Here is a 57,671-nt window from a genome sequence, read left to right on the forward strand (position 1 = left end):
ATAATAGCACCAGCATTTCGGTCTATCTTTGCCAACTCCGTACCCTTTGCATCGGTAAATGTATAAACGCCATCTGTCTCAGTAATAGTTAATGTGTTAGCATCAAACACAATACCTTGAGCACCGGGTTTTAAAGTGCCATCAGCGGCATAATCGCTCTCATTATAGTATGTGAAAGTACCGTTGCCATTATCTTTAAGAGTAGTGACTGTCTCATTGGCTTTGACAATAGTCTCAAACTTAGAGTTATCAACGTTTACCCAAGTATTTGTAGAATCATCCCATTCTTGGAAGATAACATCACCAGTAGACTGATCGTAAATGATCTTGGTAAAACCTCCAGTACTCTCTGTTAAATAAGTAATATAATCGTTAATAGTTGGGAAGGTGCGACCATCAACCTCAATCGGGCCGTTCTGCACGATCTCTTCAAAGTTGTTTACAACACCGCCAACAACATCGATAGCGTAAATACCAGCAGGCAATGCCGTAGGATCAACAGTAGATGGAACAATACCTCCATTAGCTATTAAATAAGCCTCGGACACATAGTATTGTTTATCATTAACAGTAATAATCTCTGTCTTACTTTCATTAGACTGGACAATAGTCTCAAACTTAGAGTTATCAACGTTTACCCAAGTATTTGTAGAATCATCCCATTCTTGGAAGATAACATCACCGGTAGACTGATCGTAAATGATCTTGGTGAAACCTCCTGTACTCTCTGTTAAATAAGTAATATAATCGTTAATAGTTGGGAAGGTGCGACCATCAACCTCAATCGGGCCGTTCTGCACGATCTCTTCAAAGTTGTTTACAACACCGCCAACAACATCGATAGCGTAAATACCAGCAGGCAATGCCGTAGGGTCAACAGTAGAAGGAACAATACCTCCATTAGCTATTAAATAAGCCTCAGACACATAGTATTGTTTATCATTAACAGTAATAATCTCTGTCTTACTTTCGTTAGACTGAACAATAGTCTCAAACTTAGAGTTATCAACGTTTACCCAAGTCTGGCTAGAATCATCCCACTCTTGGAAGATAACATCACCGGTAGACTGATCGTAAATGATCTTGGTGAAACCTCCTGTACTCTCTGTTAAATAAGTAATATAATCGTTAATAGTTGGGAAGGTGCGACCATCAACCTCAATCGGGCCGTTCTGCACGATCTCTTCAAAGTTGTTTACAACACCGCCAACAACATCGATAGCGTAAATACCAGCAGGCAATGCCGTAGGATCAACAGTAGATGGAACAATACCTTCGTTAGCTGCTAGATAAGCTTCCGATACGTAGTATTGCTTACCATCAATAGTGATAATGACAGTTTCGCTTTCATTGCCCTGAACAATATCTTTAAAAGTAATATTCTGAACAACATTGTTATTATCTACATAGGTAAATTTATCACCATCGTATGAAACATTCCCTCCTACTGTAGTATTTGTAAGGTTCTGTACCAACTGATCTAGAACTGTTGTATTTGTTATAATATCTTGAAAATTATTTACAACATCTGCAGGAACATCAATAGTAACTGCGTCACCTTTTTCATTCGTATAAGTATAAGTACCATCACCATTATTCACTAAAGTAGTAACAGTCTCATTAGCTTGAACGATATCACGAATGGTGATCGTCTCTATAGTACCAGTTTCTGTTATATAAGTAAAAGTATTACCATCGTAGTAAACATTACCTCCCGTTTGTTTTACCAAATTCGTAATCGCATTACGTACACTTTGGTCGTTTAAGATTGTTTCAAACTGATTTATTACATCAGCAGGAATATCTATTACTGTTTGGGTACCGTCTTCGGATGTATATGTATATGTACCATCTTCGTTATTAACCAAGGTGGTAATAATATCCGCATGCCCTCCACTTGTTTCCAGAAGCACCCAACGAGTACCGTCATTATAATAAAGCCCCGGACGTACATTCCCATTTGTCGCGGTATTATAAACCATCATACCTGCCGTATGTTTACTTAAAGGAGCTGGATCGGATACAGCCTTTAACTCTAAACGTACATTTAAAAATCCTTTACTTAAACTTTCTAATTCTAAAAGTGCATCCTTGTTTGGTAGATTTTGAGAGCTTGAACTGCCATCTTTAATCTTCTGTTGCCCGAAGGTATAGCTTGCACTTAGTAAACTCAGGGCACATAAAAACAGTAATTTTTTCACGGTTATAGTGTTTTAGCAATAATAAAAGTTAATTGTTTGGCGTTAATATTTAGATTGAAAACAAGTGACCACTTATCAAAAAGTGTTGTCTCTAAAAAAACTAATTTCACACAGTTAACTTAATGTCTGGTAAATACTTTAAAATTTTAGCGGGTGTTAATTGTACACACCTAAAACTTCTTACTGGCAAATTTACTATCAACAAAAATTTATTACATAACCATTTTGACCACATAAAATTCATTTGTAGCTCTCATTCTACAAAATATTGTTCTGTTTTTTTTATTGTAGCTAAAACACTACAACATATAAGGCGAGAATAAAAAAAGGCGCTATTTTACATTTTCGCAATCTGCAAAGACACTTATTCAGGAAAGCCAAAAATTTAATTAGAAGTATTCCTATGGATATAAGAAATAGAGAAAATATAAAAATCCATTTACAGTATATAAATGGATTTTTATGTAATTCTAAAAACACATCATTTCATTCTGCTGCGTATCATAGGATTACTTATAAGCATACAGTTTTTTACAGTAATAGAAACCTCATTGGATAAGGCTTCACAAACTGACGTTTTCGCTTCAAAGTAAGGCATCGTAACTCGCCTATATTTCCATACTCCTGTCGTACTTTCTGCAATTGGGGTATACTCTATTCCGTCTGCACCATCAATTACAATCCACTCATCTGCAGCTGGAGATAACTTCTCCCAACGATAAGTTACCCTTGTACCTACGGGCCAATCGGGCGCAGCACCAGCTTCCTTAGATACTATTTTGTTAGGAGCAACTCCTCCACAAACTTCCTGCTCTCCTAATAAACTGCCACCTAAAGGAGAGCTTAAAACCACAACCTGCACCTCGACCACATCGCTCTCACATGAACCATTAGTCTGTGAAACATAGTATCGTGTTGTGCCAGCATTTGTAGTTACAGGGGTAGGGACATTATTAAGAGCCACACCCCCCAAACTGGAATACCACACGACTTTATAATCAGGACTAGTGGCCCTTGCATCTAAAGGGGCTGCACTCTCTCCTTGACAATAATAGACCACATTTTTCAAAACCTGAGGAAGCCCAGGAGTAAGCAAAACAGAAGTCTTTGCCGAATTATTTCCTCTATTTTCTTCAGGTTCTATGCTAGAAGTTTCTTCACTATCTTTAAAAACTGTCCAATCTCCTCTATCTCTAGTTCGAGATAGCGTCCCTCTTTCCTGCACTAACCTAACCTGCACTTCATTCGTATAAGAAGCATCTCCTTTTAACTTGAAAGTAAAAGGAGCTAGAGCAGCTCCTGATTCAAGTGTTTTAGAATCGTTAATTGATAAACCTTGTGTAGGTTTCGTAAATGTCGTTTGATAAATATAAGTGACATAACCCTCGATTGGCGTATTAAGTTTGCTATCTACCAACTCCCATCCATCTGGCAGTGTAGATGACATGACGGTTGCACCGGGAGGAACAATTTCTGAGAGTTCTAAACGATTAGCAGTATATGTTCTTTGCCGAGTTCCCGTACCACTTACAGAAGTTCCCCCATAATTAACGCTACCAATTCCCATATTAGCTACAGTCACTGTAAAGGTATTACCAGCGATCTCATTTAGACAGGCCTCGTCAACAGTCTTAGAAACAACCAAATCTACGCCCTCAGCAATAACCGGTATCTGTACCGTGCTCGTATTATTCTCCAGATCTTCATCTGTTATATCTGTGGGCAAAGCTGTTGCACTATTGATCAGCACGTTCCCCTCGGGAACTTTTAAAAGCCTCCCTTTCACTTTAATGCGTCCTATCGTTTTCGCTGCCATATTTAACGTCCCTACAAACTCATTGGTGCTCGATGTCCTTGGAAGACTTGTTCCTGGTAAAAAACCCGAATATTCTATTTCATCAATAGCAAACATATCTCGCATAATGAGATTTCCTGCTCCATCTGTAATACGATCTTTAAAATCAACATTCGTTAGACTCGCATCTGTATCGTTATTTACTTCAATGCTATAAATTACCTCGTTAGCTTTTCCTTCAGTAACCGTTCGCAAAAAGTCTTTATTCGCCAATTTCGACACCCGTAAATTTCCAGGCGTAGTTACAACCAAATTCCTAATCTCATGATAATTCACTGCCCACCCGGTAGATGCTGCAAAACCTACCTTTAAAATTTCAGGTGGTACATCTGTAGTTGTATAGCTCATCAGCTCTGTGAAAGCAGTTTCGCCCTCGCGCTTCCATCTTAACTTGATTAAATATAAATTATTGGTAGTAGGTGTCACCTCAATCTGTACACGGCGATAAAAAATATCATCTGAAGGTCTAGCCGTCGGATAGCTTCCAGAGCTACTACCCGAAGGTTTGTTATAATCAATATGATTTTCCCAACCATTTGCCGCATAAGAACTAGCTATAGCATTCGGAGGGACTTCTTTGATAACACCTTTACCTGATCCCGCAATATTAATTCCGGTAAGATAAGCATTTGAAGTACTATTATCTTCGGCTGTAGTTTTTCCTCTTATAGCAATTGAGTTTGGTATTTTCGCATTAGACCCCGTAAATTTAGCAGGAGAACTTTTATTAACAAAATTACCAAAAGCATCAAAACCAATTCCTAGATAACCGTTCTTTAGTCCCGATACCCCAGGTGTACCTTCATGATTACGCGCATAACCTAAAGAACCGCCGTACCCCCCTAAAGCAAACTCTTGTTCGGAAGTTTTTCCATCAAACAAATATATTGAAAAACCATCACCTCCTTCATTAAGACCGCTTCTTCCATCTTTAGTACGCCACATTTTATACTCAAAATCTATTAAAAGGCCTAAAGTAGATGGAAACGTTCGGTTAATGTAAGCGTAACCTTTACGGCTTTGATCATCTGTCGTTAACCTCAACCAACCTGCACCAACAGGATCACTGACACCTGAAGTCAATACCGCATCATCGCCTATTTTAATATCCGCTCCCAATTGCCCCCTAAAACTCTCTGTAATGGTAAACTGCGCATACACGCTTTTTGTAAACACAGTACCCAACAGAATTAAAAAGAGGAGTAAGTAAAATGAAAAGCACTTCATTTGTTGAACTTAATTATAGTTAATCACGCGAAATGACTAAACAATGATGAGAATTACACAAAACGATATACACAAATGTACTCTCATTTTCAACAAATTTTAAAATAGTATTTCAAAAAATTACATTTAGACAACATGACATTTTACAAGACACAATGCTAAATAACAAAAAACCCGATCAAAAGATCGGGCCCTAAACTAAAAAAATGAAAAATATTATTCAAAAAAATCGAGTTCAGCTATAGCTAATGTTTTACCATCACCGGCGATATAAATAGACTCGACACGCACATATCGCGTCTTGACAGTTTTAGAAAAGCGGTGTGTACGTGTGCTAGGATCATTAATCAGGTTTCCAAACTCAAAAGTTTCGAGGTCTTTCCATACCTTGCCATCTTCACTCACCTTAATTCGCCCCTTCTCTAACATTCCACGGCTATGGCTAGTTTGAGGTGTGTAAGAAAATGAAGAAAGAACGTGCTCCTTGCCCAAATCTAAGCTAACATGTTGCTCCTTTCCTGTCTCCTTACTTTGCCAATAGGTGGATACATTTTCATCCCCCAATAGTTCTGCATTATGCTTATCAGCAGCACTGCTTACATCGATAATTTTCCATGCTTGTTTTACAATACCTACATTTTTTTCAGCCACAGCACCTTTTGTTTGTTGCGTATCAAAGGCAACAGCTTTTACAACTTTGCCAGTTGGTCTAAAAGCTTCTGTATAAACAGGAGAATGAATAGTGGGTTCTGTGCCGTCTTGAGTAAAGTGTATCTGATAATTAGCTTGCATATTTTTCAATGCATCTTCTCCATGTGGTTTCCACCCAAAGGTATGTTCATAAGGAACTATAGATAAAAATCCTTCTAGATCTCTTTTAAACATTAACTGTGGAGGTCTAACACGCACGTAATAAGCACCAATTTCTTTTAAAGCCGGTAAGGCACGACTTTCTTTAACTCTTACTCTAAAACGTGTCGTTTCTACTTCAGGAAAGCGCAAGATGCGTTTATAGCCAATATTTGTCGTTTCCGCTACTTCTTTCCACTTTCCATCTTTCCAAACATCTAAAGCCAAACGCTCTATCCGCTCGCCATTAGTTGCAACAGCTTCTTGTATAATGAAGCGATTTGCCAATATAGGTGTTTCACTTTCAATAATTACTTCATCTGCAGTATTTGTCAACAGATAGGACGTTTCATCTATATTATCTAAGATTTCAACTGGCCCTTTTGCTCCCTTTAGAAGATTTACGCCATAGCTCTCACGAATACGTTTTCCTACCTCAGTAAGTACCGACACATCTTCATCAGAGAAACGCCCTTCTCTATTTGGAGGGATATTTAGCAAGAATGTGGAATTGCCACCTACTGAACGCTCATAAATATCAAAAACATCATCAGCGCTACGTACTTTTTGGTGATTATCGTCCCTATAAAACCATCCTTCCCGAATAGATGTGTTGGTTTCTGCCTGTTGATAATGCAAAAACTTACCTTCATAGAGACGATCTCTGCTTCCTAGGTCTTCATCAGTAAGATCTTTAAAACTTTGCATATTTAGTGGATCTACATCGTAGGGAATAACATTCCATTCTGTACTACGGGTACCACCTGCCTCATTGCCACACCAACGAATATCTTCTTTTCCGAATATAACAGCTTCAGGCGCCAATTTTCTTATCAACTCCTGCCAAGCTGTATAATTATATTTTTGTCCTCCTTTGGTTTTAGGATGTGCTCCATCAAACCACACCTCGTGAATAGGACCGTATTCCGTGAGGAGCTCAAACAACTGATTCAGGAAATATTCGTTATAATCATCTACCAAAAATTTAAAAGTTGTTTTATTTGCAAACGGACGTCCTTTGACTTGTCTGGGGATGGTACGCTCTGTGTAAGAACTTAGATTACCATATAAACCCTTTTCATTTTCTATCTGAAATAAATCTGCTGGAGAAAGGTACACACCCAATTTCAATCCATACTTCTCACAAGATGCCGACAAATCTCTTAAAACATCACCTTTACCTTGCTGAAAATTAGTAGACATAATCCCATGATCCGTATATCTACTCTGCCACAAAACAAAGCCATCGTGGTGTTTCACTGTCAAAATCACCTTTTTCATACCTGCTTCTTTCATCGTCGCACACCACTGATCCGTATCTAAATTTTTAAGATCAAAAATTGTAGGGTCTTCTTTACCACTTCCCCATTCCATTCTAGTAAATGTATTAGGACCAAAGTGAATAAAAGCAATATATTCATTCTTCAATGCGGCATATTGCTGTGGTGTAGGTACGACATGAGCAGCTTTCTCTAAAATAACAGAGCGGCTATCCGTAGCTAATATAGGATACGTGCTCTTCGTTGGCATCGTATTGCCTTTACCATATTGTTGCGCTAAACCTGTTAATGACAAAGCACTGCCTATACAGGCAAATAAAATTTTCTTGTTAATTATCATTCAATCTAAATCTTCAGTTTCACACTAGTTATAATACAACCAAAGAAAAATTCAGCAATTAATATTTAAATATCCTTGGTTTATTAAAATGTAACGCAAGGTAAAAATTCATTGGCTATAAAACTAAAGCAATATTAACTACCTACTTCATCTAAATTATCCTTTTACAGAAATCATACTGTGAATTGAAAAAATAAGCACTATATATTCTATCTTTACTGTTCAATTGGGTACATTTAATCATTGCTAAATAAATCTCCCTAGTCAATCATTTTAAATACGGTTATTATATCACAATTTTAGAGCAAGAAATGAGAAGCCAACATTAGCAAAGAATAGCTTTCAAATTCACTCAAAAAAGTGACAGCTGTCAACATACAATTTTCAAATCCTGAAGATAAAATGAAACCTATTTTCGCCAAAATTTTGAACGATATAGATAGTGAACTTTTTGCTATCCGCACATTCTCTAAGCCTGTTTTTGCTACCGAGTTTCACTTTCATAAAGAATGTCAAATAAACTATGTGATGCAAACGACAGGGAAACGTATTATAGGTGATAGTATTGAACCATTCGAAGAGGGTGAAATAACCTTCTTAGGTTCTAATTTACCCCACGTATGGTATAATGATACATCGGCAGATACAGAAGAGATTATGGCAACTTCAGTAACATTGTTCATAGATCCGCAAAAACTGATAGAAGCTATGCGGTACTTTTCAAACACTACCGAGTTAGAACAATTTTTAACCACAGCCAAAAGAGGCATATTATTCCAGAAGTCAGATCAAGAAGCAATTAAAAAAAAGTTACTTAGATTGATTGACTTTACAGGTATCAAACAAACTATTGCATTTCTAGAACTCATAGACAGTATGGTAAATGCTCAAGAATACCAACTAATTTCAAGTGCAGGTTTCAGTAACCATTACTCATTAAAAGACAACAGTAAAATTGACAAAGTATTCCGTCACATGTTTGACAACTACAACCGAGAAATACCGCTTGAAGAAATTGCACAATTAGCAAACATGACGAAACATGCATTTTGTAGGTATTTTAAATCAAGAACACAAAAAAGTTTTATAGAATTTCTTAATGAAATTCGAGTAAGTAATGCTGCACAAATGATGACACAGGAACAAAAGCTAATCGGTAATATTGCTTACGAATGTGGTTTTGGAAGTTTATCAAATTTCAATAAAGTTTTTAAGTCTATCAAAGGACTTACCCCTAGCGAATATAAAAAGCAGTTAAACAAATAGTTTTTGTCTAACTGCTTATAAAACGATCGAGCTTAATGACTGTCGATCGTTTTTAACGGTAAAGGGTGATTAATTTCTTAAATACTATTTCCCATTCGAAAAAACGATATCCTGATGCACCTTTGCATCTTCCTCGATAACGACACGCAAACTCTGATTTTTAATATCCTCAGGCAAGTCTCGAAGTGTCAACACCCTAGTTTCGTAAGGCTTTAGAGGAGGAATAGCATGCTTAGCAACCACTTTCTCACCAGCAGCTCCCACAAATATTTTTAAACTTGCTTTCTTAGAGTTTTCAACTCCAAAATTTTCTATTTTCACTTCAGCTTGTATATTACCGTTATTTGCGGTTAGCACAGGTTTACGAGAAGATAATATAGCTGATTCATAGGTTATCCACGGCACTCTCGTAAAACCAAATAGCAACTCGCCCTGCTTGTTTTTTCCGATAAGTTTAGGCGCAAAATCCTCGTTATTTAACTTATGCCCTTCCGCAGCGAAAGTTACAATTGCGCCATCGGCATGTTTATCTATACGCAATGCTTTACTGCCACGTCCGAAATTAACTTCTTCAGAAATTCCAAAGCGTAAACTACTTAAATCAACATCCTGGAGAGGGTCAAAACCTTCCTCTTTTCTAATCAACAACCGCACCTCATCTTTCCCATTTTTAGGCAAGTTTTTATTAAGCATTCGCAATAAAACACCCTTGTTAAGCGGTATCATAATATGCTTTGAACTGTATTTATCGTTTCCTAAATCCTCCCATTTTATCGTGTCTATAACTGCAAAATTAGCTTGATAAGCCCTGCCATACTCATCTTGTAGCACTTTAATCCGCTCAAACTTAAACCAATCTTCTACTTCACCATCAGCATGCCTAGCGATACCGGGGACATACGCTTCCCCTGGGTCGGTAACCCAGTTAACCCCATCTTTACTTCGTTGATAAAAAGCAATACGCCCATACCAATCATTAACAATAAGATGGTATTGCACTTCATCTTTCCAGACCACTGGATCTTCAAACTCTCCTTCGATTGCCGGATAAACACTTTTATTTGTAACCTGATAAAAAGTACTAAGACCATCCTCACTAAACCAGACACCACCACCACGACAAACCATTAATTGAGACCCATCCTCACGCTTAGCGAACGTCAAATTAGAAAGACCTTCTATGATATTCCGGTCACGTGGGTCAAAACTCATTTTCTCAAATTTCCATGGCCCCATATGGCTTTTAGATCGATATGAACCTCCTGTAACAAAAATAACATAAGTGCCATCTTTTGCTTGAAATAATTCTGCATTATGCCCAGCCCCTATCGTATCAATAATAGCATAGGGCCCTTCAGGTTTATCACTTATAGTATGATAAACTATAGAGTTAGGCCACTCCATATGTCCTTTTTCTGAAGACTCGGGCCAACCAACCACATACATATGGTATCGATCATCTTTATGCAAAATTGTCCCACACCAGTACGAACGTTCCTTATCTTCGATACCATTATCGATATAGCGGTTCATCACTGCGTCAGCTCCCCAACTATCCTTACTTGCCTTGGTGCCCACAGGCATATGTAAAAAACGATCTTTAAACTGTGCTCCTCTTACCAAAGACTTCCATTCCTCAGGTCGCTTACGCTCGGTGATTTCAATGTCTAAAGTTTGTGCTTGAACCGTCATTAAACATAACAACAAGGTAGCTATACTGTTAAAAAAAACTATTTTTCTCATGATCATATCAAACATTTATAAGAGCAAAACTAAAGCAAACCTTCCACAGCTTTTCCCTCTATATTACCAACATATGAGCTTAAAATAACCAAATGCCCAGAAACGCTTGCGAAAGGATGTTTTTAAAATTTATTTGGTCAAATATTTGCACTACTGTATAGTATGATGACAAAGTGGATAAACATGAACAGAACAAAATTGCTCGCTGCTTTGGTAGCAACAGCAGTAGCTTCTTGTAATTTACCTAAAAAAGATAAAGCTCAAGACGGCGAAACCTTAGCGAGTAATCCTAATACAACTATAAGCATTGCTGGCACTTATGTAAGTAGCGATTACCAAAAACGCCACGAAGGGTATGACTGGATCGGAATCATAATCCACGAAAATGCGGATAAATCTATAACAATAAAAATACGTTCAAGAGCCGACTTAAAAAAGCCCACCTGTACATTAGATGCTACAGCTGTGTCTATAACAGAAGGACAGTATAAAGCGGTATTGGAAGGTAAAACTGTGCTTTTCAGCTTTAATAACAAAAATTTAACAATAGATGGCGAAACTGATAGCGATAGTAGCATATTGAGCTTTTATTGCTCGGGAGGAGGCTCCTTAAAAGGAAACTACCAGAAGATTGATAGCAATCTTGACAGTAGCCAAGTAGATAGCCGCACCTTTCAAAAAGTGCTTTCCCTACAGAACATAAGCTTTTCAGTGGAGTCACAACCAATTTCTGACAAACAACAACTCACAATCACTCCGCTTGGTCTTTCTATAGACAATCGTCACTTTACACACGATATTACTGGTCAGTCCGTTGTTAATGCCGAAATTGAAGATTTAAATAAAGACGGCTTTCCCGAAATTCTGGTCTACCTACAATCGCACGGTAGCGGTAGTTATGGCAACGTAATAGCTTACTCTGTTAATAACGGAAAATCGATGAGCCAAATAAACTTTCCGCAGGTTGCGGATAATAAAAAATTAAAAGACGGATATCAGGGACATGATGAATTTACCCTTGTAGAACATAAGCTCGTTCAACGTTTCCCTATTTATCTAAAGAATGATGTAAACGCAAACCCTACTGGTAAAACCCGTCAAATAGCGTATGAATTAAAAGATGGGGAACCTTCACCAAAGTTTATTGTAAAAGACATTACAGAATTTTAGATTTATTTGTTGTTAGTTTCGACGCTCCCGCCCTTATGGGTGGGTGGCTGTCGAAAACAAGTTAATATAACGCAGGAATTAGGTAATTCTTTAGCTAAAAGAACTCTTCAATAGCACTAATTTTATCGCACAAAATGGTCATCTATTTTAAACGATAAATAATAGTGAAAACAATAATATTAGAAACACCCGGCAAGCTATCACTCATTCACAAAGAGTTTAATCCTTCTTTATCCCCTCGGTCTGTACTACTAAAAGTTAGGCGAGTAGCAATTTGCGGAACCGACCTCCATGCATACAAAGGAAACCAACCCTTCTTCACCTATCCACGTATATTGGGACATGAAATAGCTGGTGAAATTATAGAAGTAGGTTCAGCTATCAAGCACCTAAAGGTAGGCGACTGTTGTGCAGTTGAACCTTATAGGAACCTCACGGAAGATCAGGCAGTAAAACGAGGAAAGACCAACTGCGGCAAAGATCTTCGTGTATTGGGCGTACATGAAGACGGAGCTATGCAAGAGTACATTATTTATGACGCAGACCTTATACACCCTGTTAATGACTTGGATTTGGATCATCTGGCACTTATAGAGCCTTTAGCTATAGGTAGACATGCTATTATGCGAGCAGATATAACAATTGATGATACAGTATTAATTGTCGGTGTAGGCCCTATAGGTTACGGTATACTTATGCAATGTGCCCTCTATAAACAAAAAGTAGCAGTTGTGGATACGAACCCAGAGAAACTCGATTTTGTAAGAAAAAACTTTCCCGAAATAACAACTATAACGTTATCTGAAACGATTTTGGAAGACTTAGAAAGTGTCTTCGATGGTGAACTACCGACCATTGTCCTTGACGCTACGGGCAGTAAAGAGTCTATGCAAAACACATTTAATTATGCAGCAGCAGGTGGTACTATTGTATTTGTCGGTCTGTTTATAGGATCGATCACTTTTGATGATCCTAATTTCCACAAGAAAGAACTAACACTAAAAGCGAGTAGAAATGCTACAAAAGAAGATTTTCATTCGGTGATCAACTTAATGCGAAATAGAAAACTCAATTTACAAGGCTATATCACACAAAGAATAAAATTTCTAGAACTTCCCACCATGTTTGAAAAATTATATAGAGCAGATTTAATGAAAGCCATAATTGATTTTGATTAGCCAAAACACCAGTTCATTCTATTTATTACTTAATTACCAAAACCACCCAATGACAGTATTATGACTTTTCGTTTATTTTGCTTATACTTGGTTAAAAGAGAGGTAAATTATGATACTAAAAAGAATAACAGCTATCGCAGCTGTGATTGGACTGGCTATCACCATCAGTGCATTCACAACAAATTTTCAGGAAAGCAATCCTAGACCAAGCAATTTGAAAGTATTGCCAAAAAACATTTCAAATGAAGAACTCGAAGCTACAATGAAAAGTTATAATCTAGCATTAGGTGTAAAATGCAATCATTGCCATGCGCCGAAAAGTAATGGCGAAAAAGGACTTGATTTTGCTAGCGATGCAAACCCCATCAAAGAGGTTGCTCGCCACATGATTAAAATGAACAAGCAAATTAATAAAAAATATTTCAGCAAACATCAAAAAGATGGTGTGTTTCAACAGATAGGCTGCGGCACCTGCCACAATGGAGCTGCAACCCCAATAACTATAGCTGTTGCAAAATAGCAAAGACTACTCTCTAGAAATACTAAAAAGTTAGTCTTTAAACAAGATCACGCCACTTCCGGGCTAAACCAAGATAAAGCCTAGATATATAAAACTATTCTATATCTAGGCTTTATCTATCCCCTTAAGGTTTAGACAGTCATTTTTATCACATTTTAAGGTTTTTGCTCTTCTCTTTCTCACGAATGTGTGGTATATTTAACCGACCGACATCGGTATCGGCTACTTGCATATATTTAGGTTTATCACGGACAAATTAATAGTTTACACATAATATGAAGCCAACAATTTCTATCGAATATTGTCCAAAATGTGGCTGGATGCTTCGTGCTGCCTATATGGCACAAGAAATCCTTCAAACATTTTCTGAAGAAGTTTATGCTGTTTCCTTAATCCCCAGTGAAACAAGCGGACGTTATACCATTTGTGTAAATAAACTGGTCGTTTTTGACAGAAAATCAAGTGGGCGATTCCCAGAAATAAAAGAACTAAAACAACTTATACGTGATCAAGTAAGCCCGGAAAAAGACTTAGGTCATTCCGACAAAAAACAGTAACACTGGGGAGTATAGTGACTAATAAAAATGAAAATATTACATACAGCCGACTGGCATTTAGGTAAACGTCTGGATTTTTTTTCGAGACTTGAAGAGCAATATGCTGTTTTGGAAGAAATTTGTGAGCTTGCCGATAAAGAACAGGTTGATGCGATCATCGTTGCAGGCGATCTATTTGATACTTTTAACCCGCCCGTAGAAGCTGTAGAATTATTGTACCGCACATTAAGACGACTAAGCCTTAATGGTCGGCGCCCTGTTATTGCTATTGCTGGAAATCACGACAGTGCCGATCGTATTGACGCTCCAGACAGTTTGGCTTTAGAATGCGGCATTATATTCGTCGGTTATCCGTACGCGCATATTCGGAAAATTGAGATACCTGAAGGATTTACAATTACTAAAAGCGAACCTGGTTTTTTCGAAATCATGCTACCGCAATACAGTTATCCACTTCGGATACTACACACCCCTTACGCTAACGAAATTCGTCTAAAACAATACCTAGGTGCTGAAAATAAAGAACAACAATTAAACCTAGTGCTTAAAGAACATTGGCACACGCTTGCCCAAGAGTTCACCAATGCACAAGGTGTTAATATATTGACAGCTCATCTTTACATGTTAAAGCGTGGAGGCGAGATCTTAGAAGAGCCTGAAGGGGAAAAACCAATTAAAATAGGCAACGCTGACTTGATATACTCAGACGGCATACCCCATCAAATACAATATACTGCATTAGGACACTTACATCGTTTTCAAAATATTGGCGGACATAGCGCTCCTGTAGTATACTCCAGCAGTCCCCTTGCCTACTCTTTTTCAGAAGCAGGACAGAAAAAGCACATAGTTATTGTTGAAGTAGAACCTGGCTTGCCCGCTATATATCGTCCCATCGAACTCAAGCAGGGAAGGCAATTATACAGAATGCGGTTTGACGACATTGACGAAGCTGTTACATGGCTTACTGACAACCCCGACACCTTGGTGGAATTGACACTTGTGAGCGAAATATTCATAGCTGCACAAGATTTGAAAAGAATACATGACGCACATGATGGCATCATTCATATCATCCCTGTTGTTCTACAACAGCAAGCGAGTAGCCCGAGCGGAAAAACAATCAATATAGACCAAAACATAGAAGGCTTGTTCAAAGATTATTTTCAACATCGCACAGGCCAAGAGCCTAACGAAGAGCTCATGGATTTGTTAAATGAAGTGTTAAACAGTCAGACAGAAACGGAGGAATAACATTGCTACCATTATATTTAAGTATCGAAGGACTATACTCCTACCAACACAAACAAGAAATAGATTTCACCAAACTTACTGAAGCAGGCCTATTCGGCATATTTGGCAATGTAGGTTCAGGAAAATCATCTATATTGGAAGCCATTAGCTTTGCCTTATACGGCGAAACAGAACGTCTCAATAAGCAGGAGAAACGTACATACAATATGTTAAACCTAAAATCAGACGCTGCCTACATTGTTTTCGAGTTTCTAAATTTTCAAAATCGTCATTTCCGTTTTGTAACCCAATGGAAACGTAAAAAGAAGTTTGAAGAAACCACTACGATCGAACGTCTTGCTTACGAACTAAAGGATGGTCAATGGTTACCGTTAGACTCTGCTGACGGCGCTAAGTACACCAACTTATCTTATCCTAACTTTAGAAGAACGATCATCATACCACAAGGGCAGTTTAAAGAATTTCTCGAGTTGAAAGGGAAAGATCGATCTGATATGATGAAGGAAATATTTAATTTAGACCGATTTGACCTTGGTCCTAAAGTGTCCTTTATGCAGCGCCAAAATAACAGTAAAATCGAGCACATAAAAGGTGCTTTATCTGGTTTTGAAGCTATTAGCCCAGAGTTATTAGAGCAGAAAATGACCGATCTTAAACAGGCGCTCACCGATTTGAATAGTTTAAAAAATGAAGTCACAAAGCTTGAAGAAGAGTGTCGTATATTAAATGAAGGCAAGAAGCTCCGTCTTGACATTCAAGCCAGGCAGGCAGAGCGGGATGAACTACTCAAAGAAAAACCTCGCATTGAAAAACTAGAAAAAGAACTTCATATTTACGAAACGACAGATCGGGCCTTTAGAGAGATCTTAAGCGATACGCAACGTATTAATAAAGAAAAAGAAACGACAACACTACGTATAGAACAACTAAGTGTTAACAAAGAAAAAGCACTACAAGATATAGCGCAAAAAGAAACTACATGGGCCGCCATAGCCGAGGAGTTTAAACATCTAGACCAATATAAAGCAGAAATAGAAGACATCAAACTATTAATCACTATCTGTCAGAATACAATTGAAAAGAACATCTTAGAAAAACGGATCAGTGATGGCAAGCCTTTCTTAGAAAAAGTAAAACAGGAAGAAAAGACTCTTCTTGATCGCATCAACGAACAAGAAAATAAATTAGAATTACTTAAGGCAAAAAAAACAGATACAACTGTACTCCTAGCCTTAGAAAACTGGTACCAAAACAATGACCTTCTACAGCAACAGGCACAAGAGCTCGCCGCACAGGAACTAGCTTTAAACAAAGATATCAATACACTTCTTGCGGAATTTAATACAGCAAACCTCACTCTTGAAAATTGGGAACAAAAATTACAGGAGAGCGAGCAAAAATGGTTAAAACAGCAGCTCCAACTCTTGGAAGAACAGACCCAGCTAAAAGTAAATGAAAAACTTGCTGAATTTTCCGATAGTTTACAATCCGGCGAGGCCTGTCCGTTATGTGGCTCAAAAGACCACCCTTCGCCTATGCACATTCACGACCTGGCACGGCAGAAAGCTGTATTAAGCGATAAACTTATGAAAGTGCAGCAGGAGCTTGAATATAACAAACGACAAACAAGCCAATTGACCAAAACGGGTATCTTAATTAAAGAAAAGAAAAATACTTTAAACTTATTGCAACAGGCGCAAACCGAAAATATCAACAAACAAAACCAACAACAACAGAATTTCAGTTGGAAAGATTTTTCTCCTTTAGACAAAACTGCTTTTTTCAACTATAAAGTCCAAGGACAGGAAACAGAAAAGATAATACAGCAAATTGAAAGTGAAATAAAAACTTTACGTCTCAACCATCAGGAAGCATTTCTTAAAGTGGAAAAATATGAAAAATCAATAAATGATTTTGAACAAAATTTACGTATTACATTAAGCCTAATAAACCAGAATCAGCAACAATTGCGTATCTTAAAGATAGACCAAACGCAAAATGAAAAGACACTGCTCGAAAAGAAGGAGAAAATACAGAGCAGAATAAAATTTTTAGAAGAACAGTACCAAACTCTTTCATCCGAAATACAACAACTTAAAACAAACTTAGCACAGATCAATGGTGAGCGCGGTGTTTTAAAAGAACAGTTTCAAAAACTATTTCAACAACTCAACTACCGACAATCGGAAATTGCCGGTTTACTAAACGAACATAGTTTTGAAGACATTACCCAGGTACAAAGTATCTTACAAAAAAATTTAAATAGTGAAAGCTTACGTAAAGCCATTCAAGAATTTACGGTAAACCTCAATGTATTGCTAGCTAAAATAAGCGAGCTTGAACAACAGGCTGCTCATGACAATTTTAACGAGGTACTGTATGAAGAAAAGAGTAGTACACTTACCTTTAAAAGAAATGAATTCGAGCTAAAGCTTGGTGCAACTGCTGCCCTGGAAAAAGAATTTGAAAGATTACAGATTGAAGTTGCTAAAAAAGAAAAACTAATAGAAGAGTTTACACTATTAGACCTGAGAAAGAAAAACCTAACTACGCTAGAAAACCTCTTCCGAGGTTCAGGTTTTGTAAATTATGTATCCAGTATACACCTACAGCGTTTGTGCGAAATAGCTAATGAGCGTTTTCATCGCTTGACTAAAAACAATTTAAGCCTAACTATTAATGATAGTAACGAATTTGAAGTAGTAGACTTTCTTCATAATGGATATAGACGCTCAGTAAAAACTCTTTCAGGCGGGCAAAGTTTCCAAGCTTCTCTATGTTTAGCATTAGCCTTGGCAGAAAACATTCAAATCATTAATAAAGCTGATAAAAACTTTTTCTTTATTGATGAGGGCTTCGGCACATTAGACGCCGACAGTATGAATACTGTGTTTGAAACTTTGCAATACTTACACAAAGAGAATCGTATCGTTGGTATTATATCCCACGTCGAGGAATTAAAAGAGCGAATACCAAAGTCAATCACTATTATGAACGATGCCGAACACGGCAGTCGCATACATGTTAACGAATGAACGATAATACCCGCTTTTTTATAGAATAATATTAACTTCGTGTTATGTCAGATAAATATGTAGTTATTGTAGCAGGCGGGAAAGGCACCAGAATGGGTGGAGACCTTCCTAAACAATATGTTCAGCTTCATGATAAGCCTGTTCTGATGCACAGTATTGATCAATTTGCACATAGCAAAAGTGCCCCCCGCATCATTATTGTTTTACATGAAGATATGCTTGATTATTGGCAGCACCTTTGCCGACAATATAACTACAAAACTAAACACGAAGTTGTCACAGGCGGTACAAGCCGTTTTCAAAGCGTAAGGAATGGATTGACCTATATTTTTGACAACTATCCCACAGCAGATCTGATTGCAATTCATGACGGTGCTCGCCCTATTATCAGCACCTCACTCATTGATGAAGCTTATCTGCAGACCGATCGATATGGAGCCACAGTCTTAGCTATACCTGCTACCAACTCTATCCGACAGGGAGGTCCTCACAAAAATAGTGCTTTGAACCGCAATTTATTATGGCAGATACAAACACCACAGACTTTTAAAACCGCATTGTTAAAAGGAGCCTTTCAGCAAGAAGAGTCCCCTCTTTTCACAGACGATGCATCTGTAGTAGAAGCCCATGGACATACTATCCATTTAATATCTGGTGATTATAGAAATATTAAAATCACTTATCCTGAGGATCTCCAAATTGCACAAATTTACATACAGGCCAATTGGGACTAAGCATTCCCCCGAATAACACGCAGTAATATTGCAATAATAGCAATAACCAACAACGCGTGTATAATACCGCCACTCACAAAACCTCCGAAAAAACTAATGGCCCAAATGATAACTAAAACAACCGCTATTAAATAAAGTATATTTCCCATAACATTTTAGTTTTATTATAAACCTGCATTGGTTTATAGTAATAAAACAATATGTATAGAAAAAAAGTTTTGAAAATTCTGAGATAGTACATTCGTGTATAAAACACGTTCAATAAATATACGGCTTAAACTTCAATGACCAAGCGATCATATGCCACATACATACCTTCTGGCAAGCCTTCCTGAATAAAATCGTGCTGACCAAAACGATGGCTTATATGTGTTAAATAAGTCTTTTCGGCCTTTATATCCTGCGCAAAAGCTATAGCTTCCTCCTTCGTAAAGTGAGAAATATGCGGCTCTTCCTGTAATGCATTAATCACCAACACCCGCACTCCCTCCAATAATGCCCTTGAGCTTGCGGATACTGTCTTTGCGTCAGTGACATATGCAAAATCACCAAACCGAAAGCCAAGAACAGACATTTTATGATGCATCACCTCCAAAGGCATAATGCGATGCCCTTCTACAAAAAAAACTTCACCTGAGTTTATAGGCTCTAATTGTAAACGCGGTATCCCTGGATATTTATTATCACTAAATGCATAATAAAACTCCCGTTGCAAAGCCTGATGTGTTTCTCCACTTCCATATATCGGAATAGAAGCTTGCTGCTTAAAATTAAAAGCCCGAACATCATCCATCCCTGCAATATGATCCTTATGGGAATGTGTGATTAAAATTGCATCCAGTTCTTGCACATGTTCTCGTAACATCTGATAACGAAAATCAGGTCCCGTATCTACCACAAGAGTTGCGTTATCATACTCAATAAGGATAGATGACCGGAGACGCTTATCTTTGCTATCTTCCGAACAACACACCTTACATTCGCATGCAATAACCGGTACGCCCTGTGATGTTCCTGTCCCTAAAAATGTTACCTTCAAACCTATGCTACCAACTTTTTAATTGTTTTATAAAAATCTTTTTTCTTATCATCTAATATAGAAACATCCACTTCTATTTCTTGTATTAAACCTACTAAAGATTGTATTCTTACTTCCAGATTAGAGAACTTATTCACCAGAATAACTCTTGTATTCTGAATCAAACATGCGCCTGTACGGAATGATCCTTTCTCATAACGCACTTTGTATCCAAAGTCGTTCAACAAGTCTTCCAACTTCCCTAAATTATGTTGTGTAAATGTGATCACTTTCTTCGAATTTTAAAACACATACCTAAACTACAAACAGCCTATTTCTTGAAAAGTTTATACGAAATATAAGCACTTATAAAGCCTGTTCCATAGGCTATCAGCTGCGTATAAGCCGCTAAAACCGCATAAAAAGCAACATTCAACTTCCCTGTCTTAGATAAAGCATGTAAAAACAATAGCAATGTATATAAAAATAATAAATAATTCCCCACGTATGCCAATATCTGGAGACCTAAACACGCTACCAAAAAAGAAGACATCGTATTCAAAAATAGCAAAACAACCAAGCCAGTAACAAACAGAGAAGGCAGGGCATGCACCCATTTAAGTTCGGATGGGTAAAGCTCATAAATAGCAATACGTCCTTTACCAAATGAATTTGTTTGCTTATAGAATTGTAGAAGCGAGGTACGTCGCTTATGATAAACATAAGCTTCAGAAATCAACCCCACCTTAAAGCCTTCATTAATCATCCGAATACTAAACTCAATATCTTCTGATCTTCGTGATAGTCGAAACCCTCCGGTATGTTCATATACCTCTCTCGACAAGCCCATATTAAAACTTCGTGGGTGAAACTGCCCTACGTGTTTTTTATTACCACGGATTCCTCCCGTTGTAAACGGACTGGTCATTGCGTAAGATATGGCCTTCTGAACTGTTGTAAAAGAACTATGCGCAGCATCCGGTCCGCCAAAAGCATCCCATCCTTCAGACTTTATACCTGTAAGCACATGTTGGAGATAACCATTTGGTAGAATTACATCCGAATCCAAAACAATAAAGTAATCTCCCTTAGCCCTTGCAAAGCCATAATTTCTCGCAATACCTTGTCCTTCATTTACCTTCATGAAATACCGAACAGCTAAACGATCGGCAAAGCTTTTCACAATGTCCTCACCGGTTACGATAGAGCCATCTTCAACTATAATGACCTCAAAATCCTTATAGGTCTGTAAGGTCAGGGATTCTAACAATTCAGCAATCTCCTGCGGTCTATTATAAAGGGGAATAATTACCGAAAAAAACATAGCTTATATCACCTTTTCGATATGGTACCGATTTCGGTCACTCGAACTTCTAGAGATTAATTCGGCTATAAAACCGGTAAGAAAAAGCTGTGTTCCTATAAGAATAGCCACTAAAGAAAGATAAAAAAGCGGTTGATCGGTTACATTACGGTACACACTACCGCTTGCAATACTCATCAACTTTTCAAATATCAAATAGCAAGTAATAAAAAAGCCTATTAAAAAACTTAACACCCCAATAGTACCAAAAAAGTGCATGGGGCGTTTACCAAATTTACCTACAAAAAATATAGATAAAAGATCTAAAAATCCTTTAACAAAACGGCCTGCTCCAAACTTAGTTGTTCCGTATTTTCGGGGATAATGCTGTACGATCTGTTCTTGTATATTGATAAACCCGGCCCATTTAGCCAACACGGGTATGTAACGATGCATTTCGCCGTACACCTCAATACTTTTCACTACTTCTTTCTTATAAGCCTTTAATCCACAGTTAAAATCATGCAGGTTATGTATCCCCGACATGCCTCTCGTTACCGAATTAAACAGCTTTGTAGGAATTGTTTTCGTTAAAGGATCGTAGCGTTTTTGCTTCCAACCCGAAACTAAATCCGCCCCTTGGTTAACGACACGGTCGTACAATTCAGGAATTTCATCCGGACTATCCTGCAGATCCGCATCCATAGTAATCACCACATCTCCTTCTGCTGCATCAAACCCTACATTCAAAGCTGCCGATTTACCATAGTTTCTTCTAAATTTAATGCCTATTATCTCTTCATGCGATAATTTTAGCTGTTGAATTACTTTCCAAGACGAATCATTACTACCATCATCTACTAAAATAATCTCATAGCTAAAGTTATGTTGCTTCATTACCCTCCTGATCCAATCAGTCAATTCAGGCAATGACTCCTCTTCGTTAAATAAAGGAACTACTACTGATATATCCATACAGACTTTTCAACTTTTAATTTTCCGTTTGCTCAGTATCTGTTTTGGCATCCTCGGCAGGCACACGTAAAAAAGCAGGTCTTTCTCTTTTGAATATTGCGGCAAGAATAAGTGAAAAAACAAAATAAAGGATCAAGTTAATTCCCAACCCTTTTAACGTCTGTCCGAACGAAAAAGTTCTTAAGTCATCTCTTGTTTTCTCCAGGTCGGCTACTTGCTTATCAATAACATCATCCTCTACCCCCATGCTCTCCATCGTCTCGATAGTCATATTAATTGTTTTATCAAACACGACCTGTTGTGGTTCGGGTATGGCCAAATTAAAAACTGCACCACCAATATTCGTAATAATAACAGCTATAGCAAGCATAATAAATATGCTTTTTAGAGCTTCACTAAAGTTCCAGAACCCTCCTCCTACTTTACGCAACATCAACGAAAAACTAGCTGATAGCACGATCATTATTACAATAGAGAGTGTCCCGGTAATTAATGAAGTCATTTTGAAATCAGCACTATTCATCAAAACATACATAGAGATTGTACTGATGACAAATGAAATCACACCTAGGTAAACACCTAATTTGATTCCCTCTTTTCGAACAAGTTGCTCGGGGAAAGTTCCTTCCTGTACGTATACATTCATAATTTAAGCATTAAAATTAGCAATAATCTGATACACTGCGATGTCGAAAGACTTGTTTCCAGCAAATTGCGTAAACTCTTCCAGCTGCTGTGCATCAGGCTTTGGTTCATTAAAGAAACTCATCATCGGGTAAAAAAGCTCTTTCAATTCATCCTGATGAGAAATGGTATCTGCTACTTTTCTAATTTCTTCATAAGTGCTATCCACTAGAATCTGGTTAGCGATTACTTTTTCATAAATAGTATATTCATCCTGAAACTCATCTTCTTCTACTAGTAAGAACTCTTTCAAGTAATCATCCAAAGACGCCTCTATTTCATCATCCTCACACTCTCGTAGATACAAAAATATATTCAATAATTCTGTACCTCTGTCAATGGTCTGCTCCTCTATTCCTTCCCATTCCTCCGATTCCAAATAATCCTCGTCCAGCTTCTGCACGTCTTCACTAAAGAAGTTAATCATTAGCAAATCAAAATATACCTCTCTTAATTCTTCAAAACGTTGAAAATCGTCAAATACACGATCTAAAGCATCAACCTTATTAAGAAAGGGGACCTCTTGGTCAAAAACATTTCGTAGCGCATCTTCAAATGCGCTAATCTCGTTACCTTCAGATTTAGCATAGGCCTGAATACCTGCCTCAAAGGCTCTTTTAACTGTTAAATCCATATCTTTTGTTAGTTTATGACCAATTGTCCGTTATTAATTACTGCTTTCACCTTACCTTGCAACTCTTTTCCGAACAATGGACTATTCGTCCCTTTTGATCTGTTTATCTTATCATCAAACACCCAATTCTCTTGTCTATCAAACAAGACAATATTTGCCAAAGTTCCCTCCAATAGGGTTGGAATATCTTGTTTTAGAATCTTCCTTGGCTGAACCGCCAATTTATCAACAATCACCTCATCCGACAAACCAGCCCCCACCAATAGAGGTAAAACTGTTTGCAAGCCGATAATACCCTCCTGTGCAATTTGAAACTCTACATTTTTAAATTCTATTTCATGAGCGGTATGCTGAGATACTACGGCATCTATCGTGCCATCTTGCAGTCCCTTACGCAATGCATCCACATCTTTTTGCGTACGCAATGGTGGGTTTACTTTAAAATTACTATCAAAGCCTACTATTTCTGCATCAGTATAAACAAGGTGGTGCGCAGCAACATCAGCTGTCACCTGTAATCCTTTTTGTTTAGCCTGTCTCACAAGATCCACAGCTTCAGCAGTAGATAGTGTTGTAAAATGTATCGGAGCTTCATAATATTCTGCTAAAAACAAATCGCGCGAAACCATTAACGCTTCCGCAAGGTTTGGCTTACCCTTCATCCCTAAATAGGTACTCATTTCCCCTTCATTCATTTGATTTCCTCCCGCTAGGGTAATATCTTCAGCAAATGAGATTATAAGTCCATTAAAACCTTTTGTATACAGCAAAGCTCTTCCCATCAAATCGGCATGCTGAACACTACGATCGCCATCGCTGAAAGCAACTGCGCCAGCTAAGTGCATATCATATAGCTCGGCCAACTCTTTACCTTCTCGTTTCTTACTAATCGCACCGATTGGGTAAACATCTACTAAGTTACCTGCTGCCGTATTCACTACCAAAGAAATCTCTGATCTACTGTATAAAGCAGGTTGCGTATTCGGCTGAACGGCTATCCCTGTAAAACCTCCTGCTGCTGCCGCAGCAGTACCTGTAGCTATATCTTCTTTCGTTTCCAACCCTGGTTCTCCAATATTGGTATGAAGATCAAAAAAACCCACAGAAACAACACAGCCTTTACCATCAATAACTTGAATATCCTTTGCTGCCAAATCGATTTTAGATGCTACCTGAGCAATTATCCCATTCTCTACATAAATATCAATAAGCATATTATGCAGCGGATGTTCAGGAAGTATAAGTTTAGCAGAAGTTATTAAAATTTTATTCATGAGTTTTACATTGTATGCTATAGAAAAACAAATGGTCTAATAAAACGACCGGATATCCCTGAAAGTAGGCCTCTATTTAACAAGTATATTTCATTATCATCCGTACAGATGATCTTATCAAGCCCACTATTTGGAATGCAACTAGCGTTTGTAAACATGCAGATTCGAGGCCCCTTCATTGAAGAACAAATGTACAAAATATATTGAAACACCTATTTTAAAAAAAACCTATTTTTCGGCACTACTCTCCCCAGCTATAGCTATCAATATAGATATCTGACAAAGACAATACCCTATCAATTACTGTAGATGCCAATTCCTCAAATGTTTTAGGCAAACTATAAAATGAGGGAGTAGCCGGACAAATAATCCCTCCTGCTTGATTAACCAAGGCCATATTTTGTATATGTATCCCACTAAGTGGAGTTTCTCTTGTTACCAACACTAGTTTTCTTCGTTCTTTTAAGATCACATCCGCAGCTCTTGTCGTTAGATCAGAAGATACTCCGTGCGCAATACGTGCTAATGTTCCCATCGAACAAGGGCATACAATCATTGTATCAAACCGTGCTGACCCAGAAGCAAAAGGTGCCATAAAATCATTTTTACTATAAAAAGTGAATGGGTAAGCCTTATAATCATCACTCCCCAACTCAAAACGCCAAACATCTTTTGCATTATCGGACATCACTACAGCCACCTCCTTCACTTGATCCTGCAATAGCATAAGTTTATCTAAAAGAACTTTCGCATATATTGAACCGCTTGCTCCCGTCACAGCGACTACCACTTTTTTCTTATTAATCCTCATACGTATCATCAAAGCTAATAAAAATGAGCAAACTCTCCCTAATCACCTAATTATTTACCTAACAATCCTAATTTTATGAACAATTCATTTGAATCTGATTTTTTTTTATTTAATTCGTACATAAAGAGAGTCCATTCATTATAATAATGTTCTCTAGAGTAAAAAGAAAGCAATAATTATCAAACAAACGCATACACTGGTAGATAAAATCCGCAAAAGATGAGCGCACAAATGTTAGAAGAGTATATTGAAACAGGGAATCATCATGATCTGGAAATCTTGTTACGTAACTCACCACACCTCTTACGGGAAAACACGAGCCACCATATATCTCCCTTACTGCTAGCATGCTACTATCACAAAGAAAATGTTATAAAGACTATTTTAGGGCATCTAACTACCATCACTATACATGAAGCTGCCGCAATCGGTCTAGCAACACATGTAGAAGCTATGCTCAAACAAAAGCCTGAAGTCATTGACGAAATCTCTTCACATGGCTTTACACCATTAAGCATAGCCACACATTTCGGAAAAGATGAGGTAGTACGACTTTTACTAGCCAAAAAAGCAGATCCAAATATTCCTTCGCAGAATGGTTACCAAATTTATCCATTACATACAGCATTAACCGGTCAGTATGATATTATTAGTAAGATGCTAATAGAAGCTGGAGCGGATATTAACGCTGTACAAAATGCAAACATCACCCCCTTACACCTTGCCGCACAACAAGGGAATATTGATTTGATCATTATTTTATTAGAAAATGGAGCAGATATCGCTACCCAAACCAGCACTGGTCAAACAGCATCTGAACTTGCTATGGAGAAGGGGCACAAAGAAATTGCTGAAATACTAGCTCTGCATTAGTTACGCAATAAAAAAAGCCCAACACTACATTCAAGACATCTTTTTTTATCGCAACCATGCTTTTTTAAATGTAATACAGCCTGCGAATCTGCCGAGGAACGAATAGGCATTCCTAATTCAAAAAATCTATTAGTGATATTATTTTTTTCAGCAGCAATAGTCTCTAACCAAGCTATAGCTTTATCTTGGAGTTTAGTGTCATGAATATATTTCCCATAAGCAAACATTGTGGGTATAAAGGCATTTATCAATAAATGATCCACAAAGGGAAGACTAATACGTGTACTATGAACAGAAGTTTTATTCCCAAATATGAAATGATCCGACCAATAAGAAGATACATTTATCCCTTCAAAAAATGAGTATACCGTTTTAATATCTTCAGCAAATAATACATCTGCAAATAAGGAGGGCTTAGCACTATATAAACTAACGAATTGGGCAATCCGAAACGTAGGGAAATTATAAGGGCGCATACGCATAAACCGCCAAACAATAGGCTTTAATTCTCTTAACTTATGTATTTTCTTCAGATAAGCATACTCATTTCGTAACTCTTTCACATAACTATCCTCATGAGCAGAATGAAGCAAACCAGCCTGCCCAAAAACCATAGCTTCCAGTTTCATCAGATCACATTGATACTTACGAAAAAGAACATGCTCCAATATCTTACCCAGGTCCATAAAAGACTCTGCATTTACTTTCATTCCGAAACTACGGCATACCAGAGCAAAAAGCACGTGTTCCCAATCATGAGCAGTTTCATTCAGCAGGTCATAAACTAAATTATACTTATAGCCCAAGCGTTCAACTAGCTGCCTTTGCAGCAATTGAGTTTTAACCAAAGTATTCACATCCTTCAATTGGTTTTGGCAAGGTATCCACAATTTGCTTTCTTTTAAGGCACGATACTTATCAAGCAGATTACTGTCCACTCGTTCGCCAATCTGTAGGGTGGGTATAGAAGTTCCATCCTCTCGCAGAAAAAGTCCATAGCCATTCCACACGACATGCAATACAACGTTATTGTAAGCTGAATCCTCGTGGTGACTATGCCTGACCCAATCCTTAGCGTCTACATGAATCTCCACATGTCCGTGCCATTCCTGTTCTGCAATACGTAGCCTGGCATAAAGAAAGTCAGGCCCCGCATTACTATTGGGCAATCCCACGTCCAATATAGAGACTTTTTCACCTGCCTGCGTATAAAGATCAAATTGGTCAAAAAATCGAAACTGCCAAATAAAGTGTACAAGCTCTTCCGAAATCATACCTAAAGATATAAAATACTTTCAGAAAAACAAACACAACAAACTGACTACAAGACAAATAAACACACACTCAACAACAAAGATGTTTACTTTTTAATACATAGCCGTAGCTGCTCCCCCGTCTAAAGGAACAGCTGTACCTGTTAAAAAAGAAGCATATTCCGATGCTAAAAAAGCCACCATATAACCGTACTCTCTAGGTTCTCCTAAACGTTGTACAGGAATTGATGCAGACTTGCCCTGTTTCACTTGTTCAAAAGATACGCCTGTTTTTTCTGCTTCCATTTGCATCAAACTATTCAACCGATCTGTATCAAAAAAACCTGTTAATACTGTGTTGACCGTTATACCATCTTTTGCCACATCAGAAGCTAAAGATTTACTCCAGCTCACTAACGCTGTACGCATCGTATTCGACAAAACTAAGTTTGCATTAGGTTCTTTTACAGTCATAGACGACACGTTAATAATACGGCCAAAACCTTTCTTCTTCATACTTTCAATAGTCAACAAACTAGCTTGTACGGCGTGTCTAAACAATAAATCAAAAGCCTGTTGATAATCATTAGCTGTCTTAGACATTATGCCACCAGCCAATGGTCCATTTGTATTATTTACTAAAATATCGATTTGATTGTCTTCAAAAAAAGCCTCGATTATAGATCGATGTCTTTCATAATCGTTAAAATCAGTCACTAAATAACTATGTTTTTGCCCTTTATTTGCACACAATTCAGCCAGTGCTGATACAAGTTTATCTTCACTACGACTCATAAGAACCACCTCAGCACCGCAATTTGCTAACTCTATCGCTATAGCTTTTCCGATACCCGAACTCGCTCCTCCCACGAGAGCTCTTTTTCCTTCTAAAGATATATTCATCATTATTTATACTATTATATACAGTTATCTATTATTCTTCAACCTGCTCGGCATTCACCAAATTCTCTCTCTTCAAATAAACAAACATCAGCCATGCAATCAAAGTCAAAGCAATTGCCGCCCCCCATACCAAATTCTCCATTTTATATATTTGCACGTGTAGAAAAGCCAACAAAAACATAAAACCAGCCACTAAACCTGTCAATAAAGACCGATTATTCGTAGCCTTTTCCGGCAAAGAAAACGGGTAATCACGGATGGCAAACAAAGCGAGTACTATCGTTAAAATTAACCCTAATGAAGTTGCTAACAACACATCATTAACGACAGAAACACCAAACATAAAAACAGAAACAATAGCAAAAAGAAGCATAAAGCTTAAATAATATTTTATGATTACAGCTTTTAGTGCTCCCGAAATCACTTCACCATCTTTTTTTATCGGCGCAACATAATACATCCAAGCTGCCTTATATACCTCTGACCTTGTAATCAATTGCAAAACACCAAACAATGAAATACTCGCCAGATAAAAAACAACAATATAACGACCAGTTTCCATTAAATTTGCATATTGCTCTGCTAACGTAGCCTCTTCTCCTCGCATAAAAAAGATAAAAACAAAATATAGCGGTACATACACCAAAGTAGGATACAATTGCATTTTCAGTTTCTGCGATCGTCCTGTCATATACCAGACATGTAAAAATGCAGCCTCTTCTGGGCCTTTTCTCGTCAAAGCGAGTGCGAGACGCTTTCCCCATATCCCGCTCTTATGCTTTTTCTCATTCACATTTACCTCCGCCTGCCCCATAGCAAATATTTTATCCATAAACCCTTTAGCTAGAAAAAAACGAACAAAAAACACTGCTAAAAAAGGGAACAGAATCGATAGAAAAAGTAAAGCTAACGTGGTACTATTTAATCCGCCAACCACCATCTCAAACCAACCAACAGGCCATACTGATGGTAAAACCCAGAGCCACCATTCCTCAGCTATAGTTAGATCTTGCAACGCATCTATCTTTAACAGACGTGGAACAACCATATAGCCTGCCAGAATTAATAAAGATAAAAATATCTGTATATAAGCAATAGCCCTCTTGATCTGGGAAAGAGGTAGCCAACGCAGTGCTAAAAGATAAAACAAACTGACCCCAAATAATGCAACTAAACAAGCCAAGAACAAAGAAAATACCAAAGCCAGCAATGCCAAAACACCATATTCAAACCCCGAATAGATCACAAGAGGCAAACTTACTGCAAATGCCACATTAAGTAATTTCACAGCCATATGCAAAATACGTACTGCCATGAACGTACTATCGCTTACAGGTTTAGGTAAAATAATATATTGATCTTTTGTATCAAAAAGGATACTAGAAAAATCATTAATCAAAAAAACTGCAAGCAAAAAGCTATATGTTGCTATACCAAGGCCAAACCCAGTTAATCGGTCTGGAATCACCAGAGCTACCATCATAACCATGAGCCCTACAACTAAATGCATAAAAAAAGCAAAAAAGGACATGTACTTACCTGATTTTCTCTTATGTCCAGTAGACCCAAACAACTGACTCACTGTACGATCGTCACAGGTCAGCTTTACCGAAAGAATAAGCTTTAACTGCCTAACGTCTAGACCCATTCGCTTAAAAACCGGTGTAAAAAGAATTAAAAAACGAAGTGTTATTTTCCCCATACTAACGTATTGCTTGTATAATATCCAACGCTTTTGCTGCCTCAGTGTCACCCAGTGTCAATTTTGCAAAAACTTCTTCCAAAGTTTTTTCATCTCCGGTCTTCAACTCATCAATTGTGCCATTAGCAACTATCTCGCCATTCACTATCAGAACAATACGATCAGAAACCTTCTCCACAATATCCATCATATGCGAACAGTAAAATATAGTTTTCCCCTCCTTAGCCAATAAAGCAATCATTTCTTTCACTAATATCACAGCATTAGCATCTAAGCCCGACAACGGCTCATCCAACACAATAATCTGCGGATTATGTATGAGCCCCGATGCTAACAAAACTTTTTGGCGCATACCTTTAGAAAAAGACTCCATCCGGTCGTCCTTGACATCAAAAAGCCCAAATGCTTTGAGCAAAGAAGTAGCTCGGCTTTCAATCAGCATATCATCCTGACCATACAATTTTCCTGCAAAATCAAGATACTCCATGGGTGTCAATACATCGTAAAGTTCTGCGTGCTCGGGGACATAACCTATCAGCGATTTCACAGCTAAAGTATCCACTCGCACATCGTACGTTCCCACTTCCACCTCTCCTTCAAAATCAGAAATAAGCCCTGTTAATATCTTTACTGTAGTTGACTTTCCTGCTCCATTAGGACCTATATATCCGATAACCTGACCTGGATATATATCCAGATTAATTCCCTTCAAGACCTGCTTATGCCCGTAACTCTTTTTTAAGTTACGTATGCGAACAATTGGTTTATTTTCTTCCATAACACCTTAAAACTACTGAAAATATTAAAGCTATTTAACAAAATCCGTATTATAAAAAAAGGCGAGATTTCTCTCGCCTTTCTTCAGCTATTAATCATAGCCTGGATTTTGTTTCAATTTGGTATTTCTATTCATTTCATCTCTATGTATAGAAGAAAAATACATTTTATCTACCCAGGTCCGATTTTCAATCCCCGGATCTATCGTATTTACTGTATAAGAGTATGTATAATTATTTTTATCATAACTATACAAAGACACATTTTTACCGTCCTTCAATTTACCAAAAATACTGATTACAGTTGCTTTTCGACCTAACGTCTCTTTAGCAATCATCCAGCGCCTCGCATCAAAATAACGATGTTCTTCATAAGCCAGCTCTACCCTTCTTTCGTTTCTATAGCGGTCTTTTAGTGCAGCACCAGAATCATCTACTTTTGGCATTCCTGCACGATAACGGATTCTATTCAACCATAGCCTTGCCTCTGCTTCTTCACCTAACTCTATACAAGCTTCCACATAGTTTAGTACAGCTTCTGTATAACGAAGTAATGGCCATGGTATAGATTGTCTAGTATTTTGATCTACAATAGCGGGATCCGAGTCTACAAACTTTCGGTAATAATATCCCGTATAGGAGCCATTCCAATCTTCAACCGGACTATTCCTAGTATCTAATCCATACTGCACCACTTTTTTCCCATCTTTATCCAACACTTCGTATTGACCTGTCTGAATCTGATTTTTTGGATCTCTATTCTTTACGTCATCCGTTCGTGGCTTCCAAGCGGATCCGTCATGTAAAACAGTTGCTGCCAAACGCGGATCTCTATTCTCATAGGGAGCAGCTTTATGAGTCGGATTATTCCAATCAAACTTCGCTCCGTTCTGCATTTCATAATCATCCACCAAAAGTTGCACCGGTGTATTCCCAGCCCAATTGTGATACCCGTTTGGTCCATTATCGCGGCCAACCCATCCTCCTCTTTCATCTTTTAAGTCGATAAAAAATCGTCCTAAAATCAGGTCCACTTTACCACCAGCATCAGCCACTTTACTACCTCCACCCATGGCAATAGCATTATAGTTAGCTGTTCCTTCTTCAGCTGTTGCTGGAGCTGCAAGATCTAACTTATAAGCAAATTCCGACCGATCTACTACAGCCTTTGCTGCATCTTTAGCCAATTGCCAACGAGCTTTACGATCTCCAGAGGTATATCCCAAAAACTGTGCATCAGCATAGCCTGCTATTGTTGGTGATTTTGATTTTGCGGTAGCGTTATCATGTAAGTCACTGGCAGCATAGGTCAATACACGGGCCTTAAGCGCTAGCGCAGCTACTTCGCTAACACGCCCATCAGTCATTGCCCGTCCTTTTAAAAATTCAGCGGCTTTATCACAATCAGCTACAATCAAATTCACACATTCTTCATAAGTATTACGCTCTTTTGTGAAGTCCGTATCTTCCAAATTATATACATTTTCTACTAAAGGGACTGCCCCATAAAAACGTAACAATTGCTGATAATAATAAGCTCTTAAAAAATGTGCTTCTCCCAATAATTGCTTAGCTAAAGTTGGATTATCAAACTCTGGCTCTTGCAATTTAATAATCGCTAGATTTGCAGCCCGGATACGCTTGTATAAATTGCCATAATTATACGTATCCATCATCCGTCCCTGATCAGCTGGATTAGAACGCCCTTCATTTACGGTATTTATCCCTCGACCGGGGTGTGTAAATAGTGCTTCATCTGTTAATGAAGCCATTTGTTCTTCATAAAATCCTCCTACACCAAACCCATTGTACATCTCAAAAACAAAAGCCTGCACCAATGCAGCATCTACCCATACATCATTTTCGGGCACCTCACTTAGAGGTTTTGTGCTCACAAAATTATCATTACACGAACTTACGGTTAACGAGAATAATGAAGCAGCTATTATATATTTAAATCTGTTCATATTTTAATCTTTAAAATGAAACCATAACACCTGCGTTAATCAACCTAGATTGTGGATAATAATGTCCAATCGAATTAGTTGATTCCGGATCAAGAACTTTAAATCCGCTCCATGTAATTAGATTCAATCCACTTGCGTATACCCTAAGGTTTTTTACTTTAATTTTCTCTAAAATATTAGCAGGTAAATTATAACCAAACTCTACGTTCTTTAAACGTAAATAGTTTGTATTTCTCAACCAATAGGTATTACCGTCTGAATAATACTGATCACTCCTATCCGTTATACGAGGGTGCACACTGCTTGGGTTGTCAACACTCCATCTATTCTCATAAAAATCAACTAAATAGTTACCTATAGCACCCGATTCGTTAGTTCCTACGCGTAGCTCTCCACCTGTTGCTCCTTGAAGTAATATACTCAGATCAAAATTCTTATAAGTTAAGCCAATATTTACGCCACCTTGAAAAGTCGGAGTCGTATTTTTATCACGCCTTACTCTATCATTAGGAGTTATCTTACCATCACCGTCATAATCAAAATACTTCATATCCCCAGGGCGCAAATTACCACTAACCGCAGAGTAATCTAACTTATTGTTTGCAATATCGGCTTCATCTTTAAACACCCCGTCATAGATATAATACAAACCAGCATTAATTGTCCGCCCTGTAGTCTTTTGCCATTCCGGTGCCCCCGGCGCTTCGTCCCAAAAAACTATTTTGTTTTTCGCATAACCACCATTTACTGAAACAGAGTAGCCCAATTCGCCTATTTTATCTTGCCACCCCACATTAAACTCCCATCCTGAGTTATCTACTTTACCGATATTTTCAGCTGGCAAATTCATCCCTGTACTTTGCGGAACAGATGCATTTCTCCGCCATAAGATACTTTCTCTACTATTTTTGAAAATATCAAACTCTGCATTCATCTTCCCTCCTAAAAACTGAAAATCAAAACCCAAGTTATAGTTATTCGCCACCTCCCAAGTCACAAACATATTAGGGACTCGAATTTCCGACAATGTTTTCACAATATCCCCTCCTATCACATAGTCACTATAGCTATAAGTTTTATAATACTGATACTCCTGTAAAGCATTATCGTAATAAATATTATCATTACCCATCTGCCCATAAGAAGCCCTTATTTTGAAGTAATTAATAAACTTCACATTATCCTTCCAATAATCCTCTTCCGACACCATATACCCTAACATCACGCCAGGGAAAAATCCATATCTTTTATTCTCAGGAAACATATATGAACCGTCTCTACGCCACAAAAACTCTCCGATATATTTACTCTTGTAGTTATACCCCACACGTCCAAAATAATTCAAACGAGCTCGTTCCCAAGCTCCTCCATTATTATTCTTTTCTTTATCACCTCCTGCGAATAAATAATCATTTTTCTCCGAAATGAAATATCTCCGATAAGCAGAAAAGTTATCGTTACGAATTGTTTCCCTATTTACACCTGCTAATAAATTCAGGGTATGATCACCAAACTTACGATCGTAACTCAATACTCCTCCCAACAAAATATTCATCTGATCTTCATCCGATTGATTCAGTCTTGGGTCGGCTGGTCCACGCTTTCCTTTCACTAACTTAGGCGTTACTCCATCAGCCTCATATTCGTTCTGCCAAGTATACAAATACCAAGGAATCTCCCAATCTTTAGTCTTCTTCATGTACTTATCCACCGAAGCTGTTAGCGAAAGCTTCAACCCTTCCACCCAAGGATTTGTAATATCGACCTGTCCATTTGACTGAAAGTAATAACGTTTATCCCGTTTGTATCCCGTTTGATCTGTTGTAATAACCACAGGGTTTTCTCCGTTTTCAATATCCGGTCCTGGCATGCCATTAGGCCAATAAGCTGGCATTGTCGGGTTTCCTCGCATCAACATCCTAAAAATCGTTCCTGCTCCTTTAGTAGGAAAATTACGATCTTCCTGTCTGCCCAACACCCCAAACTGTGTTTTTATGTAAGGACTAATATTAGCGTCCAGATTGATCCTGAAATCATACTGCTTATATCCTGTTGCCGACTGCTTATAATACCCATCCTGATCTTGATATCCCATAGACATCAAGTAACGTACATCCTCTGTTCCTCCATCAATCTGCAAGCTATGCTTTTGTTGCGGCGACCAAGTTTTTAGTGTTTCCTTAAACCAGTCAGTATTAGGGTGCCCCCATGGGTCAGATCCATCAGCATAGAGCTGTTTATCTTCTGGAGTAAATGGAGCTGAAACCGTTGTCCCATTCGGTCTTACATATGTACCCTCTTTATTAAAGCCCGATAAAGCATTTGCCCATTCTGATACCGGTAGTTTATAAATTTCCAACTCATTCCTCATTTCAGAGTACTGTAACGAATTAGCTAAATCAGGTGTTACTGTTGGCTGAGACCAGCCTTGATTAAAACTGTAGGAAAGCTGTGGTTTGCCACTTTTACCCCGCTTTGTTGTCACCAAAATAACCCCGTTTGCAGCTCTTGCACCATAAATAGCTGCTGACGCATCTTTTAACACCGAAATATTATCTATATCAGCAGGATTCAACCGATCAAAACCACCTGCGCGAGCTGGAATACCATCAATTACAATAAGGGGGCCACTGTCGCCAAGCGTATTTGTTCCCCTAATTCTAATAGTTGAACCATCATATCCCGGCTCTCCACCGGCATTTGTAGCCACAACTCCAGGCACGCGTCCTGCGATGGAATTTGATAAGTTAACCGAAGGAGACTTTTGTAGCTCATTACCTTTTACTGCTACCACAGAACCCGTTACGGTTTCTCGTTTTTGGACACCATACCCCACCACTACGACCTCATCAATATTAGCATTGGAAGATGTTAATAGCACATCAATTGTTCGGCGGTTAGAAACAGCTTGCACTAGCGTTTCCATACCTACCATATTGAATGATAGCTGTCCGGAAACTGACACACGGTTTATCTCATAATTACCATTTTCATCCGTTGTAGTAGCGTTAGTCGTTCCTACTACGGCAATTGTTACTCCGGCCAAAGGCTCATTAGTTAGTGCATCTCGAACAACACCTTTCACTGTGATTGTTTCTTGATTTTTCAGTTCAATGGGCTTTACGTTTTCAGCATTCATATACAAATAATTACTCCCGTAAGAATAATTACAACACATAATTGCCGAAACACCTACCCACAGAAACCGACCAACTTTTTTTCTAAAGTCTGTTTTCTGGTTCATAATAAATTTATTGAATGTTTAGTGTTTAGTTGTTTAGTTCATATACAATGGTATATATGTACTTTATTGGTTGTATTGTTTTATCATATTAATTAATGTTTAGTGTTTAAAATCTGTTAGTATAATTTATCTTTTGAAACCGGTTTATAGGTTTAACGTTATTTAGTTTTGGTTCGCAGCGCTACCGTAGTAGCAATGACCGAATGTAAATATTATTTCAGCAATAAAAAAAGGTTTTATACAAATTCACCACAAATAAAATAAACAGCTGATTCATTTGTTTTTTAAAAACAAGATTAAACCAAAACTATAAAGCTAGCGTACTTTGTACACACATATGTTTTTAACTGTGTAAATCAAACACTTACTCCCCTTACAAACCAACATTAAAAAAAGTAGATAACATGCATACAATTCCCAGAAAAATAAAAATAAAAATGTGGTCAGTTTATATTTTTGTAACAAAAAAACAAAAAGTATTTTCTTATCAAAGAATAATAACTTCACGTTATTGTTACCTAAATCATTTTATTATTGCATTGTATTTTATACCTTTAAGTATAATTATAAACTATCCAACATGAGGCACAGCGAAACAGAGTACCAAATTTGGGATAAGATCGTCCATAGTGCAAAGCGACGGGTCGATCTTAGTGAGTATGGAGAGAAAATAACAGATCTTAGCCCCAAGATATTAGATCCGTTAATTTTACATATTATTGCAGCATTTGCTTCGGGCGAAGATCACTGCAGTATCTCCACAAACTTACACAATGAATTACAGCATATAGGCGTTCACGTATATGAAGAAACAATAGATAAAATCATTGCCGATAAGCATATTGTATTCAGTGCGGAGATTTATGCTACTTACCTTACTTTTTCAATGCTAGAGGACGGCTACAGTGAGGATGAAGTACTTAGTTATGTTTGTGAACTACTGGACAAACCGGTTCAGCAATAACTAACGAAAAAACGTCTTTAAAATATCCTTTCCAACCTTTTGTGTTGTATAAAATCGTTGCCCAAGCAGCGGAGCCGAAATACCTGTGCCCCAACGTTGAGGTGCAATAAACACACGGGCTTCATCCCACAAACCTGCCTCTATAAAACTATTTAACACCTGCGCTCCTCCTTCTATCAGGATAGATTGCACATCCATTAAATAAAGCTGATATGCAATATTCTGCGGAAGATACAGGTCAAAGTTCTCTAATGCAATATATTTTCGGTTGCTCGACCACTCTGCTTTAGATGCGTTAAAAACAATAGTTTCCACATCATCCGAAAATATTGCAGCATCGTCCTTAACCTTTAAATCTCTATCGATCAAGACTCTTTTTGGGCTTTTCCCCATCCATAAACGATTTGTTAGAGACGGATTATCTACAAGCGCTGTCCGTGTCCCTACTAAAATAGCATCTTCTTCACTACGCCATTTATGCACAAGCTGCTTGCTAAGTTTATTACTGATCCAACGTTGCTCCTTCTCCAAAGGTGCAAAAAAGCCATCTTCGGTCTCCGCCCACTTGAGTATGATATAGGGTCTATTCTCACGAATCCGGGTGAAGAATCGTCGATTGATAAATTGGCACTCCTTCTCCAATATTCCAACTGTACAATCTATACCTGCGTCTTTTAATTTCTGAACCCCTAACCCATTCACCTTACTGTACGGATCTAAGCAACCTACCACCACCCTCAAAAAGTGCATCTCTACCAATAAGTCCGCGCATGGCGGCGTCTTGCTTTGGTGCGCACAAGGCTCCAAACTTACATAAATAGTCGATTCCGTGAACAAACGGCGTGCTTCACTTTCGCCTAAACGTCGGACGGCATCCTGGACAGCGTTTACCTCGGCATGCGGACCTCCGTAATCTGAAGTAAAGCCTTCTCCAATTACCAATCCTTCATGTACAATCACTGCTCCTACCATAGGGTTTGGACTTACTTTACCCGCATTTAAAGCAGCTAAGTCTAAACAGCGCTTCATGAAATGTTCATCGTTCATCATAATACAAACTTAGGATTTAACAAAGAATATAGAAAGTGATTTTAGCTTTTGTACTTTTGCAAATGACAATATGCAAAAAAACATAAGCACTTATTTGCTCTAAATCATTCGAGACGGAGCAATCTCTAAAGCTTCGTACAGACAATTAGTTAATACACATGGTCACCATACAAGAAATATTAAAAAAATTTGAAGATTCTCTTGAAGAAATATATCCTCGGGAAGAGATAAAGCAGCTATTTCTCCTTTCTTATAGCCAAGTCACGGGAAAAAAGCCCATACAATACAGTCTTGAACATAAAACGGCCATTAGCGATGTTCATTTTGATTTTTACGAAAACGTACTTCAACAATTAAAAACGGCAAAGCCTATCCAACATATATTAGGAGAAGCGCCTTTTTATGGTCGAGTATTCGCAGTCAACGACCAAACGCTCATCCCTCGACCCGAAACGGAAGAGTTGGTAGACCTCATCATCAAAGATAATCTCAACCGAAATAATCTAACTTTCGTAGATATAGGAACAGGTTCAGGCTGTATAGCTATCAGTTTAGCAAAAGAAATAGCAGACGCCACTGGTTTTGCTATCGAAGTATCAGACGCTGCTTTAGAAATCGCACGCAAAAATGCTAAAAAACATAATGTAAACATTAATTTCATACATGCTGATATTTCTGAATGGGATTATTTTATGCAGGAAAATATGAAGTTTGATATTATTGTGAGCAACCCACCCTACATCACATCTACTGAAAAATTAGAAATGCACAATAACGTGCTACAGTACGAACCACATAGTGCTTTATTTGTTGAAGATCACGCGCCTTTATACTTTTACGACATTATCGCAGATATGGGCTTAAAACATTTACATGCTACAGGCTCTCTTTATTTTGAGATTAACCAGTATCTAGCCATCGAAACAAAAGATCTATTGCATAAAAAAGGTTATACCAATATCCATATTTATAAAGATATAAACGGAGCCGATCGAATGATTAAAGCACAGCTCACAAACCCATCATTTTTTCAGTCTGAAAGACAGTAGATTAATAAGTTTTTTCAAAAAAAAGCTCATTATACTTTGCATAAATAAACTTTTTATATACCTTTGCATCACTCCAAACAACGAAGGAAACTTCAAAAGTTAGAAGTGAGATTCCGTAGCTCAGCTGGTAGAGCAATACACTTTTAATGTATGGGTCCTGGGTTCGAATCCCAGCGGGATCACCTCTTGGGACAAGTCTGAAAACAACAGATTTGTCCCATTTTTTTTACCTTGTAACTTGCTGTTATTCTGATAGCTAAGAGCAATAGCGGAATTTAGTCGAGCGGTTCGATGTTGTGTACCGTCAAATTCCAAAAATTCGGGGAACATCGAACCCGATTTTACTTATTTCCATACAAAACAATTGTTTTTCAATTGTTTATACAATTTATTGAAAAGTGGGTATACTATTCGTTTCATTTTCACGGGCAAAGGTAAATCAGTATTTTTACGCTTTACAAGGTCAAGCCTTCGGTTTGCTGAAAAATCTGCATCCGTTTTTGGCGGATCGTATTTTTCAGTCAAAACCTTGTTTCGGCTAAACACTGACCTTTTTAGCCCATGAAACGAAAAATAGCATACTCCGACCTTTGAACGAATAAATGGTAGTGATAGAGAAACAAAACAGCACCTCCTCTCACATTACCGAATAAATAAAAAAAGGTGTCAGACTGATATATTGAAAGCCATTATGCCCTCCTGCAACCTTACTGTCTATCAAGGCAGTCGTATGCCTTGAACGCAAGCAAGCTCGGCTGATAGCCGTCTAAGAACTCACAAACTTTTCGGTTCGCCTAAACAGAGCAAGTTATGTTTTGAGGCACTCGAAACGCATTCCGTGCCTCAAAACTACTTGTTCTTTCAGATGAAATCCCCCCCTCCGAAGTCGGTTGTATAATGATGTTATAATCTTCTATTAATCCAAACATTACTTTTCGTCCATTTGCTCCATTTTCTTGATAAGTGTTTCCCGGAGTGTATCAAGGAATTTTGTAGGGTTCATCTTCCGGTTTCGGAGTTCCAAATAAGTTTGGTAGTAATTCCCCAAATTGACGTTAAACGCCTCTTCAAAATACTTCGCAATTAGCCTTATATCAGCGTTCCCGTTCTCAAAGACACCTTGATAATGCAGGGAATAGATCAGTTCTATGATTGCCACCTTGCTCCCCGTCCAGTTGAGTTTCTTCGAGGCTTTTGGATTGTTCTTTTGGTCTTTATTGTACAACTGGTCTTCGATATAAACCTGTATCGTTGGCTATTATCTTGGCGACCTTATAATCATGCGAAGTAGAAAATGTGAGGTCGGACTGAAAATACCCTGTATCCAAACAGAGCTTTATATCGTGGTTGCCCCGTACAAAAAGTTTCTCGTCAAGTGAAGTGTTGTTGGTACGGTAGTATTTATAAAAATCGAGGTTGTTGTCAAAATAACGTTTGAGTTTTTTCAACTCCTTGTTGAGGTATTTCTTTATGGATTTTGCTCCATAGGGTTTCCTTGTCTCAATTTTGTAAATGGCATTGTAGTAAATGAGTTTGGATACGATGATGGGTTTTTGATTTCTGAAAAAGTGGATTTCTTCTTCTTTGTTTCTGAACCCTTTTTTTAAAATATTTTCCTTTACTTCGGACAGGCATTCTAAAATCAGATTTATAACGGTTTCAATCCGTTGTATGGAATAATCAGCTTCAATCTCTAATTCGTTGATTGCCGTTTCCAGCTTATGAGACGTTTCTCTAAAATAATTATTCATATTCTATTAATTATTGCCTGTTCTTGTTGTAGATAAAAAAGGTAAAGAATTGATAAAAACAATTCTTTCATAAAAAGTCAAGACGGATAATTTCCGTCTTGACCCGTTAAAATTTATCAGATTACACCTAATTGAACTTTTGCCCCAATAATATGATTTTCGTTATTGGTTTCTAATGCGAAGTAACCATATGACAAGGCTGATGCAGAAGCTCTTTCTACAGCTTGCTCATAAATTTTATCCCAAGTTTTACCACCTTGATTTTCATATTCTGTGATTAGGTTTCGAAGACTTGCTTCTCCGAAAATAGTTACATGTCCAGAAAAATCAATTGCAGGGTCTCCTAAGTGGGCTGTTGACCAGTCAATAATGCCGGCAACAACACCATCTTGTGAAGTAAGCACATGTCCGGCATATAAATCACCGTGAACAAACTGTGTGAAATTTGGCCATAGTTTATCATCATCTAACCATTTTCTATAGCGTAATTCAAGCTTAGAACTTATTCCTAATTCTGATTTTACAGTTTGTAATTGATTAGCTATCTCTGGTCTTAAGTCAGATGGCTTCATTATCTTCAGATGATTTTTTCTTACTTCTTCTTTTGGAATAGCATGTAACTGTACCAACGCTTTTGCTAACGATATAATGTATTCTGGGCTATCTTTATCCATGTTCCAAATCATTTTATGGCTTTCTGTATCAACTATAAGTGCAGGTTCTTCCTCAATTAGAGGATAGGCGATTAAGTGTGGTGATATAATCTTCCAATCGGGAACCTTTAGGAACAGGTGTTTTTTTACAAGCTGTAAAATTCGTTTTTCCTTATCAATTTGTTCACTCATGTCACCACGACGAGGGATACGAAGTACCCCCATCTTTGACCCTTGATGTCAATGGCATAAGCTACCCTAAAGTCGACACCCATTTCGTTGAAACTTGTATTATCAGTAAGTTCTAGCCCGTTTTCTGATGCAAGTTTTTTTATATCTATTTTTTTCATTTCTCATTCTTTTTTTAAATTTTTGCTTTTTCAAATTACTTTTTAAAATCAAATTTTGGTCGGTATAGACCATTTGTAAGTGAAACCACTTCCGTAAACATTTTTTTAATAAAGTCTACATTTTTATCCAAATTTTGAGTATCCGAATGTAAAATAGCATCTACTTTCTCTTTAAAATTATTTGGTATTATTTGAAATTTTGAGAGCAATTCAATAGCGAGTTTATCACTAATCGGATAAATTTCATTTATTGCAAACAAAGCTTCGGTAATACTTTTCAAGGCTCTTGTGAAACAACCAAACGTGTTGTAGCTGTCATTTTGTTTGGCAAAACCATCTGCGTGAGCCAATGTAAATTCTGCTGACCAAAGTGCAGTATTAATTACATTTACTTTTAATGCTAAAGGGTAATTAGCTGCCGAATTTTTGAGTTCTTGCAAAATATGATTTGCGTCTGAAAGCGCTATGCAAGCTAAGCACTCTGCCTGGTAAATCATTGATGTAAACCCATACGGCGGTTGTTGCTCAAAGTGGTTTTCCCATTTGCCAAGTTGAGCATCAGCTATTGTTCTTTTAATTTGGTTGATATTGCGGTAAAGCAAATCTACTTTGCCAACTGCTGTATGCAACCACGCACCACCATTTACCCAAGGTCCCCATTCGTAAAAACCAACTACAACTGGACTTTCATCTGTAGAATATTTTTTGGCTATTCGTTCTATTTCTTGTATATCAAAAGGGCTTTCTTCCTCATAATATAGCCCCATATCAATATCCGAATTTTCGTTTGCTCTGCCCGTAGCGTGTGAACCACCCAAAGCAATCGCCGTTAAGTTTTCAATTTTATTTAAATCTTGAACAAACTGAGTTATAAACTGCTTTTTTTGATCAGTTAAACTTTTAATATTATTTAAATTCATTTTTATTTTTTTAAGATGTTAAACCATTTTCTTTCTTTCCCAACTGCATTAATGATGGGATAAAGAACGATATTAAACCGACGATGATAACCAGTATTCCGCAAATGAGAAAAGCATTTGGAACACCGATTTTTTCTGAAATTAGTCCCGCAAATAACAACCCAATAATACTGGGCAAAACTGCAATGCTGTAATACAAAGAAAAAACCCTTCCTAGTAAATTTGGCGCAACTTCTTCCTGCAAAATAGTTGTAAACGATGCTGAAAAAACTGCCATTGCTATTCCTCCCAAACCGGTAGCTACCACAAACCCGATAAACCACGAAGAGGGAAACAAACCACACAATACAAAAGAAATTCCTAGCACTAATTGCATTGCATTTACCAATATAACTTTGGAAAAATCAACCTTAAAAATCCCCAAAATGCTACCTCCAACCAACATTCCAACTCCCCATACAATTTCTATGATGCTCATTTCCCATTTCCCTCCTCCGTAATAACCTGTGGTTAAAAGCGGGAACATAATTGAAGCAGGTATAATAAAAAACCAAATCATCATTGCAAAGAAAAATAAGAATGCAAGTCCTCTATTTTTTAAGATAACATTAAAACCATCTTTTAATTCTGCCAATAAAATATGGAAGTGTGTTTTAGTTTCCGTTTTGATATGCGGGATGTTTACAAAAAATAAGGAAGTAATAGCTGCAACTGCACCAATAATATCTAACCAAAGTACGTTTGAAATAGAAAAATAGGATAATGCCAAAGCACCTAAAGCCGGGCTTGCAATACTACTTACAGACTGAAGCATTTGGTTTATACCTGACACCCGTAACAATTGTTTTTCTGGTACAATTAATGGAGCAACAGCGGTCATTGCAGGCGAATGAAATGCATTGCCAACGGAACGCAATGCCATAATAAGGTAAATCCAAGCTAAGTTTACAGCACCGTCCTTTAAGATAAAAACCATAACAAAGGCACATATTGCCACGAAAGCGTCAGAAAAAATCATCACTTTCTTGCGATTCCACCTATCGATAAAAACACCCACAAAAGGACCAATTAATGCTTGTGGCAACAAACTGGCAATTGCAGAATATGCTAATATTTCAGCCGATTTAAACTCCAAACTTAGCCAAATAACAACAGCAAAGTTTACAGAATAGCTGCTGACCATTGAGATAAACTGCCCCGACCATATAAATACATAGGTCTGCACCCATTTTCTATTTTCCATGAAAATTTAATGAAATTGTTATACAACAAAAAGAGGAAGAGCAATACCAAGATCGTCTTCTAAGAAGGGAAGTGTACTAAAGTGACACTTGGATTAGTTATTCCAAGGTTTAGCCATCATTGCTGTATTTGAATAGTTCATAGTGCAAAGGTATAAAAAAAACATTGCTCATCAATATGGCACGCATAAAAAATTGAAATGCTATGCCTTTATTTATTGTTTTTGTATCAAATGCTGTAAATTCGGGTCATTCTTGATGCGTTCCATTTCGTTTTCTACAATCTGCATAACGTCCGCTTTAATCTGCCTGTAATTGGCTTCGATTACCTGCTTCATATTGTCGTTACCGTCTTCATCGGTAAATGACAGTATCTGAGATATTTCCAAAAAAAAAGAGTTCGAGTTTCGTACCAGTAAGTTCACAAACAAAAGCTTCACTGAAAAGTGAAGCTTTTGTTGTATATCAATATCTGGGATGAGAACACAAAGGGGATCATACCGAATACTTGGGGGGATACTAGGGATCAATCTGAAAGTTTTAGCGTTTATACTTCAACATTTTGAATTTAGCAAAAAGTTTTTGTCCATTCAATCGGCTGCAGGAATGTTAAAAAAGTATAATGTTATACCAACGTATTTTTTTTTTTCTAAGTTTATATTTTTAATAAACATAATTTTAAAGAAGTATGAAGTGCCCGAACTGTAACGAGACCTTACTAATGACGGAACGTCAAAATGTCGAAATTGATTATTGTCCACAATGTAGAGGCATTTGGCTAGATAAAGGAGAACTGGACAAGTTGTTAGAGTATTCTGCTCAAAGTACGGAGAGTAATACTTATGGTAAACCTCTTTATAATGAACGAAAACAATCCTATTCTCAGGATTACGAAAGAAATGATAAAAATTCAGACAGAAATAAATACCTACAACATGGGCGCAAAAAGAAATCCTTTTTATCTGATTTCTTTGATTTTGACTAATACAATTTTATCTGTAATAGTATCGCTAACAGAAAGACGTTCTCACACTATGAAGAGCATCTTTCTGTATAGTTTTATGAATAACAAGTGGATACGACAGCTTATCTGTCACGTTTTTTAAACTAAAAACATTGCGACTTCCCATTCCCAAAACTGTCCAAAATACAAGTATCAAAGACTGTGACAAAGTCCACTAGGGAGCCTGCCAAAACCCAAACTGCGTCTGTAACAACGGAAACAGTTTATATACAGCTTTTGCATATGACCTATGTATTCATGGTTTGTAAATTCAACTTTTAAAGTAATTAATCAGATTGATATAAATCAAATTGATTGCCATACAAGTCTTCAAACCCCACTCCTTTACCTCCTGGTACTGGTATTGGTTCTCCGTGCAAAACTACTCCTTTTTCTTTCATTATTTCAAAATCTTTTTGGATATTGTCCGATTCAAACATGACGAGAACTTGCCCAGCGGATTGATTGCCAATCAGTTTCTCCTGTTCTGGCGTTTCAGCTTTGACAAGCTCAAATACAGTAGCGTTGTCTTTTTGTGGCGCAATGGTCAGGTAACGCCAGTCAGAAGAAAAGACCTGGTCTGCACAAACACTAAAACCGAGCTTCTCAACATAGAATGTTTTAGCTTCGTCTAAGTCTTTCACTAAAATGGTTATTTGAACTACTTTTGTTATCATATTTTATTTTCCATATATTTAGTTAACTTCTCCAATGATTGGTCTGTTCCTATTTCATTTTCCTTTGGGTCAATACCGATCGGAATATTTTTAAAAACTACCGTGACTTTCGTTGACTCATGTTCAACTTCTTCCAAAAGCACCTCCATCATCATACCTCCCGAAAACTCATCCTTATCTGACTGAAAATAAACAACCTGAACAACTCGTTCATTAGGTTTAAGTTCGACAAATTTTGTCAAAAAACGATCTTCGTTTCCTTCTGTTTTCCCTTCTATTCTATGATCAATATAAAATAACGACATTTCGAAACCACCTCCAATTCTAAGTTCAAGATCGTTTATTTTTCCTATCATTCCATTGGGAGGAAGCCAAAATTCCAACGCCTCCTTTTCTGTAAAGGCCTTATAAACCTTATCCCTTGTTGTTTTAATGACTCTAACATTCCTTGAAGTTCTATCCATACTATTTTGCAAATTATCAAGTTCAACAATCATTACATTTTTGATTATCTCCCCCCTTCTCTCCAGCAGTTATTGTACTGTAGTCTAAGAATACAAATCTATCTCCCTTTTTTAGAAAAGAACTTTGCATAAGACAATAAATCAAACAAAACAACAAATAGGAAAAAAGTTTAGATTTTGTAAAAACAAATGCACAAAAAAGTGGATGCCTAAAAAAGTAGAAACAACTTCTCTGAGAATTGAATATTTGAACAGAAACTGTATCGGTATACGGTAAAACATCAAGAAAACACGAGCTATCCAATCTTCTTCACAACTCCTTTTTTTTATCCCAACATCTAGGATGAGAACACAAGGCTTCGATTCGAAGAAGGCTTAGGCTTATCGTATGGAGCTTGAGCGGCTGAGACAATACCAGCAGGATCATAAAAAAGCAAACAATTCACTTCGACCAGCTGTTTATTTTGTAAAATAAAAGAACAAGTATACAAACACAATTTCAATGTTTTTTTAATATATTCAACAACAGGCTCTCTATATTTATTTTAGAACTTTAGATCAAAAAAATGGAAAAGCTAACTGCAAAAGCAAGCATACAAATTCAAAAGCCTATAGATAAAGTCTTTGAAGCAATAGTCGATCCCAATAAAATGAATCATTATTTTATAAAATCCTCTACAGGTCGCTTAGAAACAGATACAACTGTAGAATGGAATTTCCCTGAATTTCCAGATAGCTTTCCTGTAACCGGTAAAAAAATAACTGACAATACATATGTCTCTTTTGACTGGAGTGGCGGGCTTCCCAATCAACTTGTCGAAATTAATTTATCTCCATTTGGCGAGAACTCGACAGTCATCAAAGTTACAGAACACGAAATGAACAATGATTCCGAAGGTATTTTAATGATGATGCGTCAGACAGAAGGTTGGGCCAATTTTTTAGCTTGTATGAAAGCCTATTTAGAATACGGCATCAACCTCCGAACAGGAGCGTTTGATTTTATGTTTCACAAATAATCTTTCAGAGTTCCAATTAGCATCCCGAGATACAACAGCATAAATAATGACTGCAAACAAAACCACATACACCAACGCTTCTGTCAACGAATTTATCCAAACGATTACAGATGTGCAAAAGCAACGGGACAGTGTAGAACTTATCAAACTGATGCAAGACGTATCAGCTGACCCCCCGCAAATGTTTGGTTCCTCAATCGTCGGATTTGGAACATACCATTATAAATATACCAGTGGTCATACTGGTTATGCTCCATTAATTGGATTCAGCCCCCGAAAAACAGCTATATCTCTCTATGTATATACCGGACTCGAAGACCACAAATACTTGTTAGAGCAGCTTGGCAAATTCAAAATGGGGAAAGCCTGTATCTATATCAAACGATTAAGCGACATCAACATAGAAAAGCTAAACCTACTGATGCATGAAACAATAAGTTTTATAGAGAATACCTACACAAGAATAAAGAAATAATGACCGCGACTATCTCAACAATCGACGAGTATATCAATCAATTTGATGGGCATAAAAAAAATGTTTTAATAAAAACAAGACAACTTATTCGCAATTTTGTTCCAGACGAAACAAATGAAACTATTTCCTATCAAATGCCTACTTTTCGATATAAAGGAAATATCATTCATTTTGCCATGCATAAAAATCATCTAGGACTTTATCCTGGACCAGATACCATTCAACACTTTGCAGCAAAACTTAAAAATTTTAAAACGACAAAGGGTGCAATACAGATACCTTTAGACCAGCCAATACCTGAACAAACAATAAGGGAAATCGTACTATTCAACATTAATAAATTCAAAGATAAACAAGAAATAAACTGGCATCAAAGTCGAGGGAATTGGCAACAGGCTGAAAAACTTATGCAGCAAATTATCACCAGCACTCCCTTAAAAAAAGAGTTCAAATGGGGTTCTTACATCTATACGCATAAAGGGAGAAACGTCATAGGATGGGGAGGTTTTAAACATTTTTTTTCGTTATGGTTCTACAATGGGGTCTTCCTGAAGGATGAAGAAAAACAGCTAATCAATGCTTCCGAAGGTAAAACTAAAGCACTTAGACAATGGCGTTTTAAACATGTAAAAGATATGGATCCCGACAAAATACATGCTTACATTCAAGAATCCATCAAAACAATAGACGACGGAAAAGAAATTAAACCTAGAAAAACTACCCTAAAAAAACCATCTGGTTTATTATTAGAAGCATTACAGGCAGACCAGAGTTTAAACAACAGTTTTCATGCCTTGACTGCTGGAAGACAAAAAGAATATATCGAATACATTGAGGAGGCCAAACAGGAGAAAACCAAACACTCGCGTATCGAAAAAATAAAGCCTTTGATTCTAGAAAAAAAAGGATTAAACGATAAATATAAGTAACTGATTTATAAATCGAAATAAAATAATAAGCAATTAGCTTATCATATCCCTTTCATGCAATCAAAACACCATAATGAATAACCTATCGACTTGAAGAAAACTCAAGCCTAGAAAGCCTCTTCCCTACTTCTCAGAAAAATTAAACGTCCTTTAACACTCAAGTACTCTACCTGCATGGGTACCTGCAGTGAATTTAAAAAAGTATTTTCTGCAGATTTTAAATTATGCTGCGTTCGATGCAGGCCGCCCGCTAACCTAATCCAACTATCCTCTGTTGCCCCCGCTCTGTGGCGTATTTCTGTTCGATAGCACTCTGTGGCTACACCTCGATAAACCTGTACTTCTACCGATACATCGTTCTTGTTCATTAGTGCACATATTTCAGACAAGTTTAACAAAATATGTATACCAAAGAAAAAAATGTTCGCAGCACCGAATATAGCACACGTACGGCCGAACATTTCCCAGCTTGCTACTCCTTCCTTGTATTGAATAAAGCCAACAGTACCAAGAATTATAAGCAAAAAGATACAACATAGTAGAACAAAATCCACTACTCCTCTCCATTGCCTACGCGACACTATTTGCCAATCTTCCGCATTTGTCTGTCGGCTTACAACTTTTTTTTCCCGTTCAGGGTAAATCGCACCTGCTATCAGCCCTTTTGGCAGTAAGTATAATGTGATAGCTTCGCCAGGCTTAACAATAATGTCCTTGATTTGAATCCCCTGAAAAGCTACAAACCCTGGAATAAGCAATGTGCCTTCGAAAACCTCCCCATTTATTATATACCTTGCACGTTTTTTAGGCAAACGCTGTATCCCTTCTAACTGTCCTCTAACTACTGAAAAGTCTCCATTATATAAGCTCTTATCCAACGATTTTTTACGTTTAAAATTATAGAACGTATAATAGACACATGTAGCAAAAAAAGTAAATAAAATTATGTTCAGAAATAACTGAAAACCGACATCAGTGCCTGATAAAGCCATAACCGCACCAATCAATGCAACGAAAGCTAAACATGCCCCTATACTAGCGATATAAGCAAGATTTCTGTGATATGCTTTTCTTTCTTTTACTATCGTATGAATTAATGGTGGTAATGTTGATGATGGCTTTTGACTCATATTTTTTTGATGAAAATAAACAATATCACCCAGATTATTTTATTTCCTCGTTTTTTATATAAAAATAAATCTGAGTATATTCTCTTCACTATCACCTCCTCCATACTACTTTTTAAATGCTGACAGGTAAACCCAACTAGTGAAAAGTATTTATTTTTCATTGCCAATAAGGAAATTCGAAGCAGAAATATTTTTTTAGCCAATCCCGTTTTCGTACACCTTTTTTATTAGCCTTAGCCCGGTTGCTGTCTATAAGACTACCTTTCTTCCATATTTCTTTAAGCCGTAGGTATTATTGTTTTATAATTTTTTTGATCAAACACATCAAACATAATAGCGTAAGTGTCCAGATGAAACAGAACCCCAATTTAACTCTCTATTTTAATAAAAAAACAAGAGATTTTTAATGCATTTTTGCAATACAAATATTTTGCTTTAATGAACAGAAAAGACAGAAATGGAATTTTATTAGGGTTAATCGCAGCCGCATTATGGGGAATATCAGGGACCTTAGGACAATTTTTATTTCAGCAACGAGAGATAAATGTAGAATGGCTGATTACAATGCGACTTTTAATTTCGGGGATTGGTCTTTTAATTCTTGCAAAATATAAAAAGATCAATATTTTTTCCATATGGAAAGATCGAAAAGATGCTTTTGAATTAATACTTTTCAGTATCATCGGTATGGTTGGTGTTCAGTATACTTATTTCGCAGCCATAAAATATTCTAATGCAGCAACAGCAACCGTTTTACAATTTGCCGGACCTATTTTCATTGCCATATATCTAGCCATTAAATATAAACGACTTCCTAAAAAGTCAGAACTATTAGCTATATTTTTTGCTGTTTTAGGAACATTTTTATTGGTAACCCATGGAAAGATCGGCACGCTTTCTATTTCTGGAATAGCTCTCTTTTTTGGCATCGCGTCTGCAGTAACCTTAGCTATTTATACTTTACAGCCTAAAAGGCTTCTTACAAAGTATAACTCTGCACTCATTGTTGGCTGGGGCATGTTAGTAGGCGGTATTGCATTCAGTTTTGTAAGACCTCCCTGGCAGATCGATGGAAATTGGGATCTAAACACCTACGCCTGTATTGCTTTCATCATTCTTCTAGGAACACTAGTGGCATTCTATGCATACCTTAATGCTGTTAAAATCATCGGCGGTCAAAAAACAAGCCTACTTGCATCTGCCGAACCGCTTACGGCAGTCATTCTGTCCGTCATTTGGTTAAAGACTCCTTTTACAACTGTTGACTGGATAGGAAGTCTATGTATTATTTCTACCGTATTCTTATTGATAAAAAAAGAAAAAGTTTCACCCCCTCAATTGTCGAATGAAGCATAATTTTTTATGCTGAGATATAACTTTTAAATATATAAACAACAGCACTCCGTCAAATTTATCTTCATCAAAGCACTATGTAATAAACCATTATCTGTTTAACCACTTATCAAAGATCTTATAATATAAAGGCAGTATAACGTAAGTCAATAAAGGAACCAGTATAATAGTTAAGATAAAAGTTCTTATAAAAATTGGAACACCAAATAAATAATCTCCAAATATTAGAAATATCCCACTTATAATCGGGTAAATAGCAAGCCATGATATAAAGGCTTTTTTATGTATTAATCTTTTTTCATTTTTCATTGAAAATTGGATTTTTAGAGTACAAGTTTATACTGTTAAACTATATTAAGAGGCAGTCAGCTTATCGGTTAAGGATATACCTGACTGCCAATCATGGACACATGTAATCAACTAATTTTCTTCAGTGACTATACTTCCATCCCAATCTTCTCCATTAGGAACAGATGTATGCTGGTGAATTAAACACCATTCATTATTTTCATTTTTTTTAAAACAGTCTGTTTCGCGCAACAATAAAACCTTATTAACACCATTGACGAGTACAACTTCTGCTTTTTGAATCGTGCAAACGACACCAATATCTTGGCTTATAAATGTGTCTATGTGAAGAATAGAAATTTCACAAGACTTAAAAGCACTAAAAGTATTATCAAGCTTTTTTATGGCAGGTTTAATACCCCGACTAGCAAATGGCGGAATGTCGTACCATAAAGCATCCTTTGCCCAATTTTTTGTACTCTCTAAGCCTGATTTAGATTTTGTCATTGCTTCCACCATAGAAACAAGAATTTCTTTATCATCATTGTAAATCATTATAAATTATTTTTTATTGTATCCTACAAATTTACGAGCAAAAAAGTATACATTTGATACCTGTATACAAAAGGATACTTAATTTATGACAGCAGAAGAAGAAAAAGCATTTCAAGATAACATCAAAGCTGTACAAGACACCATGTATGTAATTGGCGGTAAATGGAAATTAGCCATCATACTTTCTATTTATAAAGGCAACAGACGTTTTAATGACATAGCCAATTCGATTCCAAAGATTACCAATCGTGTTTTGTCGAAAGAATTAAAACATTTAGAGGATAATCTTCTGATTAAAAGAACCATAATTACTGAATACCCAATTAAGATTGAATACGCAGTTGTAGATTATACTTTTTCTCTTCACGATATTATAAAGCCCATGGAAACATGGGGTAAACAGCATAAAGAAAAAATTAAAAATAAATAAGCTTTTTATCTCCTTATAGCTGAACAGAACACTAAAATGGTTTCGATTTCATTTATCGAAAAATAAATTCACTATTATTTTAAAAGTTCTTACTACCTTTAAGAAACAATAAATTATGAAAGCCATTATTTACCTTATTACTTTTCTATTCATTACCCCCAACATAGCTTATTCGCAACATCAAACGTCGAAAGAAGCATTTTTAAATGCTTGTTTAGGAAATTGGTATCTCCCCTCCGACAATTCTTGGGACTATGGTTTTTTTGAAGAATTTACACTCTATAAAGGTGAACGTTGGAATTATGGTTCTGTTCTTGCAAATCAACAAAACTATCAAATCGAGCTCTTATCAGATAATGGTCAGAAACTAATACTTTCTGTAAAAAAAGATAATGATAGTACTTTGCTTATAAACAACGGAAATTCGCAAAAGGAGAATTCTTATAAAAAGGTTGATAAATTCTTACCTCCTTACTCTGGTGAAGATCAACAAAAATTCTATGATAGTAAATACAGCCATATCGACACAGCTCATATACGTGGTTACTTACGTAATAACACTTCTTCAGCCCCTTATAAAATATCCACATACGACAGAATTACAGGCGAGTACAATTACTTTGCGGATGTAGATAGTTTAGGTTTTTTCGACATCAAAGTTCCTTTATTAAATACCCATCAAGCATATTTAGATTGGGGCAGATCCACTATAATCGATGTACTTGAACCAAACGAATCATATTTTATTTTTCACGATCTAAAAACCAAAGAAACCATTGTCTATGGCGATAATGCACGTTTACATAACGAATTGGTAGCGTACATTAATTACACCAAGAACAACAATATTCGTCCAAAAAGTGAGGAAGATTGGGATACCGAAAAGACGTTAAAAGAATCACTAGGTCACGACGCTTATCTCAATCTTATGCTATCTCACCTAGATACATTACGCCATATCGACAACATTTTTATTCACGAACGAGCACCACTCTTAGAAAGGACAAAATATTACATTGCCAAGAACACAGATTTTAGTATAGGGTCCGACCTATTGCAACGTCGTTTTAGACTTGACAACTCAAAACAAGAACGTTTCTCTTCATATTATATGCATCATGTGGACAGCATTTTTTATAGGAATGAGACTCTTCCCGCTAGTTTAGTTCGCGAATATTTCACATTTTTAACAGATTATGTAGGCTATCATTCAGACAAAAAAGGAAAGATTATTTACAATAGTATCATATTAAATGATTTGGTCGAAAGAGAACAAATAGAAGCGGATGATACTCTTAAAAAATACATTTCAGTATTGGCGCGCTTGGATTCTGAAGGCTACGCCAGTAAAGACATTAAAGAAAGGGAGAGCATGCTAGCAGTCGACACCACTTTGCAGACCCAATTCATGAATCTTCTCGACACACACACTAACCTTATTGAGCAACTATCGCGAAAAAAACTATCCTTGGATGATGAAAACATATTGAACAGACAGTACTTAAGTCCAGAACTAGCTGATGCATTTTACGTTCAGGGAGTATTTGAATTAATAAAACGAAACCCTATTCCTTTAGATCCAATATTCCTAAAAGAAATCTCTCCTCATATTCAAAATCCATTTTTAAAACAGCTTATTACGGATAAAAATCAACAGTTAATCAGCCTATCAAATCAAGAGCTAAAATATCAGGAACATCTTATTCGCACAAACCATCTAAAAAACTCAAAAGATGCAGACGAGCTTTTAGCATCCATCTTAGAACCCCATAAAGGTAAAGTAGTCTACATAGATTTTTGGGGCACTTGGTGTGCCCCCTGCATAACTGAAATGAGCTATGTTCCTAGTCTAAAAAAAACAACAGAGGGTATGGAAGTCGTTTATATATACTTTGCAAATCATACTCCTCAAAATACATGGCAAAACTTTATCAAAGACAAGAAACTAGAAGGTGATAATGTATTTCACTACAACCTTGACAATGATCAACAGCGTGCTATAGAAATCAGATTGGGCGTAAATGGATTTCCTACCTATATGTTAGTAAACAAAAAAGGAGAATTTGTTCATTATTCTGCACCACGTCCTAGCCAGCAAACACAGTTAATTACAGAGATGAAAAAATTATTAAGTCAATAAACAAACTCCACACCTTAAAACTCATCAAAAAGAGCTTAATAAACACCTTATTTACAGCATTATTCAGCTTTTAGTATAGCTCCGTTGGCAGCATTTGTTACTAGAGCCCTATACTGTTGTAACCATTTTGACTGTAGTTTTTTTATTTTGGGTTGTAAATTTTCTCTCCGTTTTAAAAGCTCTTCATCACTCAGATTTACAGAAAGAATATGCTGTTCAACATCAATCGTAATTTCATCGCCATCTCTTAATAATGCAATCACTCCTCCTTCAGCCGCTTCAGGCGATATATGCCCCACGCATGCTCCCCGGGTAGCGCCACTAAACCGACCATCCGTAATCAAAGCAACAGAATCACCCAATCCCATTCCCATAATCAAAATAGTGGGGCTTAACATTTCCTGCATTCCAGGCCCTCCCCTAGGCCCTTCATAGCGGATTACTACCACATCATTTTTCATAACATCTCCTGCTAAAACACCTGTAATCGCTTCGTCCTGTCCATCAAAACATACAGCTACACTAAGCATTCATTATACTCGATGCCAGCACCGAAAGATCTTCACCAACAAACAATATATTTTGTATATCTTTGTTCTTGAATTAAGACACTTAATATATGTTTTTTCTTTCCGCATAAATACCATATCGCAATTTTACTTCTCTTTCTCTGAGAAGCCGGGATACTATTAGGGCAGATAAAGTTTCAAAAAACTTTGCCATTAAATGGTTTCCAGATTCGGTATGGAAAAATCACAGTACTATTTAATAAATTAATTTTTAATAATACTCTTATTGGTTCCTCAGTCATACCTGATTGCAGAAGGGACCAATCTATTACAATATTTGATATGAATATTTATCCGGAAAATTTTGAAGATAAGATAGATTTTTATTCTATACGTACATTTATTACAGAAAAGTGTTTGAGTCCTTTAGGCATTGAAAAAGTAGACTCTATGCGTTTTTCAACCGATTTCAAAACAATAGACCAATGCTTAACACAAACACAGGAGTTTGTTCAAATTATAAACAACAAAGAAGATTTTCCTACTGAAAGCTTCTTTGATATTCGTGATGCTCTAAAACAGGTAGAAATTGATAATAACTTTTGGCTTTCTGAAGAGGAAATAAACTTACTAGCTGATTCACTAGTAACAATTGTCAACATTGTGGAGTTTTTAGGTCACGAATGCAGAAAGGAACCAAATAAAATAAAGTACCCAGAATTAAAAAAGCTCGCTGATGAAATAAAAACTTTTCCAATCATTATAGAGCGTGCAAACAATATGCTGGATAAATCAGGGCAAATAAAAGACAATGCTTCTAAACTCTTATCCACAATACGGAAAAACAAGATTGATGCGGAAAAAGATATAGCAAAAGCTATGGCCGCAGCCTTACGCACAGCCCAAACGCAAGGCATAATAGGCAGAGATGTACAGGCAGATATAAGAGGCGGTTATTACCTTATTCCAGTTACCGCAGCAAATAAAAGGAAAATAAAAGGTGTGGTTCGAGATCATTCGGGTAGTGGTAAAACTTTCTTTATTGAGCCCGAGGCTGTAGTCAATGCTTCCAACCGTTTAAAGGAATTACAAAATGATGAACGGCAAGAAATCGCCCGCATACTAACAGACTTTACAACGCTCGTCAGACCTGAGGTTTCAGACCTATTAAAATCATATAATTTTCTTGGAACTGTCGATTTTATACAAGCTAAAGCTTCATTTGCAATTCGCATACGAGCAATAAAACCCGTTATTGAGAATCAACAAAATATAGACTGGGACAATGCCATTCATCCTTTGTTGGATATAGCACTTAAATCACAAAATCAGTACGCACATCCGCTAGACATAAAGCTAACACAAAAAAACAGAATACTGATTATATCGGGAGTCAATGCTGGAGGAAAATCACTTTGTCTAAAAACTGTAGCTTTATTACAGTACATGTTACAATGTGGTTTACTAATACCTGTTAAAACGGGCTCACGGGCAGGAGTTTTCAACCACATTTTCATGGATATCGGTGATGGGCAAAGTATGGAAAATAGTTTAAGTACTTACACTTCACATCTAACTAACATGAAATTTTTCGTGGAAAACAATGATAACAAAACTCTTCTCCTTATTGATGAATTTGGCGGCGGAACGGAGCCTGAAATAGGCGGTGCAATAGCCGAAACTCTGTTAGAACGCTTCAATAGCAAAGGTAGCTTTGGTGTAATTACGACACATTTCCAAAATCTAAAACATTTTGCCTACAAAACTTCTGGTATTGTAAACGGAGCAATGCTTTATGATTCTGAAAACAATTGCCCAATGTATAAACTATCAATAGGAAGCCCAGGCAGTTCATTTGCCATAGAAGTAGCTAGAAGAATAGGTTTGGAAGAAAGTATCATTGCAGGTGCCTCTCATAAAATTGGCGCAGATTATATAGATATGGATAGTTTTCTTCAGTCAATTGCAAAAGACAAATTGTATTGGGAAAATAAACGCAATGAACTTATTCATAACGTATCTATCAATAGTAATGAAATAGCAATTGCAAATAGTAAAATGCAAGAAAAAATAGAAAATTTAGACATAAACAGTC

General features: G+C 37.0%; 47 protein-coding genes, 1 tRNA gene and 2 pseudogenes (1 of these 50 cut by a window edge). 20 read left to right on the plus strand and 30 right to left on the minus strand.

Annotated elements, in window-relative coordinates:
- From ORI89_RS12875 to ORI89_RS12885, 3 genes are all read right to left on the minus strand, one after another.
- A partial coding sequence (locus ORI89_RS12875) for a hypothetical protein (protein WP_268230896.1) occupies positions 1-2,201 on the minus strand: 2,201 nt, incomplete at its 3' end.
- A 481-nt stretch (positions 2,202-2,682) separates the two neighbouring features.
- Positions 2,683-5,232, minus strand: coding sequence for an Ig-like domain-containing protein (locus tag ORI89_RS12880; RefSeq protein ID WP_268230897.1), 2,550 nt, complete (start codon positions 5,230-5,232; stop codon positions 2,683-2,685).
- A 267-nt stretch (positions 5,233-5,499) separates the two neighbouring features.
- Positions 5,500-7,752: an alpha-L-fucosidase gene (locus ORI89_RS12885; protein ID WP_268230898.1), complete on the minus strand. Its 2,253-nt coding sequence runs from the start codon at positions 7,750-7,752 to the stop codon at positions 5,500-5,502.
- Positions 7,753-8,154: 402 nt separating this feature from the next.
- Between ORI89_RS12885 and ORI89_RS12890 the strand changes: the two genes are divergently transcribed.
- Positions 8,155-9,018, plus strand: coding sequence for an AraC family transcriptional regulator (locus tag ORI89_RS12890; protein ID WP_268230899.1), 864 nt, complete (start codon positions 8,155-8,157; stop codon positions 9,016-9,018).
- Between the two features lie 84 nt (positions 9,019-9,102).
- Here ORI89_RS12890 and ORI89_RS12895 read toward each other — a convergent pair whose 3' ends face one another.
- Entirely contained in the window at positions 9,103-10,761 is a 1,659-nt protein-coding gene (locus tag ORI89_RS12895) for a CARDB domain-containing protein (protein WP_268230900.1), read from the minus strand.
- 183 nt (positions 10,762-10,944) lie between these two features.
- On the opposite strand from ORI89_RS12895, the gene ORI89_RS12900 reads away from it, so the two are divergent.
- From ORI89_RS12900 to ORI89_RS12930, 7 genes are all read left to right on the plus strand, one after another.
- On the plus strand, positions 10,945-11,931 hold the full coding sequence (locus ORI89_RS12900) for a PliI family lysozyme inhibitor of I-type lysozyme (RefSeq protein ID WP_268230901.1): 987 nt from the start codon (positions 10,945-10,947) through the stop codon (positions 11,929-11,931).
- A 164-nt stretch (positions 11,932-12,095) separates the two neighbouring features.
- Positions 12,096-13,109 (plus strand): zinc-binding alcohol dehydrogenase family protein, encoded by a 1,014-nt coding sequence (locus ORI89_RS12905; protein ID WP_268230902.1) that lies wholly within the window; start codon positions 12,096-12,098, stop codon positions 13,107-13,109.
- A gap of 109 nt (positions 13,110-13,218) precedes the next feature.
- Positions 13,219-13,629, plus strand: a complete 411-nt coding sequence (locus ORI89_RS12910) for a c-type cytochrome (protein WP_268230903.1) — start codon at positions 13,219-13,221, stop codon at positions 13,627-13,629.
- 275 nt (positions 13,630-13,904) lie between these two features.
- Positions 13,905-14,186: a SelT/SelW/SelH family protein gene (locus tag ORI89_RS12915; protein WP_268230904.1), complete on the plus strand. Its 282-nt coding sequence runs from the start codon at positions 13,905-13,907 to the stop codon at positions 14,184-14,186.
- 27 nt (positions 14,187-14,213) lie between these two features.
- Entirely contained in the window at positions 14,214-15,440 is a 1,227-nt protein-coding gene (locus ORI89_RS12920; RefSeq protein WP_268230905.1) for a metallophosphoesterase family protein, read from the plus strand.
- A gap of 2 nt (positions 15,441-15,442) precedes the next feature.
- Positions 15,443-18,475: an AAA family ATPase gene (locus ORI89_RS12925; RefSeq protein ID WP_268230906.1), complete on the plus strand. Its 3,033-nt coding sequence runs from the start codon at positions 15,443-15,445 to the stop codon at positions 18,473-18,475.
- A 44-nt stretch (positions 18,476-18,519) separates the two neighbouring features.
- Positions 18,520-19,209 (plus strand): 2-C-methyl-D-erythritol 4-phosphate cytidylyltransferase, encoded by a 690-nt coding sequence (locus ORI89_RS12930; RefSeq protein WP_268230907.1) that lies wholly within the window; start codon positions 18,520-18,522, stop codon positions 19,207-19,209.
- Here the strand turns inward: ORI89_RS12930 and ORI89_RS12935 are convergent.
- The 9 genes from ORI89_RS12935 to ORI89_RS12975 form a co-directional block, all read right to left on the minus strand.
- Positions 19,206-19,358, minus strand: coding sequence for a lmo0937 family membrane protein (locus ORI89_RS12935; protein ID WP_268230908.1), 153 nt, complete (start codon positions 19,356-19,358; stop codon positions 19,206-19,208). The genes ORI89_RS12930 and ORI89_RS12935 overlap by 4 nt on opposite strands.
- Positions 19,359-19,483: 125 nt before the next feature.
- Complete coding sequence (locus ORI89_RS12940) at positions 19,484-20,248, minus strand: MBL fold metallo-hydrolase (RefSeq protein ID WP_268230909.1); 765 nt, start codon at positions 20,246-20,248, stop codon at positions 19,484-19,486.
- Between the two features lie 2 nt (positions 20,249-20,250).
- Positions 20,251-20,517 carry a hypothetical protein gene (locus ORI89_RS12945; RefSeq protein ID WP_268230910.1) on the minus strand — a complete coding sequence of 89 codons (267 nt, stop codon included), beginning with the start codon at positions 20,515-20,517 and terminating at the stop codon, positions 20,251-20,253.
- Positions 20,518-20,558: 41 nt separating this feature from the next.
- Positions 20,559-21,551 carry a glycosyltransferase gene (locus ORI89_RS12950; RefSeq protein ID WP_268230911.1) on the minus strand — a complete coding sequence of 331 codons (993 nt, stop codon included), beginning with the start codon at positions 21,549-21,551 and terminating at the stop codon, positions 20,559-20,561.
- 3 nt (positions 21,552-21,554) lie between these two features.
- The gene (locus ORI89_RS12955) at positions 21,555-22,505 is read right to left on the minus strand and encodes a glycosyltransferase family 2 protein (RefSeq protein WP_268230912.1); all 951 of its coding nucleotides are present in this window, start codon (positions 22,503-22,505) and stop codon (positions 21,555-21,557) included.
- A 16-nt stretch (positions 22,506-22,521) separates the two neighbouring features.
- Positions 22,522-23,151 (minus strand): DUF4199 domain-containing protein, encoded by a 630-nt coding sequence (locus tag ORI89_RS12960; protein ID WP_268230913.1) that lies wholly within the window; start codon positions 23,149-23,151, stop codon positions 22,522-22,524.
- Between the two features lie 3 nt (positions 23,152-23,154).
- Positions 23,155-23,823, minus strand: a complete 669-nt coding sequence (locus ORI89_RS12965) for a hypothetical protein (RefSeq protein ID WP_268230914.1) — start codon at positions 23,821-23,823, stop codon at positions 23,155-23,157.
- Between the two features lie 8 nt (positions 23,824-23,831).
- Entirely contained in the window at positions 23,832-25,097 is a 1,266-nt protein-coding gene (locus ORI89_RS12970; protein WP_268230915.1) for a dihydroorotase, read from the minus strand.
- A 241-nt stretch (positions 25,098-25,338) separates the two neighbouring features.
- Complete coding sequence (locus tag ORI89_RS12975) at positions 25,339-25,908, minus strand: UbiX family flavin prenyltransferase (RefSeq protein ID WP_268230916.1); 570 nt, start codon at positions 25,906-25,908, stop codon at positions 25,339-25,341.
- A 219-nt stretch (positions 25,909-26,127) separates the two neighbouring features.
- Here ORI89_RS12975 and ORI89_RS12980 point away from each other — a divergent pair, with 219 nt between their 5' ends.
- Positions 26,128-26,781 carry an ankyrin repeat domain-containing protein gene (locus ORI89_RS12980; protein ID WP_268230917.1) on the plus strand — a complete coding sequence of 218 codons (654 nt, stop codon included), beginning with the start codon at positions 26,128-26,130 and terminating at the stop codon, positions 26,779-26,781.
- Here ORI89_RS12980 and ORI89_RS12985 read toward each other — a convergent pair.
- From ORI89_RS12985 to ORI89_RS13010, 6 genes are all read right to left on the minus strand, one after another.
- Positions 26,778-28,055: a DUF2851 family protein gene (locus tag ORI89_RS12985; protein WP_268230918.1), complete on the minus strand. Its 1,278-nt coding sequence runs from the start codon at positions 28,053-28,055 to the stop codon at positions 26,778-26,780. The genes ORI89_RS12980 and ORI89_RS12985 overlap by 4 nt on opposite strands.
- Before the next feature lie 93 nt (positions 28,056-28,148).
- Positions 28,149-28,940 (minus strand): SDR family oxidoreductase, encoded by a 792-nt coding sequence (locus ORI89_RS12990; protein ID WP_268230919.1) that lies wholly within the window; start codon positions 28,938-28,940, stop codon positions 28,149-28,151.
- A 28-nt stretch (positions 28,941-28,968) separates the two neighbouring features.
- Positions 28,969-30,639: a hypothetical protein gene (locus tag ORI89_RS12995; RefSeq protein ID WP_268230920.1), complete on the minus strand. Its 1,671-nt coding sequence runs from the start codon at positions 30,637-30,639 to the stop codon at positions 28,969-28,971.
- A 1-nt stretch (position 30,640) separates the two neighbouring features.
- Positions 30,641-31,417 carry an ABC transporter ATP-binding protein gene (locus tag ORI89_RS13000; RefSeq protein ID WP_268230921.1) on the minus strand — a complete coding sequence of 259 codons (777 nt, stop codon included), beginning with the start codon at positions 31,415-31,417 and terminating at the stop codon, positions 30,641-30,643.
- A gap of 90 nt (positions 31,418-31,507) precedes the next feature.
- Positions 31,508-33,382, minus strand: coding sequence for a RagB/SusD family nutrient uptake outer membrane protein (locus ORI89_RS13005; RefSeq protein WP_268230922.1), 1,875 nt, complete (start codon positions 33,380-33,382; stop codon positions 31,508-31,510).
- A gap of 10 nt (positions 33,383-33,392) precedes the next feature.
- Complete coding sequence (locus ORI89_RS13010; RefSeq protein ID WP_268230923.1) at positions 33,393-36,626, minus strand: SusC/RagA family TonB-linked outer membrane protein; 3,234 nt, start codon at positions 36,624-36,626, stop codon at positions 33,393-33,395.
- A gap of 580 nt (positions 36,627-37,206) precedes the next feature.
- Here ORI89_RS13010 and ORI89_RS13015 point away from each other — a divergent pair.
- On the plus strand, positions 37,207-37,590 hold the full coding sequence (locus tag ORI89_RS13015) for a hypothetical protein (RefSeq protein WP_268230924.1): 384 nt from the start codon (positions 37,207-37,209) through the stop codon (positions 37,588-37,590).
- On the opposite strand, the gene ribD is transcribed toward ORI89_RS13015, so the two are convergent.
- Complete coding sequence (gene ribD / locus ORI89_RS13020) at positions 37,591-38,640, minus strand: bifunctional diaminohydroxyphosphoribosylaminopyrimidine deaminase/5-amino-6-(5-phosphoribosylamino)uracil reductase RibD (RefSeq protein ID WP_268230925.1); 1,050 nt, start codon at positions 38,638-38,640, stop codon at positions 37,591-37,593. It abuts the gene before it with no gap.
- A 158-nt stretch (positions 38,641-38,798) separates the two neighbouring features.
- Here ribD and prmC point away from each other — a divergent pair, with 158 nt between their 5' ends.
- Positions 38,799-39,689 (plus strand): peptide chain release factor N(5)-glutamine methyltransferase, encoded by an 891-nt coding sequence (prmC, locus tag ORI89_RS13025; RefSeq protein WP_268230926.1) that lies wholly within the window; start codon positions 38,799-38,801, stop codon positions 39,687-39,689.
- 109 nt (positions 39,690-39,798) lie between these two features.
- Positions 39,799-39,871: transfer RNA gene (locus tag ORI89_RS13030), tRNA-Lys, on the plus strand.
- A 746-nt stretch (positions 39,872-40,617) separates the two neighbouring features.
- Here ORI89_RS13030 and ORI89_RS13035 read toward each other — a convergent pair.
- The 5 genes and pseudogenes from ORI89_RS13035 to ORI89_RS13055 form a co-directional block, all read right to left on the minus strand.
- Positions 40,618-41,440 (minus strand): annotated as a pseudogene (locus ORI89_RS13035) (RteC domain-containing protein).
- Between the two features lie 116 nt (positions 41,441-41,556).
- Positions 41,557-42,443: pseudogene (mph, locus tag ORI89_RS13040) on the minus strand (Mph(E)/Mph(G) family macrolide 2'-phosphotransferase).
- A gap of 35 nt (positions 42,444-42,478) precedes the next feature.
- Positions 42,479-43,363, minus strand: coding sequence for a nucleotidyltransferase domain-containing protein (locus ORI89_RS13045; RefSeq protein ID WP_268230928.1), 885 nt, complete (start codon positions 43,361-43,363; stop codon positions 42,479-42,481).
- 10 nt (positions 43,364-43,373) lie between these two features.
- A complete protein-coding gene (locus ORI89_RS13050) occupies positions 43,374-44,606 on the minus strand; it encodes an MFS transporter (RefSeq protein ID WP_268230929.1) in 1,233 nt (410 codons plus the stop codon).
- A 213-nt stretch (positions 44,607-44,819) separates the two neighbouring features.
- Complete coding sequence (locus ORI89_RS13055; protein WP_268230930.1) at positions 44,820-45,029, minus strand: hypothetical protein; 210 nt, start codon at positions 45,027-45,029, stop codon at positions 44,820-44,822.
- 296 nt (positions 45,030-45,325) lie between these two features.
- On the opposite strand from ORI89_RS13055, the gene ORI89_RS13060 reads away from it, so the two are divergent.
- Positions 45,326-45,589: a zf-TFIIB domain-containing protein gene (locus ORI89_RS13060; protein WP_442800885.1), complete on the plus strand. Its 264-nt coding sequence runs from the start codon at positions 45,326-45,328 to the stop codon at positions 45,587-45,589.
- Between the two features lie 305 nt (positions 45,590-45,894).
- On the opposite strand, the gene ORI89_RS13065 is transcribed toward ORI89_RS13060, so the two are convergent.
- Together ORI89_RS13065 and ORI89_RS13070 are read right to left on the minus strand one after the other, a co-directional pair.
- Positions 45,895-46,284, minus strand: coding sequence for a VOC family protein (locus ORI89_RS13065; protein WP_268230932.1), 390 nt, complete (start codon positions 46,282-46,284; stop codon positions 45,895-45,897).
- Positions 46,281-46,781, minus strand: coding sequence for an SRPBCC domain-containing protein (locus tag ORI89_RS13070; RefSeq protein WP_268230933.1), 501 nt, complete (start codon positions 46,779-46,781; stop codon positions 46,281-46,283). The genes ORI89_RS13065 and ORI89_RS13070 overlap by 4 nt, the downstream gene beginning before the upstream one ends.
- 533 nt (positions 46,782-47,314) lie before the next feature.
- Here ORI89_RS13070 and ORI89_RS13075 point away from each other — a divergent pair.
- Genes ORI89_RS13075 through ORI89_RS13085 form a run of 3 tightly spaced genes read left to right on the plus strand, consistent with a single transcriptional unit; the run spans position 47,315 to position 49,171 of the window.
- The gene (locus ORI89_RS13075; protein ID WP_268230934.1) at positions 47,315-47,767 is read left to right on the plus strand and encodes an SRPBCC domain-containing protein; all 453 of its coding nucleotides are present in this window, start codon (positions 47,315-47,317) and stop codon (positions 47,765-47,767) included.
- A 46-nt stretch (positions 47,768-47,813) separates the two neighbouring features.
- Complete coding sequence (locus ORI89_RS13080; protein WP_268230935.1) at positions 47,814-48,242, plus strand: DUF1801 domain-containing protein; 429 nt, start codon at positions 47,814-47,816, stop codon at positions 48,240-48,242.
- On the plus strand, positions 48,242-49,171 hold the full coding sequence (locus ORI89_RS13085; RefSeq protein ID WP_268230936.1) for a DUF1801 domain-containing protein: 930 nt from the start codon (positions 48,242-48,244) through the stop codon (positions 49,169-49,171). The genes ORI89_RS13080 and ORI89_RS13085 overlap by 1 nt, the downstream gene beginning before the upstream one ends.
- A gap of 107 nt (positions 49,172-49,278) precedes the next feature.
- Here ORI89_RS13085 and ORI89_RS13090 read toward each other — a convergent pair whose 3' ends face one another.
- Positions 49,279-50,301 carry a hypothetical protein gene (locus ORI89_RS13090; RefSeq protein ID WP_268230937.1) on the minus strand — a complete coding sequence of 341 codons (1,023 nt, stop codon included), beginning with the start codon at positions 50,299-50,301 and terminating at the stop codon, positions 49,279-49,281.
- 438 nt (positions 50,302-50,739) lie between these two features.
- Between ORI89_RS13090 and ORI89_RS13095 the strand changes: the two genes are divergently transcribed.
- The gene (locus ORI89_RS13095) at positions 50,740-51,657 is read left to right on the plus strand and encodes a DMT family transporter (protein WP_268230938.1); all 918 of its coding nucleotides are present in this window, start codon (positions 50,740-50,742) and stop codon (positions 51,655-51,657) included.
- A 417-nt stretch (positions 51,658-52,074) separates the two neighbouring features.
- Here ORI89_RS13095 and ORI89_RS13100 read toward each other — a convergent pair whose 3' ends face one another.
- Positions 52,075-52,497: a YybH family protein gene (locus tag ORI89_RS13100; protein WP_268230939.1), complete on the minus strand. Its 423-nt coding sequence runs from the start codon at positions 52,495-52,497 to the stop codon at positions 52,075-52,077.
- Between the two features lie 85 nt (positions 52,498-52,582).
- Between ORI89_RS13100 and ORI89_RS13105 the strand changes: the two genes are divergently transcribed.
- Positions 52,583-52,927, plus strand: a complete 345-nt coding sequence (locus tag ORI89_RS13105; RefSeq protein WP_268230940.1) for a winged helix-turn-helix transcriptional regulator — start codon at positions 52,583-52,585, stop codon at positions 52,925-52,927.
- A 115-nt stretch (positions 52,928-53,042) separates the two neighbouring features.
- The gene (locus ORI89_RS13110) at positions 53,043-55,067 is read left to right on the plus strand and encodes a TlpA family protein disulfide reductase (protein ID WP_268230941.1); all 2,025 of its coding nucleotides are present in this window, start codon (positions 53,043-53,045) and stop codon (positions 55,065-55,067) included.
- A gap of 59 nt (positions 55,068-55,126) precedes the next feature.
- Here ORI89_RS13110 and ORI89_RS13115 read toward each other — a convergent pair whose 3' ends face one another.
- On the minus strand, positions 55,127-55,597 hold the full coding sequence (locus tag ORI89_RS13115) for a dihydroxy-acid dehydratase domain-containing protein (protein ID WP_268230942.1): 471 nt from the start codon (positions 55,595-55,597) through the stop codon (positions 55,127-55,129).
- Positions 55,598-55,918: 321 nt separating this feature from the next.
- Between ORI89_RS13115 and ORI89_RS13120 the strand changes: the two genes are divergently transcribed.
- Positions 55,919-57,671, plus strand: the 5' portion of a protein-coding gene (locus tag ORI89_RS13120; protein WP_268230943.1) for an endonuclease MutS2. The gene runs 149 nt beyond the window's last position; 1,753 of the gene's 1,902 nt are visible here — the first part of the coding sequence; the start codon lies at positions 55,919-55,921; the stop codon falls past the right edge of the window.

The organism is Sphingobacterium sp. UT-1RO-CII-1 (assembly GCF_026711005.1).
Classification (GTDB): domain Bacteria; phylum Bacteroidota; class Bacteroidia; order Sphingobacteriales; family Sphingobacteriaceae; genus Sphingobacterium.

Excerpts from the sequence above, each read along its gene's own strand:
- ORI89_RS12885 (WP_268230898.1), bottom strand. The coding sequence starts at position 7,752 with ATGATAATTAACAAGAAAATTTTATTTGCCTGTATAGGCAGTGCTTTG.
- ORI89_RS12890 (WP_268230899.1), top strand. The coding sequence starts at position 8,155 with ATGAAACCTATTTTCGCCAAAATTTTGAACGATATAGATAGTGAACTT.
- ORI89_RS12895 (WP_268230900.1), bottom strand. The coding sequence starts at position 10,761 with ATGAGAAAAATAGTTTTTTTTAACAGTATAGCTACCTTGTTGTTATGT.
- ORI89_RS12900 (WP_268230901.1), top strand. The coding sequence starts at position 10,945 with ATGAACAGAACAAAATTGCTCGCTGCTTTGGTAGCAACAGCAGTAGCT.
- ORI89_RS12910 (WP_268230903.1), top strand. The coding sequence starts at position 13,219 with ATGATACTAAAAAGAATAACAGCTATCGCAGCTGTGATTGGACTGGCT.
- ORI89_RS12915 (WP_268230904.1), top strand. The coding sequence starts at position 13,905 with ATGAAGCCAACAATTTCTATCGAATATTGTCCAAAATGTGGCTGGATG.
- ORI89_RS12920 (WP_268230905.1), top strand. The coding sequence starts at position 14,214 with ATGAAAATATTACATACAGCCGACTGGCATTTAGGTAAACGTCTGGAT.
- ORI89_RS12930 (WP_268230907.1), top strand. The coding sequence starts at position 18,520 with ATGTCAGATAAATATGTAGTTATTGTAGCAGGCGGGAAAGGCACCAGA.
- ORI89_RS12935 (WP_268230908.1), bottom strand. The coding sequence starts at position 19,358 with ATGGGAAATATACTTTATTTAATAGCGGTTGTTTTAGTTATCATTTGG.
- ORI89_RS12950 (WP_268230911.1), bottom strand. The coding sequence starts at position 21,551 with ATGTTTTTTTCGGTAATTATTCCCCTTTATAATAGACCGCAGGAGATT.
- ORI89_RS12955 (WP_268230912.1), bottom strand. The coding sequence starts at position 22,505 with ATGGATATATCAGTAGTAGTTCCTTTATTTAACGAAGAGGAGTCATTG.
- ORI89_RS12960 (WP_268230913.1), bottom strand. The coding sequence starts at position 23,151 with ATGAATGTATACGTACAGGAAGGAACTTTCCCCGAGCAACTTGTTCGA.
- ORI89_RS12965 (WP_268230914.1), bottom strand. The coding sequence starts at position 23,823 with ATGGATTTAACAGTTAAAAGAGCCTTTGAGGCAGGTATTCAGGCCTAT.
- ORI89_RS12970 (WP_268230915.1), bottom strand. The coding sequence starts at position 25,097 with ATGAATAAAATTTTAATAACTTCTGCTAAACTTATACTTCCTGAACAT.
- ORI89_RS12975 (WP_268230916.1), bottom strand. The coding sequence starts at position 25,908 with ATGAGGATTAATAAGAAAAAAGTGGTAGTCGCTGTGACGGGAGCAAGC.
- ORI89_RS12980 (WP_268230917.1), top strand. The coding sequence starts at position 26,128 with ATGAGCGCACAAATGTTAGAAGAGTATATTGAAACAGGGAATCATCAT.
- ORI89_RS12985 (WP_268230918.1), bottom strand. The coding sequence starts at position 28,055 with ATGATTTCGGAAGAGCTTGTACACTTTATTTGGCAGTTTCGATTTTTT.
- ORI89_RS12990 (WP_268230919.1), bottom strand. The coding sequence starts at position 28,940 with ATGATGAATATATCTTTAGAAGGAAAAAGAGCTCTCGTGGGAGGAGCG.
- ORI89_RS12995 (WP_268230920.1), bottom strand. The coding sequence starts at position 30,639 with ATGGGGAAAATAACACTTCGTTTTTTAATTCTTTTTACACCGGTTTTT.
- ORI89_RS13000 (WP_268230921.1), bottom strand. The coding sequence starts at position 31,417 with ATGGAAGAAAATAAACCAATTGTTCGCATACGTAACTTAAAAAAGAGT.
- ORI89_RS13005 (WP_268230922.1), bottom strand. The coding sequence starts at position 33,382 with ATGAACAGATTTAAATATATAATAGCTGCTTCATTATTCTCGTTAACC.
- ORI89_RS13010 (WP_268230923.1), bottom strand. The coding sequence starts at position 36,626 with ATGAACCAGAAAACAGACTTTAGAAAAAAAGTTGGTCGGTTTCTGTGG.
- ORI89_RS13015 (WP_268230924.1), top strand. The coding sequence starts at position 37,207 with ATGAGGCACAGCGAAACAGAGTACCAAATTTGGGATAAGATCGTCCAT.
- ribD (WP_268230925.1), bottom strand. The coding sequence starts at position 38,640 with ATGATGAACGATGAACATTTCATGAAGCGCTGTTTAGACTTAGCTGCT.
- prmC (WP_268230926.1), top strand. The coding sequence starts at position 38,799 with ATGGTCACCATACAAGAAATATTAAAAAAATTTGAAGATTCTCTTGAA.
- ORI89_RS13045 (WP_268230928.1), bottom strand. The coding sequence starts at position 43,363 with ATGAATTTAAATAATATTAAAAGTTTAACTGATCAAAAAAAGCAGTTT.
- ORI89_RS13050 (WP_268230929.1), bottom strand. The coding sequence starts at position 44,606 with ATGGAAAATAGAAAATGGGTGCAGACCTATGTATTTATATGGTCGGGG.
- ORI89_RS13060 (WP_442800885.1), top strand. The coding sequence starts at position 45,326 with ATGACGGAACGTCAAAATGTCGAAATTGATTATTGTCCACAATGTAGA.
- ORI89_RS13065 (WP_268230932.1), bottom strand. The coding sequence starts at position 46,284 with ATGATAACAAAAGTAGTTCAAATAACCATTTTAGTGAAAGACTTAGAC.
- ORI89_RS13070 (WP_268230933.1), bottom strand. The coding sequence starts at position 46,781 with ATGATTGTTGAACTTGATAATTTGCAAAATAGTATGGATAGAACTTCA.
- ORI89_RS13075 (WP_268230934.1), top strand. The coding sequence starts at position 47,315 with ATGGAAAAGCTAACTGCAAAAGCAAGCATACAAATTCAAAAGCCTATA.
- ORI89_RS13080 (WP_268230935.1), top strand. The coding sequence starts at position 47,814 with ATGACTGCAAACAAAACCACATACACCAACGCTTCTGTCAACGAATTT.
- ORI89_RS13085 (WP_268230936.1), top strand. The coding sequence starts at position 48,242 with ATGACCGCGACTATCTCAACAATCGACGAGTATATCAATCAATTTGAT.
- ORI89_RS13090 (WP_268230937.1), bottom strand. The coding sequence starts at position 50,301 with ATGAGTCAAAAGCCATCATCAACATTACCACCATTAATTCATACGATA.
- ORI89_RS13095 (WP_268230938.1), top strand. The coding sequence starts at position 50,740 with ATGAACAGAAAAGACAGAAATGGAATTTTATTAGGGTTAATCGCAGCC.
- ORI89_RS13100 (WP_268230939.1), bottom strand. The coding sequence starts at position 52,497 with ATGATTTACAATGATGATAAAGAAATTCTTGTTTCTATGGTGGAAGCA.
- ORI89_RS13105 (WP_268230940.1), top strand. The coding sequence starts at position 52,583 with ATGACAGCAGAAGAAGAAAAAGCATTTCAAGATAACATCAAAGCTGTA.
- ORI89_RS13110 (WP_268230941.1), top strand. The coding sequence starts at position 53,043 with ATGAAAGCCATTATTTACCTTATTACTTTTCTATTCATTACCCCCAAC.
- ORI89_RS13115 (WP_268230942.1), bottom strand. The coding sequence starts at position 55,597 with ATGCTTAGTGTAGCTGTATGTTTTGATGGACAGGACGAAGCGATTACA.